Origin of the sequence: Micromonospora inositola, assembly GCF_900090285.1 — a bacterium.
Taxonomy (GTDB): Bacteria; Actinomycetota; Actinomycetes; order Mycobacteriales; family Micromonosporaceae; genus Micromonospora; species Micromonospora inositola.
In genome coordinates this window covers 4,378,662-4,433,202 of record NZ_LT607754.1, presented here as the reverse complement: position 1 = coordinate 4,433,202, position 54,541 = coordinate 4,378,662, and the positions used below count along the sequence as shown (strand labels likewise).

General features: G+C 70.4%; 60 protein-coding genes and 2 pseudogenes (1 of these 62 running past the window's edge). 29 read left to right on the top strand and 33 right to left on the bottom strand.

The genetic code is table 11. The features are described from left to right. Nucleotides 1-11: 11 nt before the first annotated feature. Nucleotides 12-251, bottom strand: coding sequence for a winged helix-turn-helix domain-containing protein (locus GA0070613_RS21145; RefSeq protein WP_089013879.1), 240 nt, complete (start codon nt 249-251; stop codon nt 12-14). Nucleotides 252-563: 312 nt separating this feature from the next. Here GA0070613_RS21145 and GA0070613_RS21140 point away from each other — a divergent pair, with 312 nt between their 5' ends. Together GA0070613_RS21140 and GA0070613_RS33600 are read left to right on the top strand one after the other, a co-directional pair. Beyond that, nucleotides 564-857 carry a DivIVA domain-containing protein gene (locus GA0070613_RS21140; protein WP_231929339.1) on the top strand — a complete coding sequence of 98 codons (294 nt, stop codon included), beginning with the start codon at nt 564-566 and terminating at the stop codon, nt 855-857. Nucleotides 858-859: 2 nt separating this feature from the next. Continuing rightward, the gene (locus GA0070613_RS33600) at nt 860-1,192 is read left to right on the top strand and encodes a hypothetical protein (protein ID WP_231929337.1); all 333 of its coding nucleotides are present in this window, start codon (nt 860-862) and stop codon (nt 1,190-1,192) included. A 104-nt stretch (nt 1,193-1,296) separates the two neighbouring features. On the opposite strand, the gene GA0070613_RS34485 is transcribed toward GA0070613_RS33600, so the two are convergent. After that, entirely contained in the window at nt 1,297-2,052 is a 756-nt protein-coding gene (locus GA0070613_RS34485; RefSeq protein WP_089013878.1) for a helix-turn-helix domain-containing protein, read from the bottom strand. A 238-nt stretch (nt 2,053-2,290) separates the two neighbouring features. On the opposite strand from GA0070613_RS34485, the gene GA0070613_RS21125 reads away from it, so the two are divergent. Then, a complete protein-coding gene (locus GA0070613_RS21125; protein ID WP_089013877.1) occupies nt 2,291-2,956 on the top strand; it encodes a DUF4097 family beta strand repeat-containing protein in 666 nt (221 codons plus the stop codon). Between the two features lie 120 nt (nt 2,957-3,076). Then, the gene (locus GA0070613_RS32220; protein ID WP_197698941.1) at nt 3,077-3,247 is read left to right on the top strand and encodes a hypothetical protein; all 171 of its coding nucleotides are present in this window, start codon (nt 3,077-3,079) and stop codon (nt 3,245-3,247) included. On the opposite strand, the gene GA0070613_RS34030 is transcribed toward GA0070613_RS32220, so the two are convergent. The 5 genes from GA0070613_RS34030 to GA0070613_RS21100 all read right to left on the bottom strand — a co-directional run bounded on the left by GA0070613_RS34030 (nt 3,241) and on the right by GA0070613_RS21100 (nt 8,610). Continuing rightward, nucleotides 3,241-3,366: a hypothetical protein gene (locus tag GA0070613_RS34030; protein WP_269459004.1), complete on the bottom strand. Its 126-nt coding sequence runs from the start codon at nt 3,364-3,366 to the stop codon at nt 3,241-3,243. The genes GA0070613_RS32220 and GA0070613_RS34030 overlap by 7 nt on opposite strands. Nucleotides 3,367-3,839: 473 nt before the next feature. Then, complete coding sequence (locus GA0070613_RS21120) at nt 3,840-4,670, bottom strand: alpha/beta hydrolase (RefSeq protein ID WP_197698940.1); 831 nt, start codon at nt 4,668-4,670, stop codon at nt 3,840-3,842. Nucleotides 4,671-5,354: 684 nt separating this feature from the next. Continuing rightward, nucleotides 5,355-6,347: a hypothetical protein gene (locus GA0070613_RS21115; RefSeq protein ID WP_408631011.1), complete on the bottom strand. Its 993-nt coding sequence runs from the start codon at nt 6,345-6,347 to the stop codon at nt 5,355-5,357. 243 nt (nt 6,348-6,590) lie between these two features. Next, nucleotides 6,591-6,878: a hypothetical protein gene (locus tag GA0070613_RS21110; RefSeq protein ID WP_231929334.1), complete on the bottom strand. Its 288-nt coding sequence runs from the start codon at nt 6,876-6,878 to the stop codon at nt 6,591-6,593. A gap of 526 nt (nt 6,879-7,404) precedes the next feature. Then, on the bottom strand, nt 7,405-8,610 hold the full coding sequence (locus tag GA0070613_RS21100) for an MFS transporter (RefSeq protein WP_089013875.1): 1,206 nt from the start codon (nt 8,608-8,610) through the stop codon (nt 7,405-7,407). 96 nt (nt 8,611-8,706) lie between these two features. Between GA0070613_RS21100 and GA0070613_RS21095 the strand changes: the two genes are divergently transcribed. Then, nucleotides 8,707-9,525 carry a LysR family transcriptional regulator gene (locus GA0070613_RS21095; RefSeq protein WP_197698939.1) on the top strand — a complete coding sequence of 273 codons (819 nt, stop codon included), beginning with the start codon at nt 8,707-8,709 and terminating at the stop codon, nt 9,523-9,525. A gap of 297 nt (nt 9,526-9,822) precedes the next feature. Next, nucleotides 9,823-10,602, top strand: a complete 780-nt coding sequence (locus tag GA0070613_RS21090; protein WP_231929332.1) for a winged helix DNA-binding domain-containing protein — start codon at nt 9,823-9,825, stop codon at nt 10,600-10,602. 853 nt (nt 10,603-11,455) lie between these two features. On the opposite strand, the gene GA0070613_RS21085 is transcribed toward GA0070613_RS21090, so the two are convergent. The 5 genes and pseudogenes from GA0070613_RS21085 to GA0070613_RS21065 all read right to left on the bottom strand — a co-directional run bounded on the left by GA0070613_RS21085 (nt 11,456) and on the right by GA0070613_RS21065 (nt 16,095). Continuing rightward, nucleotides 11,456-12,013, bottom strand: coding sequence for a dihydrofolate reductase family protein (locus GA0070613_RS21085; RefSeq protein ID WP_089013872.1), 558 nt, complete (start codon nt 12,011-12,013; stop codon nt 11,456-11,458). Between the two features lie 56 nt (nt 12,014-12,069). Then, nucleotides 12,070-13,032 (bottom strand): annotated as a pseudogene (locus GA0070613_RS21080) (sigma-70 family RNA polymerase sigma factor); the annotation flags it as partial. Between the two features lie 332 nt (nt 13,033-13,364). Next, nucleotides 13,365-14,573, bottom strand: a complete 1,209-nt coding sequence (locus GA0070613_RS21075; protein WP_089013870.1) for an RNA polymerase sigma factor — start codon at nt 14,571-14,573, stop codon at nt 13,365-13,367. Next, nucleotides 14,567-14,950, bottom strand: coding sequence for a YciI family protein (locus GA0070613_RS21070; RefSeq protein WP_089013869.1), 384 nt, complete (start codon nt 14,948-14,950; stop codon nt 14,567-14,569). The genes GA0070613_RS21075 and GA0070613_RS21070 overlap by 7 nt, the downstream gene beginning before the upstream one ends. A gap of 266 nt (nt 14,951-15,216) precedes the next feature. Further along, nucleotides 15,217-16,095 carry a phosphotransferase enzyme family protein gene (locus tag GA0070613_RS21065; protein ID WP_231929330.1) on the bottom strand — a complete coding sequence of 293 codons (879 nt, stop codon included), beginning with the start codon at nt 16,093-16,095 and terminating at the stop codon, nt 15,217-15,219. A 56-nt stretch (nt 16,096-16,151) separates the two neighbouring features. Between GA0070613_RS21065 and GA0070613_RS21060 the strand changes: the two genes are divergently transcribed. From GA0070613_RS21060 to GA0070613_RS21050, 3 genes and pseudogenes are all read left to right on the top strand, one after another. Continuing rightward, on the top strand, nt 16,152-16,817 hold the full coding sequence (locus GA0070613_RS21060) for a hypothetical protein (RefSeq protein WP_157746425.1): 666 nt from the start codon (nt 16,152-16,154) through the stop codon (nt 16,815-16,817). Between the two features lie 164 nt (nt 16,818-16,981). Beyond that, entirely contained in the window at nt 16,982-18,589 is a 1,608-nt protein-coding gene (locus tag GA0070613_RS21055) for an alpha/beta hydrolase fold domain-containing protein (RefSeq protein WP_089013867.1), read from the top strand. Nucleotides 18,590-18,600: 11 nt separating this feature from the next. Next, nucleotides 18,601-18,861, top strand: a pseudogene (locus tag GA0070613_RS21050) (molybdenum cofactor biosysynthesis protein); the annotation flags it as partial. Between the two features lie 6 nt (nt 18,862-18,867). Here the strand turns inward: GA0070613_RS21050 and GA0070613_RS21045 are convergent. Next, nucleotides 18,868-19,605: a VOC family protein gene (locus tag GA0070613_RS21045; RefSeq protein ID WP_089016094.1), complete on the bottom strand. Its 738-nt coding sequence runs from the start codon at nt 19,603-19,605 to the stop codon at nt 18,868-18,870. 208 nt (nt 19,606-19,813) lie between these two features. Here GA0070613_RS21045 and GA0070613_RS21040 point away from each other — a divergent pair, with 208 nt between their 5' ends. Then, nucleotides 19,814-21,166 carry an IS110 family RNA-guided transposase gene (locus GA0070613_RS21040; RefSeq protein WP_157746424.1) on the top strand — a complete coding sequence of 451 codons (1,353 nt, stop codon included), beginning with the start codon at nt 19,814-19,816 and terminating at the stop codon, nt 21,164-21,166. A gap of 346 nt (nt 21,167-21,512) precedes the next feature. On the opposite strand, the gene GA0070613_RS21035 is transcribed toward GA0070613_RS21040, so the two are convergent. After that, the gene (locus tag GA0070613_RS21035) at nt 21,513-22,109 is read right to left on the bottom strand and encodes a hypothetical protein (RefSeq protein WP_157746423.1); all 597 of its coding nucleotides are present in this window, start codon (nt 22,107-22,109) and stop codon (nt 21,513-21,515) included. Nucleotides 22,110-22,684: 575 nt separating this feature from the next. Between GA0070613_RS21035 and GA0070613_RS21030 the strand changes: the two genes are divergently transcribed. Genes GA0070613_RS21030 through GA0070613_RS21020 form a run of 3 tightly spaced genes read left to right on the top strand, consistent with a single transcriptional unit; the run spans nt 22,685 to nt 25,423 of the window. Next, entirely contained in the window at nt 22,685-23,017 is a 333-nt protein-coding gene (locus GA0070613_RS21030) for a YciI family protein (RefSeq protein WP_408630959.1), read from the top strand. Beyond that, on the top strand, nt 23,005-24,186 hold the full coding sequence (locus tag GA0070613_RS21025; RefSeq protein ID WP_197699115.1) for an RNA polymerase sigma factor: 1,182 nt from the start codon (nt 23,005-23,007) through the stop codon (nt 24,184-24,186). Before GA0070613_RS21030 ends, GA0070613_RS21025 begins: the two co-directional genes overlap by 13 nt. Nucleotides 24,187-24,235: 49 nt before the next feature. Further along, the gene (locus GA0070613_RS21020; protein WP_089013863.1) at nt 24,236-25,423 is read left to right on the top strand and encodes an MFS transporter; all 1,188 of its coding nucleotides are present in this window, start codon (nt 24,236-24,238) and stop codon (nt 25,421-25,423) included. A gap of 506 nt (nt 25,424-25,929) precedes the next feature. Here the strand turns inward: GA0070613_RS21020 and GA0070613_RS21010 are convergent. Beyond that, nucleotides 25,930-26,601, bottom strand: a complete 672-nt coding sequence (locus tag GA0070613_RS21010; protein ID WP_157746422.1) for a DUF4386 family protein — start codon at nt 26,599-26,601, stop codon at nt 25,930-25,932. 202 nt (nt 26,602-26,803) lie between these two features. Here GA0070613_RS21010 and GA0070613_RS21005 point away from each other — a divergent pair, with 202 nt between their 5' ends. Together GA0070613_RS21005 and GA0070613_RS21000 are read left to right on the top strand one after the other, a co-directional pair. Further along, a complete protein-coding gene (locus GA0070613_RS21005; protein ID WP_089013860.1) occupies nt 26,804-27,967 on the top strand; it encodes a sensor histidine kinase in 1,164 nt (387 codons plus the stop codon). Continuing rightward, nucleotides 27,964-28,620, top strand: a complete 657-nt coding sequence (locus GA0070613_RS21000; protein ID WP_089013859.1) for a response regulator — start codon at nt 27,964-27,966, stop codon at nt 28,618-28,620. The genes GA0070613_RS21005 and GA0070613_RS21000 overlap by 4 nt, the downstream gene beginning before the upstream one ends. Before the next feature lie 361 nt (nt 28,621-28,981). Here the strand turns inward: GA0070613_RS21000 and GA0070613_RS20995 are convergent, their stop codons facing one another. After that, complete coding sequence (locus GA0070613_RS20995; RefSeq protein WP_089013858.1) at nt 28,982-29,605, bottom strand: hypothetical protein; 624 nt, start codon at nt 29,603-29,605, stop codon at nt 28,982-28,984. A 233-nt stretch (nt 29,606-29,838) separates the two neighbouring features. Between GA0070613_RS20995 and GA0070613_RS20990 the strand changes: the two genes are divergently transcribed. Continuing rightward, the gene (locus GA0070613_RS20990; RefSeq protein ID WP_231929326.1) at nt 29,839-30,348 is read left to right on the top strand and encodes a hypothetical protein; all 510 of its coding nucleotides are present in this window, start codon (nt 29,839-29,841) and stop codon (nt 30,346-30,348) included. A 104-nt stretch (nt 30,349-30,452) separates the two neighbouring features. Here the strand turns inward: GA0070613_RS20990 and GA0070613_RS20985 are convergent, their stop codons facing one another. Both GA0070613_RS20985 and GA0070613_RS33580 read right to left on the bottom strand, forming a co-directional pair. Then, nucleotides 30,453-30,854, bottom strand: coding sequence for a hypothetical protein (locus GA0070613_RS20985; protein WP_089013857.1), 402 nt, complete (start codon nt 30,852-30,854; stop codon nt 30,453-30,455). 218 nt (nt 30,855-31,072) lie between these two features. Beyond that, entirely contained in the window at nt 31,073-31,462 is a 390-nt protein-coding gene (locus tag GA0070613_RS33580) for a VanZ family protein (protein WP_269459056.1), read from the bottom strand. Between the two features lie 460 nt (nt 31,463-31,922). On the opposite strand from GA0070613_RS33580, the gene GA0070613_RS33575 reads away from it, so the two are divergent. Continuing rightward, the gene (locus GA0070613_RS33575; RefSeq protein ID WP_231929324.1) at nt 31,923-32,270 is read left to right on the top strand and encodes a hypothetical protein; all 348 of its coding nucleotides are present in this window, start codon (nt 31,923-31,925) and stop codon (nt 32,268-32,270) included. A 651-nt stretch (nt 32,271-32,921) separates the two neighbouring features. Here GA0070613_RS33575 and GA0070613_RS20965 read toward each other — a convergent pair. Together GA0070613_RS20965 and GA0070613_RS20960 are read right to left on the bottom strand one after the other, a co-directional pair. Then, nucleotides 32,922-33,695 (bottom strand): VOC family protein, encoded by a 774-nt coding sequence (locus GA0070613_RS20965; protein WP_089013855.1) that lies wholly within the window; start codon nt 33,693-33,695, stop codon nt 32,922-32,924. A 129-nt stretch (nt 33,696-33,824) separates the two neighbouring features. Beyond that, entirely contained in the window at nt 33,825-34,025 is a 201-nt protein-coding gene (locus tag GA0070613_RS20960; protein ID WP_089013854.1) for a type II toxin-antitoxin system VapB family antitoxin, read from the bottom strand. 120 nt (nt 34,026-34,145) lie between these two features. Here GA0070613_RS20960 and GA0070613_RS20955 point away from each other — a divergent pair, with 120 nt between their 5' ends. Then, complete coding sequence (locus GA0070613_RS20955) at nt 34,146-34,427, top strand: PIN domain-containing protein (protein WP_231929323.1); 282 nt, start codon at nt 34,146-34,148, stop codon at nt 34,425-34,427. A 182-nt stretch (nt 34,428-34,609) separates the two neighbouring features. Here the strand turns inward: GA0070613_RS20955 and GA0070613_RS20950 are convergent, their stop codons facing one another. Together GA0070613_RS20950 and GA0070613_RS20945 are read right to left on the bottom strand one after the other, a co-directional pair. Next, nucleotides 34,610-35,293: a VOC family protein gene (locus GA0070613_RS20950; protein ID WP_089013853.1), complete on the bottom strand. Its 684-nt coding sequence runs from the start codon at nt 35,291-35,293 to the stop codon at nt 34,610-34,612. Nucleotides 35,294-35,410: 117 nt separating this feature from the next. Beyond that, nucleotides 35,411-35,968, bottom strand: a complete 558-nt coding sequence (locus GA0070613_RS20945; protein ID WP_089013852.1) for a DUF4352 domain-containing protein — start codon at nt 35,966-35,968, stop codon at nt 35,411-35,413. Between the two features lie 454 nt (nt 35,969-36,422). On the opposite strand from GA0070613_RS20945, the gene GA0070613_RS20940 reads away from it, so the two are divergent. After that, complete coding sequence (locus GA0070613_RS20940; protein WP_089013851.1) at nt 36,423-36,893, top strand: hypothetical protein; 471 nt, start codon at nt 36,423-36,425, stop codon at nt 36,891-36,893. A gap of 55 nt (nt 36,894-36,948) precedes the next feature. Here the strand turns inward: GA0070613_RS20940 and GA0070613_RS20935 are convergent, their stop codons facing one another. Further along, nucleotides 36,949-38,742, bottom strand: a complete 1,794-nt coding sequence (locus tag GA0070613_RS20935; RefSeq protein ID WP_089013850.1) for an ABC transporter ATP-binding protein — start codon at nt 38,740-38,742, stop codon at nt 36,949-36,951. 82 nt (nt 38,743-38,824) lie between these two features. Here GA0070613_RS20935 and GA0070613_RS20930 point away from each other — a divergent pair, with 82 nt between their 5' ends. Continuing rightward, nucleotides 38,825-39,241 (top strand): MarR family winged helix-turn-helix transcriptional regulator, encoded by a 417-nt coding sequence (locus tag GA0070613_RS20930; protein ID WP_089013849.1) that lies wholly within the window; start codon nt 38,825-38,827, stop codon nt 39,239-39,241. Nucleotides 39,242-39,384: 143 nt separating this feature from the next. Continuing rightward, complete coding sequence (locus GA0070613_RS20925; protein WP_231929322.1) at nt 39,385-39,813, top strand: SRPBCC family protein; 429 nt, start codon at nt 39,385-39,387, stop codon at nt 39,811-39,813. A 47-nt stretch (nt 39,814-39,860) separates the two neighbouring features. On the opposite strand, the gene GA0070613_RS20920 is transcribed toward GA0070613_RS20925, so the two are convergent. From GA0070613_RS20920 to GA0070613_RS20890, 7 genes are all read right to left on the bottom strand, one after another. Then, on the bottom strand, nt 39,861-40,487 hold the full coding sequence (locus GA0070613_RS20920) for a TetR/AcrR family transcriptional regulator (RefSeq protein WP_089013847.1): 627 nt from the start codon (nt 40,485-40,487) through the stop codon (nt 39,861-39,863). Nucleotides 40,488-40,662: 175 nt separating this feature from the next. Further along, nucleotides 40,663-41,934 carry an ABC transporter substrate-binding protein gene (locus GA0070613_RS20915; protein ID WP_089013846.1) on the bottom strand — a complete coding sequence of 424 codons (1,272 nt, stop codon included), beginning with the start codon at nt 41,932-41,934 and terminating at the stop codon, nt 40,663-40,665. Between the two features lie 53 nt (nt 41,935-41,987). Then, entirely contained in the window at nt 41,988-43,130 is a 1,143-nt protein-coding gene (locus GA0070613_RS20910) for a branched-chain amino acid ABC transporter permease (protein ID WP_089013845.1), read from the bottom strand. After that, a complete protein-coding gene (locus tag GA0070613_RS20905) occupies nt 43,127-44,005 on the bottom strand; it encodes a branched-chain amino acid ABC transporter permease (RefSeq protein WP_089013844.1) in 879 nt (292 codons plus the stop codon). The genes GA0070613_RS20910 and GA0070613_RS20905 overlap by 4 nt, the downstream gene beginning before the upstream one ends. A gap of 28 nt (nt 44,006-44,033) precedes the next feature. After that, nucleotides 44,034-44,732, bottom strand: coding sequence for an ABC transporter ATP-binding protein (locus GA0070613_RS20900; protein ID WP_408631010.1), 699 nt, complete (start codon nt 44,730-44,732; stop codon nt 44,034-44,036). A 14-nt stretch (nt 44,733-44,746) separates the two neighbouring features. Further along, a complete protein-coding gene (locus GA0070613_RS20895) occupies nt 44,747-45,574 on the bottom strand; it encodes an ABC transporter ATP-binding protein (RefSeq protein WP_089013842.1) in 828 nt (275 codons plus the stop codon). A gap of 196 nt (nt 45,575-45,770) precedes the next feature. Next, the gene (locus tag GA0070613_RS20890) at nt 45,771-46,523 is read right to left on the bottom strand and encodes an SDR family NAD(P)-dependent oxidoreductase (protein ID WP_231929856.1); all 753 of its coding nucleotides are present in this window, start codon (nt 46,521-46,523) and stop codon (nt 45,771-45,773) included. A gap of 121 nt (nt 46,524-46,644) precedes the next feature. Between GA0070613_RS20890 and GA0070613_RS20885 the strand changes: the two genes are divergently transcribed. The 3 genes from GA0070613_RS20885 to GA0070613_RS20875 are packed head-to-tail and all read left to right on the top strand — an operon-like array spanning nt 46,645 to nt 48,847. Then, nucleotides 46,645-47,859, top strand: coding sequence for an acyl-CoA dehydrogenase family protein (locus tag GA0070613_RS20885; protein ID WP_089013840.1), 1,215 nt, complete (start codon nt 46,645-46,647; stop codon nt 47,857-47,859). Continuing rightward, entirely contained in the window at nt 47,856-48,578 is a 723-nt protein-coding gene (locus GA0070613_RS20880) for a TetR/AcrR family transcriptional regulator (protein WP_197698937.1), read from the top strand. Before GA0070613_RS20885 ends, GA0070613_RS20880 begins: the two co-directional genes overlap by 4 nt. After that, entirely contained in the window at nt 48,575-48,847 is a 273-nt protein-coding gene (locus GA0070613_RS20875) for a hypothetical protein (RefSeq protein ID WP_089013839.1), read from the top strand. The genes GA0070613_RS20880 and GA0070613_RS20875 overlap by 4 nt, the downstream gene beginning before the upstream one ends. On the opposite strand, the gene GA0070613_RS20870 is transcribed toward GA0070613_RS20875, so the two are convergent. From GA0070613_RS20870 to GA0070613_RS20860, 3 genes are read right to left on the bottom strand one after another with little or no spacing between them, the layout of a single operon-like run. Further along, nucleotides 48,805-49,641 (bottom strand): SMP-30/gluconolactonase/LRE family protein, encoded by an 837-nt coding sequence (locus tag GA0070613_RS20870; protein WP_089013838.1) that lies wholly within the window; start codon nt 49,639-49,641, stop codon nt 48,805-48,807. The two genes, GA0070613_RS20875 and GA0070613_RS20870, sit on opposite strands and share 43 nt — an antisense overlap. Then, nucleotides 49,638-50,852, bottom strand: a complete 1,215-nt coding sequence (locus GA0070613_RS20865; protein WP_089013837.1) for an RNA polymerase sigma factor — start codon at nt 50,850-50,852, stop codon at nt 49,638-49,640. The genes GA0070613_RS20870 and GA0070613_RS20865 overlap by 4 nt, the downstream gene beginning before the upstream one ends. 9 nt (nt 50,853-50,861) lie before the next feature. Beyond that, the gene (locus GA0070613_RS20860) at nt 50,862-51,212 is read right to left on the bottom strand and encodes a YciI family protein (protein ID WP_089016090.1); all 351 of its coding nucleotides are present in this window, start codon (nt 51,210-51,212) and stop codon (nt 50,862-50,864) included. A 151-nt stretch (nt 51,213-51,363) separates the two neighbouring features. Between GA0070613_RS20860 and GA0070613_RS20855 the strand changes: the two genes are divergently transcribed. The 5 genes from GA0070613_RS20855 to GA0070613_RS20835 form a co-directional block, all read left to right on the top strand. Continuing rightward, a complete protein-coding gene (locus tag GA0070613_RS20855; RefSeq protein WP_157746421.1) occupies nt 51,364-51,783 on the top strand; it encodes a hypothetical protein in 420 nt (139 codons plus the stop codon). Nucleotides 51,784-51,911: 128 nt separating this feature from the next. Continuing rightward, nucleotides 51,912-52,658 carry a lysozyme gene (locus GA0070613_RS20850; protein WP_089013835.1) on the top strand — a complete coding sequence of 249 codons (747 nt, stop codon included), beginning with the start codon at nt 51,912-51,914 and terminating at the stop codon, nt 52,656-52,658. 62 nt (nt 52,659-52,720) lie between these two features. After that, nucleotides 52,721-53,392 carry a peptidoglycan recognition protein family protein gene (locus GA0070613_RS20845; RefSeq protein ID WP_089016089.1) on the top strand — a complete coding sequence of 224 codons (672 nt, stop codon included), beginning with the start codon at nt 52,721-52,723 and terminating at the stop codon, nt 53,390-53,392. Nucleotides 53,393-53,658: 266 nt separating this feature from the next. Beyond that, on the top strand, nt 53,659-54,021 hold the full coding sequence (locus tag GA0070613_RS20840; protein ID WP_089013834.1) for an ArsR/SmtB family transcription factor: 363 nt from the start codon (nt 53,659-53,661) through the stop codon (nt 54,019-54,021). Then, nucleotides 54,018-54,541: the 5' portion of an SRPBCC family protein gene (locus GA0070613_RS20835; protein WP_089013833.1), read on the top strand. It continues 118 nt past the right edge of the window; only the first 524 of its 642 coding nucleotides appear in the window; the start codon lies at nt 54,018-54,020; its stop codon lies beyond the right edge, outside the window. Before GA0070613_RS20840 ends, GA0070613_RS20835 begins: the two co-directional genes overlap by 4 nt.

Sequence of the window (54,541 nt, the reverse complement as noted above, 5' to 3'; positions counted from 1 at the left end):
GCCGACCACGGTCACGGCTCGCGCATCCAGGTCTTCGGGTCGGTGACGAAGACTCCCTTGCCCTGCTGCCGACGGATCACCCGCAGCGCCTCCAGCCTGGCGTAGGACATCTGCACCGTCCCGTGGCTGACGCCGTACTTCTCGCGCAGCTCGGCGATCGAGGGCAGCCTGTCCCCCGGCTTGAGTTTCTTGGACCTGACGTCGGCGATCACATCGTCGGCGATGCGCCAGTAGTCCGGCACTTCTCGCATGGCACTCCTCGCGTGGCAATCCGATTCGATCACACCGCGACGCGCCTAACAAGCAGCGTTGACTCCTCTGACATGTCTAGATATGTTGGTTCCGAGCCGCTCCTCGCGTGGCAACGAGATCGGCTCATCCCCCTGGTCGGGGCGGGTGTGCATGCCCGTCCCGACCCACCGGACTGCTCCGCTGTCGTACCGCTGACCTGAGCTGCGGCGGCGGAGTGGGCGGGTCGCCCGCGGCCGGCATGCGGACGGCCCGCCCTTCCAGACCCACCGAAAGGACCTCCCCCGCTCCCGCCTGCACAGGAAAGGACCGACGTGGCCCAGGTGTATCGAGGTGGCCAGCTCTACGGGACCGGTCGCCCGGCCCGGTTGACGCCGCACGAGGTGCGGACCCGCGAATTCGACCCGCGTCGGCGCGGCGCCGACCCCGATCAGGTACGCGAGTTCCAGGCCCAGGTGGCCGACGAGCTGAACGACCTCCATCAGGAGGTACGGATGCTCAGCCAGGAGAACGACCGGCTCAAGCGGGCGCTGCGCGACTGGCAGACCATGCACGCCCGGGAGTGCCGACCGCCGCAGGACTACCACACCAACGAGGGCCACTGGTAGCCGTGCGCCCCTCCCCCGGCGACCTGCTGCTCATCGACGGCCGGGCCTCGGCGCAGTTCGCTGGCGAGCGCGCGCTGACCTTCCGCGTCGTCTCGGTCTGCGACAGGCCGACATACGCCGGCTGGGTCTGGCTGACCGGCTACGTCATCAACCGTGCCGGCCGGGCGACCGCCAAGCGCGAGGTCTACGTCCAGCTCGCCAGCCTCCACCGCGCCCCCGCTGTCAGCACTCCCGCCCAGCCTGCCCGCACCAGGTCCTATGCTCCGCGGAATGATCAGAACGACGCCGCGACTGGCGACCGCTCGGGGCTGCATACTCGGGCTCATGCTGGGTGACGCCATCGGCGCGACCGGCGGCAAGGTGCCAGCGAGCGGACCGCTGCGCGCGACGAGCGCCGGCCAGCTCTTCGTCCCATGGCTGTGACGATCGAGACGGCTGTCTATCCGTGGGCTGGGCTTGGTTGGGCGGTGCCGTTTGAGGTTGTTTCGGGTTTGGTGTGGAGGACTTCGCGGGCCTGTTCGGCGGCGCGGGTGATGCTTTCGCTGATGAAGTCGAGGAAGCGGGCGATGTTCTCCAGGCGGGTGGCGGCGGGGGTGTGGGGGCCGAGGATGGCGACGCCTTGGCGTGCGGTTTCGACGAGCTGGTCGTTGGATCGGGCGCTGGCGATCGTCGCCTGGTAGAAGAGTTCGTCGTCGACGACGTAGCGGTCGCGGCGGCGTTCGTCGCGTTCTCGGCGGACAAGGCTCTGGCTCTCCAGGAAGGCGATCGCTTTGGAGATGGACGCCGGGCTGACCTGGAGGCGCTGGGCGAGTTGGGACGCGGTGAGGCTGCCCGCGTCGGTGGTGAACAGGCAGGTCAGCACGCGGGCCGTCATCTTGGGCAGGCCCGAAGCCATGAGGACGGTGGTGAGCGTCTCCTCGTACTCGGCCACGGCCTCGGCGTCGCGTCCGTGCGGCTGGGGGACTGACTCCGCCCCTCGAGAGGTGGCGGGCCTGCGCCGGTGAGCGCGGCGTTCGGTGGCGCGGTGGGCCAGGTCGGCGCGGTAGGCGGTGGGGCCGCCGTTGCGCATCACCTCACGCGTGATCGTCGAGGTCGGACGGTCGAGGCGTCGGGCGATCTCGGCGTAGGGGAGGCTGTCGGCCAGCCCCAGCGCGATCTGCTGGCGTTCCTGCTGGGTGAGCCTGCCTCCCGGCATCGCGATCTCCTTGGTGATCCTTCATGGCGGTCCCTGATCCCCCCACTATAGCGTTCACTTCTCATCCATTGCAATGATCAGAGCAGTTGTCGTTGCGTTACTGTCAAGACCGTTGCAACAGTTTCCTGGGCTCCACCTGCATAGATGGCGATTCCGTGCAACAGGCGTGTTGCCGAGTTCTGGAAAGCAACGTAGCGTTTCCGGTGTCAGAAACAACGAACGAGCACGGGAGAGCACGATGCAGAAGTTCGACACCCCCGCCCCGATCTCCGCCGTCCTGGACATCCCCGCCGGACGCATCCAGTTCATCGCCGCCGACCGCGCCGACACCACCGTCGAGGTCCTGCCCGCCAACCCCTCCAAGAGCCGCGACGTCCAGACCGCCGAGCAGACCACCGTCGCCTACGCCGACGGCGTCCTGCGGATCCACACCCCCGAGCCCAAGAACCAGCTCTTCGGCCCCTCCGGATCCCTGGAGGTCACCGTCCAGCTGCCCGCCGACTCCCGCATCGAGGCCAAGGCCGCTAGCTCCGAACTCCGCGGCGTCGGCCGCCTCGGCGACGTCGCCTTCAAAGGCGCGTACCGCCAGATCAAGATCGACGAGGCCGCGAGCGTCCGCCTCACTGCGATCGACGGCGACGTCGAGGTCGGCCGGCTCAACGGCCCCGCGGAGATCAGCACCGCAAGGGGGGACATCCGGATCACCGAGGCCGTGCGCGGCACGGTCGTGCTCCGCACCCAGTCCGGCGACATTTCGGTCGCCGCCGCCGCCGGCGTCTCGGCCGCCCTGGACGCCGGCACCGGCTACGGCCGCATCAGCAACGCCCTCAAGAACGATGGCACCGCCGAACTCGACATCCGCGCCACCACCTCCCACGGCGACATCACCGCCCGCAGCCTCTAAAGGAGCAGAACCAGGACTATCCGGCCGGGCCCACCGCGATCGAGATCCTGTCGGTCGTCGCCGACGACGCGGCCGTCCGTCCCGAGGGGCCTGCGACCCACGCGTTGAGGTTGGTCCTTGATGTACAGCACGCCCGACGGCAGTAAGACCCTGACCGCCTCCCTGACCCATGTGGACGACGCCGCAATGTCCCTGGCAGAAACGTTCCAAAAGGCGACGCAGAGGCTCGTCAAGGAGGTGTTCTACGGCAGGCAGGCCGAATCGGCTGACGCGGCCGAGCCGGCTCAGTAAACAGGGCTGAGCACCGTGAACCCGTACACCTTGAGGGTGGACTCCTTCCGGTCGTGCATCAGGTAGAACGCGAACCGGGCCACGCCGAGCTCGCTGAGCTCGGCGTGGCCCGTCCACATGCGCGGACGCCGAAGCCGAGCAGGTTGAAGAACGTCCCGATAGGCAACCAAGCGAAGACGGTGTAAGCCGCAGGACGGCGAGCGATCCGATCAGCTCACGGGCTGGGCCAGCGCCATCGAGCGTGTCTGGGAGCACTTCGACGTCCGAAAGGCTGTCGTGGCACCGCGCGACGGCACCATCGGCCTTCACGACGTCGCGTGGTCCGACATGCGCCATGACTACGGCCATGCTGGAACATTCCGCGTTGCTCGGCCGGGCCAGTTGGGGTGTATAGCAAGGCAGGCGCGGGGTTCATGATCATGTGATGTCTTGAGCCTGAGGTCATGAGAGTGTCCCGTGCCTGCCGATGTGTCCTCCGCGATCCCTGCTGTGCTGGTGAGGCTGGGTCTGCTGGACGCCGGCCGAATCGCTGACCTCGAGGGCCCGCCCCACCGACGGCTGCTCGCCTTCACCGGCCGGGCACTGTGACCGGTCAGGGAGTCTCGTCGACCAGCGCGCGGATGTCGACGAACACCCGCTCGTGAGCGGCCGCCGCCTCGGACGATGTCAGGTCCATGCCCTGGATGAATCCGTGGACTAGTCCCGGCTCGCATCGATAGGTCACCGAAATCCCGGCCTCGGTCATGCGCTTGGCGTAGGCCTCGCCCTCGTCCCGCAGCGCGTCGTGCTCGGCGGTCACGAGCACGGTTCGCGGCAGGCCCCGGAGGTCGGGAATCCGAATCGGGCTCAACATGGGATCGAGCCGCTGCTCATAGTCGGGCGCCCACTGCTCGACTGCCCAGGCCAGGAAGTCCGCATCGAGCCCGTAGCCGTTGCCCTTCTCCTCAACACTGGGCTGTGAGAGCGTCAGATCAGTGTTGGGGCACAACAGTATCTGCGCAGCCGGGACCGACTCGCCCGCATCGCGCAGCCGCAGGCACGCCAGCGTCGCCAGGTAGCCGCCCGCGCTGTCGCCCGCCACCGCCCACGGCCGCGCCCAACGCAGCACCGCCGCCACGTCCTCGATGCCGGTCGGGCATGGATGCTCGGGTGCGAGCCGATAGTCCACCGCGAGCACCTCGACTCCGCACGCGGCGGCGATGCGCCGGCACGTGCGATCGTGCGTGTCCAGATCGCCGAGGACCCATGCCCCTCCGTGCACGAATACCAGCACCGGACGCGGCTCGCCGTGCCCGTACCGGCGCAACGTCAGCCCGCCGGGCCCGGGGAAGTCTTCCACGAGCGGCAGCTCGGGCCCCTTGGGCCGCTTCCCATTGCGAGCGCGGATCTGCTCGCGCAATTCCGTCAGGTCGGGAATCGCCACAGGAGGCATTCTCGCATCATGGCCCCACGGACGAGGATGCCCGAGGCGGCAGTCGAGCGCTCTGACATCGGTCCCGACAGCCCGCAGGCGGCCCGCGGAATCGAGCGCCCCAAACGAGGCCGCCAGCAACCCGGTCGGAGCGCGGCAGCTGGCGCCCGCGGCTGCGGGCGTCGTCGAGCCCTCAGCGCAGTCCATCGGCTCACGTTCACACGAACACGGAGGTACACAATGTCGAGCGCCACCAGCGAACGGCTGCGACGCGGCTGGACTGGGGCGGGCCTGGTCGCTGTCTGCGCCGTTGCGGCGTGCGACAACGGGAATGGCGCGACCACGGGTCCGCTGCCGTCGCGACCAGCACCGCCGCCAGCACACCATCAGGCGTCCCTGATGTCGGCGTACAGGTCCGAGTACATAGGTAGGTACGCCGTGACATACAAAGATCCACATGACGACGGGTCCGGACGGTCGACCTGAGGCTCCCATCGTCACTCGGGCGACTACTTCCTCCGGCTACGCTCGGTCACCGCATCGCGGACGGATGCGCGCGCGGATCGCGGCAGATCCGGACGTGCCCCACTCGTTGAGCTGCCAACGCCCGACCAGCGGCATTAGATGAGGATGTTTCCGTCTGCGTGGTCCGCCCATCCCAACCGGCAGCGTGGACCTGGTGCCGGCTGGCTGCTGTTAGAACCGCGCGGGTCGCCAGGACGGCCCCGCGATCTTCGGCGGCTTGGTCAGCGTGGGCTTGATGGCGTGCCAGGTGGCGCGCCACTCACTGGGAGGAAGTGCCAAGGTGGCGCACACCTCGCGCGCCAACTCCTCGGGGCCACGGCCACGCCACAGGGTGTCGACGAAGACCTGGTAGTCACCGTCGATCTGAAGGGCGACCCGGAACAGCTCGTGATCGCGGTAGTCGTTGGCGACCCAACTGGTTCTGAGGCCGTGGGTGAGCAACCGTTCGCGGTCCATGTCCGTCAGGACACGTCGTCCGGCTGTGCGCTCTGCCGTCTCCCACGAATGATCCGCGGCCACCCGTGCGACTTCCACGTCGTACTCGGCGGCCGCGAAGGAGACGCCGCGGTTCATGGGCACCTCGATCGACCAGTCCCAGTGCACCAGTTCGCCGTCCCGCGTGATGGTGACGTCTGTGGATCCACAGCCGTACACGCCGCATTCGCAGCGGGCGATCGGGACGGTGCGCGGCTGGGAGGCGGCCACCAGACGATTGGTGGGGACAAGGACGTCGTACGGGTCCATCCCGAGGCCCGCTGCCGCAGAGGTCATCTCCGTACCGTTGACGTAGACCTGCACTTGGAATCCGCCGCCTGCGTCGCCGGGCGCCGGCGTTACTTCCAAACGTAGAGAGTCGACTCCTGGCCGGCGGGCGACTCCTCCGCCTGTTGCAAGGGCGAAGCCTGGGGGGACAGTGCCCGGGTAGGGGATCTTGAGTTCCTCGAGCGACTTGGCCACGAGTTCGCGGATATCCCAGGATGAGTCTCTCACCGAAGCGCCAGCGAGTTCGCGCAACGTCGGCGAGTCCAGCCCGTCGATCAGCGCCTGGCAGGCGGCATGGATCATGTCCGCCAGGCCGTACCCGGTGTCGGCGTTCCATCGCGCCACAGCGTCGTACAGGCGCTGCTCCGCGGACCCGCTGCCCTTCTCAGTCACGCCAACCATCATCCACAGCCCCTGTGAGGACCGCACCGTCGTTTCGCGTCTGCCGCCCTCGGAGCGTCCGCTCATCGGCAGATCCGGTCGTCTCGGACGCGCTGTCAGCGGCAGATCAGTACACCTGACCTTCGTCGACGCCCAGCCACGGGTGAGGCAATGCGCCCGGCAGCTATCCGAACGCATTGACATCGGCAGGGTCGCATACCGGTCGTCTCGAGCCGGTGGCGTCGGCGGCGATCAGTCTCCTGATCAGAAGGGGGGTGCGTCCTCGCCCATCAACGCCAGCACGACGCCTCCCTTCCCGCTCTTGAGGCTCTGGACCACGACCTTGCCGGTGCTGCCGTCGGGCAGCTCCAACGTAAAGGTCTTCCCGACCGCGTTCTTGGGGCCATTGCCGGCGCTGTTGGCGGGTCGGAAGTCGCCTGCCCACGGCGGGGTCCCACCCTTGCGGGCGGGCTCGGCGAAGAGCGCGGCGGTGCCGGGGGTCCTGGTGCCGTCCGAGGAGAGAAGCACTGAGGTGCTGCGATAGGTAGCCATATACGTCAAGGCTATCCCGGACTGCGCTCGTTCGCGCCACGACAACTGAGCCGTAACGCGAACGGCCACGGAAAGCGACCTTGATCTGCTCTCACCCCTTGGGTTGACCGTGCGTTGGCCGTGGCCCGAGCTAGACCCCGGTCGCCGAACCTGCAGCTTCGGCGGTCGACAGCCCGCCGGCTCGGCCGACGTCTCGCCACCGCGTCCGCACTTGCCCGCACCAGGCCCAAACGCCTCGCAGGTTGTCGGCGCGCGCGACTCGCGGCATGAGCGGATGCTCGGTTCTGCGCCGCGCTCTGCGTCTTTGCGGGCTTCATGATGGCAATCGGGACCGCCTTGATCACGTAGTCCTCGGTCAAGTCCGGTTGCACGTCGATTGTCGCGTCGTCACCGACGTAGCGGACGACGAACACGGTTCCTCGCAGCCAAGCGGCATCGTCGTCCGTCAAGCTGGCTGGCAGCTCACCCGCGAGTCGTACTTCGTCTCCCGGCAGGATCGCGGCACCCCGCCGCCGCCTCGCCACGCTCAATATCCGAGATCAACTGGACCAGGGTGGTAGGGCACCGCCGTTCGAGCGGGCGAGCGGCGGGACAGTAGGTGTCCGGTCAGTGCGGCGGCGAGGCCGGCCAGCCCGGCCGCCGCGAAGCCGCCCGCCGGCACGGAGACGTCGATCGCCACGCCGACGAGCGGGGATCCGAGCGCGAAACCAGCGCTCTGCGCTGACGATTGCAGACCTGTCGCCTCACCCCGCACGCCGGCCGGCGCCAGCCGGCTCACCGCGTCGGCCACCGTGGCAAGGGTCGGCGCGGTGAGTAGCCCGCTGCCGACGACGGCCACGCACAACCAGGGCCAGTCGTGGGCGAGCCCGGCGGGAATCGTCACAAGCCCGAGCAAGCCGAGCAGCAGCCACGTGGGCAGCGGCCGGGTCAGCGCGCCGTAGATCAGTCCGCCGACGACGGACGACACGCCGAACACCACTACGACCACGGCAGCCCAGGACACCTGACCTGCTTCTTGCAGCGTGGCGACGATGGCGAGGTCGACGCCGCTGAGCAGCGTCGTCGTGCCGAACGCCATCGTCAGCACGGCGGTCATTCCGGCGCCCAGCCACTGCCTGCGCGGGGGCCGTCCGGCCGCGCCGGCATCCGCCTCGGCATCGGCACGCACCGGTGGGTTGAGCAAGGCGATTCCGGCTCCGCCGGCCACGATCGCGGCACCGACCCCCCACGCCACCACATCGGGGGACATCGTCGCCGCACACAGGATCACCACCGCCGGGCCCACGATGTACGACAGCTCGCCCTGCACCGATTCCAGCGCAAACGCGGCCCGGCGCTGCTCCGCTGTCGTCATCGCGGCGATCGCCTGCCTGCTCACCGCCTGGGCCGGCACCATCAGCAGACCCGCCACGAAGCTGGCGACCAGCAGGAACCCATACGGCAGGATCGGCACGCTCAGCCAGAACACGACCTGCACTACGACGGTTACCAGCAGCACGGTGCGCAGGCCCCGCGAGTCGATCATGCGGCCGAGCAGCGGCCCGCCCAGCGCCACTCCGGCGGTCAGAGCCGCCGCGACACCGCCCGCTGCCGCGTAGCTCAGCTCCAGGCCCAGCACGACATACAGCGTCAGTGCCATCACGTCGGCCGTTATCGCGGTGCGGGCAAGCAGCGAAACGCCCAGCAGCGATGCCATCCCTGGCACGGCGAGCACCTGTCGGTATCCGGTCACCAGCGTGACGTTAAATCATCCGTCACATCATAAGAAGTGGGTAATTTGTTGGAGCTGGCATAATGAATGCTTATGGCCAGAGATCTTGAGACCGCGTTGCTGCGGTCGTTCGTCACCGCCGTGCGGGCGGGCAGCATCAGCCGTGCCGCGACCGCGCTCGGACATACCCAGCCCGCGCTCAGCCAGCAGTTGCGCAAGCTCGAGAGCGTTGTCGGCCGTCCGCTGCTTTACCGGTCGCCGTCTGGCGTCTCGCCGACCCGGGCGGGTGAGGAACTCCTGCCGTACGCCGAACGCATTCTCTCGCTCTCCGCCCAGGCACTCACCGAAACCGGACGCGCGCTTACCGGCCACTGCGTCGTCGGGTTGCTCGAAGACCTCGCCGCGTCCCAGCTTCCGCAGGCCCTCGCCGACCTCGCCCGGCTGCACCCCGGCGCGACGCTGGAGGTGCTCAGCATTTCCAGCGCCGCGATGCGGGAAGCCTACGACGCGGGCCGCGTCCAACTCGTGCTCGACGCGGTGCCGGACGTTCCCGGGCCGCCGCGCTGGACGGTACGCCGCCCGCTGGTCTGGGCGATCGGCCAGGGTATGGACGTGGCTGCCGATCCGCTGCCGGTGGTGCTGTTCTCGAACCCGTGCTCCTGGCGTACGTCAGTGCTGGAAACGCTGGAACGTGCCGATCGGCGCTGGCGGGTGGCCTTCGAAAGCAACAGCCTGGTCGGGGTGCTCGCCGCGGTACGGGCCGGGCTCGGCGTCGCGGCGCTCATGCCCGCGAACCTCGAACCGGTCATGGCCTGCCACGACGCGGACGCCCTGCCCGTCCTGCCGGACGTCGAGCTCGGTCTCGCACGGCACCCACGGACCGAGGGTGATCCGCTGATCGACGCCGTGGAGACCGCGCTACGTCGCATGGTCTGAGCACGAACCCGTCGAGACCCCGAGCATGTCGTGCCCACCGGTTCTGCTGGCCTCGACGCTTCGGCGGTGAGCGGTCACGACGGCGCGGCGCTAGAGACGTTGCCGGGTCCCGGCGACCGCGTTGTGCACCTGGGCCCGTCCGAAGGCCACGGGACGTGACCTCGGCCGGCGCGCCGGCCGATGCCGGCGCTTACGCCGCCAGCAGGCCGAGCGGGGCCGGCCCTGCGCCGCGCTTGCGCGGCGCCGTGGCGCATGTCCGCTCCGGTACGCGGCCGGCCAGCCGATGCCGTTGCCGCCATGTGCGGCGCGCACGCTCAAGTGCTCTCCGCCGCTGAGGTGTCCATCGGGTTGCGCGTAGCCGGCACCACCCGCAACGACGTTCGAGACGCGCTGTGGAAGGAACGTAGCCCGGTCAAGACGTTCGGGCCGCGCGGCACCGTGCACCTGCTGCCGACGCGTGATCTACCGCTGTGGACCGGCGCGCTCGGCGCGTTGCCACCGTCCTCGAACAGCCTGCCCGCCGACGCGCGGCTGACCAGAGACCAGACCGACGAGGTCGTCTCGGCGATCGCGGAAGCACTGGCCGACGCGGAACTGACAATCGACGACCTCACCGCAGCGGTGGTCGCCCGCACCGGCTCTTGGGCCGCCGACCCGGTCGTGCCCGGGTTCGGCGGCATGTGGCCGCGCTGGCGACAGGCGATACACCTTGCCGCACACCGTGGCGCACTCCGTTTCGGCCCGAACCGTGGACGGAAGGTCACCTACACCAGCCCGCAACGGTGGCTGCCAGGATTCCGGCCCGCACCGGCACCCGACGCCCTCGCCGGCCTGGTCCGGCGCTACCTGCACGCGTACGGGCCGGCAACACCGCAGCAGTTCGCGCAGTGGCTGTCCGCGCCTCGCCGCTGGGCGACCCAGTTGTTCGACTCCCTCGTCGGCGAACTGCAACAGGTCGACGTCGCCGGCACGGTCGCCTGGGTCTCGGCCGGCGACACCGCGCCAGCACCCGTGCCGTCGCACGGGGTACGGCTACTGCCATACTTCGACGCCTACACCGTCGGCGCTGACCGCTGACGCCCGGCGGCGACCGCTCGGGGTACCGGCTACTGGCCCGTGGATGGCCCGACCTCGGATGAAACGAGTGGTGAGCACGGTCATCTGTAGTACTGTCCCGGCTCACGACAGTGACCAGAGACAGGCGCGCACGTGAACATGACCGAGACAACCACGCGCGGATGCTACGGAGCGTGACGCACGCCTGCCGGCAGGGCATCCGTCGCAGCCCGGCGTGCCGGAAGTGCGCCCGCCGTCGCCCCCTTAGCGACATGCGTGTTCTTGGCCACAGTGGACGTCACACGTTCTGAATAGCGCTCTTGCCTGGTTGAATCTCATCGAGATTGGTGGGTGATACTACTGATGCGTGGTGCCAAACCGGTCCGGATCCTGGCGTGGGTAATAACGGGGGCCATCCTGGGGCTGGTGCTGTGTTGCGGCGGGCTGTTCCTCGCCGGCACAGTCTCGCCGAGCTTGTACCGATAGCAGAACGGCCCGCACGCTGGCGGACCCTTACCGCCCTCATCCTGAGACCGGCGGGTCAGGTGGTTGCGCACCTGGTCGGCCCATCCGTTGTTGTTGGGTGATGGCGCCGCCGAACCCCTGCATTGCAAAGATGGCGCGATCCGTCGGCTGGTGCCGGTGATGACCGTTCACCTGCATCAGAAGTCTGCCGACGCCGCTCTCCATCAGACTCTGTCTGCCGTGTTGGCTGCACCAATGGCTGTACGACCGCGAAGGCGAGGAGTCCAGATGTGCCCCGCGCGGCTTCCGTCCTACTGGCCCAGGCCGCGCGGATCGCGGCAGATCCGGATGTCCGTGCTTCGCGCCGTCGCCCGGCGAGTGCCGGCACCGGGATGGACGAACCGCGTTGTCACTGTGCTGTTCTCCCGTACCGCGTGAGGACGGCGGCACCGGCCTGCTCTGCCGACAGACACCGCAGGTAGGTAGGCGGCTTGCCGGCGAGGAAGAGTCGCCGGCCGGTGCCGAGGACGGTGGGGAAGGTCAGGAGCCGGTACTCATCGATGAGGTCCTCGGCCATCAGGGCGTGCACAATACTCAAGCTGCCGGTGATGATCACATCGCGTTGCTCGTGCTTGACGGCATCTATCAGGTCGCGGTCGATGACCTGCGAGTTCGCCCACGCCGAGGAGTCAGTCATGGTGCGAGAGGCGACCAGTTTGGGCGTGGCGTTCATCCGTGCGGAGAACGGGTCATCGCGTCCTGGCCAGAGATGGGAAAACAACTGCCAGGTGGTACGCCCCAGCAGCAGGATCCCGTCGTCCAGCATACTTCCGAGGCGGAACTTGTCACCGGCGACCGTCTCGGGACCGTGCCGGAACGCCCAGCCACCGGTCGGTGTGCCCCCCGATCCGTCCGGATCCGACACGATTCCGTCCAGGGTGATGAACTGAATGACGATGACGCTCACGACGTATGCCCCTTCGTTCGATGCCTACCCGTACATACCGGCGGCACCGCTCGGACTCATCGCGCCTGGCGAACCTCGTCGGAAGAAATCTGCTGGGGAAGGTCGAACGCCTCGAACACACGCGGATCGGCGAACACGACATTGTGCGCGACCCGGTCGCCGACGACCGTGAATATCTGCAGGGTGTGGAGTCGATGCCCGCCACAGGACTCCGGCGCGTACGCGGCGAGTGCCGGCTGCCCGTTGGCGGTGAGGTGCCTCATGACCCAGTCCGTCCCGCGCATCTGGAACACGCGGTCCATGAACAGGCCGTAGTGGCGGCTGCCGCGATACCAGAGCGGGACCGGCGGCATCTCCAGGACCGCATCGTCGGTGAGCAGCCGCACGAGCGCCGGGACGTCAGCCGCCTCGAACGCCCGCACATACCGTTCGATCACCGCCCGTACCCGGGGATCGTCCGGCTCGGTGACCTCGCCGATGTCACCCACGGCTGAGAGGGCGGCACGAGCACGCTGCAGCGTGCTGTTGACGGCTGCGACCGTGGTCCCCAGTTGTGCGGCTACCTCGCCGGCACTGAACTGCAGTACCTCCCGGAGCAGGAGCACGGCCCGCTGACGCGCCGGCAGCACCTGCATCGCCGCCACCAGCGCGAGCCGCAGGTCAGCCCGCACCTCCAAGTCGAACCGGGCATCGGGAAACGGCTGCAGCCAAGGGACATCGAACGCCGCTGCGAGTGGCGCGCCAGGATCGTCACATGCCGCGCCCAGCCCGGACGGCAACGGCCGACGCGCCCGCCCCTCCAACGCGGTCAGGCACGCGTTCGTGGCGATCCGGTACAACCAGGTCCGCACCGACGCCCGTCCGCGGTCGTACCGGTCACGGGCCTTCCAGGCTCGCAACATCGTCTGCTGGACCAGATCCTCAGCATCGTGAAACGAGCCCAGCATCCGATAGCAGTACGCAACCAACTCACTCCGGTAAGGTTCGAGATCCACCTGTCCATCCTGGCGGACGCCGCCCCGCCTGTTCGTGAGTCCCCATACGGACGCCGGGCCGACACTGAGTCAGCCAGCCACACAGTTCACGGTGTCGCATAACATCCGCTCATCGGCAAGACCGAGCACCGTCTTGACCGACCGACTGTGACGCTGCGTGACACGCGGTCAGCGGCAGATCCGGATGCGATGATCGGCGGTGCCCGGTTTGGCCGGCCGGGAGGCGCGGGGTGTTCGGTGACAAGGGTGGGCATCCGACGCCGCACCGACACAGGTGCGGCGATGTCGCCGGTCACCCGGGAAGGGGGCGTAGGGCTGGCCGGCAACTGGCGCTAGGCCAGGACCCTGGTCAGGACTCACTCCGGTGCCGCCGGGTCGCAACCGGAACCTGTTCTGTTGGCAAGTTCCGTTAGCCGGCGTTCGAGGAAGCGCCGTTCGGCTCCGTCCTCGGTGAGTTCCCTCGCACGTCGATAGGCGTCGCGCGCCTCATCGGTGCGCCCGAGCCGTCGCAGCAGTTCGGCCCTAGTTGAGTGCAGGTAGCGGAAGTCGTCCAGACCGAGTTCGTCGACGATACGCAGACCGGCCTGTGGTCCTTCGGTCTCGGCGACGGCGATGGCGCGGTTCAGCTCGACGACCGGCGAGGCGGTCAGGCGGGTGAGCTCGCCGTACAGGGCGGCGATCTGCGCCCAGTCGCACGGCGTCTCGGCGTGCAGCGAGGCGATCGCAGCCTGGAGGACGTAGGGCCCTCGGCCGCCCAAAGCGATCGCCTGGTCGAGTTCGGCGCGTCCCCGGGCGATCGGCGTGGTGTTCCACCGTGACGGATCTTGATCTTCGAGCAGCACCAGTTCGCCGTCGTTGAACCGCGTCTCGCGGCGGGAGTCGTGCAAGAGCATCATCGCCAGAAGCCCGCGAACCTCGGGGTCGTCAGGAAGGAGTTCGGTCAGTGCACCTCCCAGCCAGATCGCCTCGGCCGCGAGCTCGTCGCGACCGCCATAACCCTCGTTGAAGATCAGGTACACGACGGTGAGTACGGCGTCGAGACGCTCACGGAGCAGGTGATCCGGCGGGATCCGGAACGGGATTCCCGCCGCCTTGATCTTGCGTTTGGCACGCACCAGCCGCTGCGCCATGGTGCGCTCCGGGACGAGCAGGGCGCGGGCGATCTCGTCGGTGGTCAAGCCCCCGAGGGTACGCAGCGTGAGCGCGACCTGCGCCTCGATGCCGAGCGCCGGGTGACAGCAGGTGAAGATGAGTTCCAGGCGTTCGTCGGGAAACGTGGTGGTGTCCACGGGCATCTCGACCTCCTGGGCAGCGACGAGCAGGCCGAGCCTGGCGGCGAAAGCTCGGTCGCGGCGGATGTGGTCGGTGGCGCGGTTACGCGCCGTGCGGATCAGCCAGGCGCGCGGGTTGGTTGGCACGCCGTCGCGTGGCCAATGATCGGCGGCGATGACGAATGCCTCCTGCGCGGCGTCCTCGGCGAGGTCGAAGTCGCCGAGGACGCCGATGAGGGTGGCCAGGACGCGTCCCCACTCGTCGCGGAAGATCTCGTCAAGTGCCGTTACCAATACACTTCCGACGGCCGGATCTCGACGGCTCCGCCATAACGTGCCGGTGCTCGCGTTCCGTTCGCTGCCCGCGGACGCGCTGCCGGGACGCGAGCGGCCACCTCGATCGCCGCGTCGATGTCGTCGGCCTCGAGGATGAACAGACCGCCCACGGCCTCCTTCATCCCGACGAACGGGCCATCGGTCGTCAGGGTCTTGCCTCCTAAGACCCGCACAGTGGTCGCGTTCTCGGCGAGTCCCAGCGGCGGCGCGGGGGTGACACCCGGTGTCTGGTTGATCCCCTGGTAGTCGGCGTAGACCTGCTTCTGCTCCTCCTCGGTGAGCGCGGCCTGCCGTTCGAGCGCCGGGCCCTGGTAGATGAGCATGACGTACTTCATCGCTACCTCCTCGTCGGTACCAGATTCGCAGTAAGACGAACGGCGAGCCGCGAAATCGACACCTCGACGTCGAAACTCGATCCGGCCCCGATCAGAGCAAGGCCGTTCGGTAGGCGATCATCGTCCACGCTTCACACAGGCGCATAGTGCACGCTCATCGACACGTCCGGATGCAGGCACCCGCGATCCGGTTACCTTCCGTGACGAGCACTTCGCGGCAGATGTGCACACTCGACCGCCAATAGCTATACTCCTCGGACGCGTCCTCAGACCGCTCGAACTTCGGCGAGCCGCTTGACTGCGTACTCGTCGTCCCAGCAGACGGCGGCTTCCCACGCGGCCGACGCTTGCGCGGCGATGTCGTACGCGCCGTCGTCGAGGCCGGCGGCGTTGCCGGGCAGCACGAGATCGAGGTCGGGGACGTCGACGTGCGACTCGTCCCAGTCGATCAGCGCGACCCGATTCGCGGTCATGCGGACGTTGCCAGGGTTGGGGTCGCCGTGGACGACGCATGTCAGACGCCCGGTGAACCGCGCCCACGCCGCTCGGCATCGAGCAACGCCCTCAGCGGGCATCGCGCCTAGGTCGATCTTCGTCCCGGTCTCGGCGTGCAGGAGGTCGGTCGACGATCGCCAGCCTGGGCGCTGCGGCCAGCCCTGCGTCAACCGATGCAGCTCGCGCAGCATGCCGGCCACGCGACGCCAGTCGGCCTGCGTCTCGGGCGGTCCGCCATCCAGATAGGTCATCACCACCAGACCCTCGGCGAACAACCGGCCGTCCATAGTCGGGATCGGCACCGGCACGGTCAGACCTTCACGGTCGAGGTATTGGAGGAGCTCGGTCTCCCACGCGAGATCAGCGTCGCTCCTGGTGCCGAGACGACCGACGGCGAGATGCCCATTGACGCGCACGCTCCACACGTCGTTCGCAACTCCGCCAGCTAGCGGTTCGATGCGAGCGACGTCTTCACCCCACCGCCCGAGTGCCTCCCACCCCACTGGCCACATCTTACGGGCTCCGAACATCACTGTTCTCGGCAGATCCGGTCGTTCAGCGACCGGTGAGCCGGCGCCCTGATCGCGGAAAATGAGGATGCTGTTCAGCAGGGCCCGTTCGGTGCCGCTCTTGGAGCGGGACGCCGGCATGAGCGGATCTTGTATTCGGCTTGCCCTGGACAGAGGCGGATCGGCACTATGCGGTCGTGGGGTCGGACTGGATCTGGGAAGTGCGGGTACCCGTGGCGGCCGGGCCGGCTCTTCGCCAGTTGTATGCACTGGCAGCTGAGCGGGACCTGCGCCCGCAGCGTCCCGATGGGTTGATCAACCTGTTCACCAATCCCGACGCCGACCTACGCACGGTCGAGGATCCCGACACGGCGGTCGCCGCAATGGCGACGGGCACGGAGCACGGCCAGTTCTGGACGAACGGCGACATCGACATCTTCGTCAACTGGGAAGACGGGCGCCTGGTCTGGGCGCTGGACGCATGCTTCTGCTATCGCCGCCCGGTGTCCGAGGCGGACACCTTCCGCGAGCTGCACGGCCGCCTGACCGGCTTGTGGCTTGATGTCGCGCAGCGTCTGAACGCCGACGTCGGTCGAGTCCTCGACGAATGGTCGAGTGATCAGATATGGGAATGGGGCATCCACGACGCACTGCACCCGGCCGGTGGTTGGCCGGCTGAGCTCGGCTGGTGGACCTACCTCGGCCCCGACGGCCGTCTGCCACCGCCACGGCTGCCCGAGGTCGCCGCTCGCACGCGCCGACTCCCGAACGGCGCCCTGCTGGTTACCCTCCTGGACGACCCGGCCGCCGTCGAGCCGCTGCGCTACGAGGACATCCACGGCCGCTGGCTCAGGGCGGCCTGAGCTCCCCGGGGCAGCACCCTGTGTATGCCTTCGGCGGCCCAGTGCGCGCGCATGGCGGCAGATCCGGATACTCGATCACCCGCCCGTTCGGGTTCTTGGCGACATGCCAGGTTATGCCGCGAAGGCGGTGCCGGTTGCGGTAAGTGTGGAGGAGGAGGTGTCCGATGACGCTGCCGTACGCGACCTTGCCGGGCGACCTCGACCACCTGATCGCCGACGAGCACGTGGTGGCGAACCGCCTCTTCGAGCACCTCGAGGCCGGACGCGGTGACCGGCGCATGCTGGTCGACCAGGTGAGTTACGGCCGCGCCCTGCACGCCCACGCCGAGGAGGAGGTGTTGTATCCGGCGCTGGCCGCGATCGGCGCCGCCGGGGACGCCGAGGAGGGGCGGGACGAGCACCAGGCCCTCAAGAGGCTGCTCGTCCTGCTTGACCATGCGGATCCCGGCAGCCACAAATTCGAGCGGGCGCTGACCAAGCTGATCGGCGGTATCCGGCACCACATCGAGAAGGAGGAACGGGAATTCCTCCCGGCGCTGCGGCGGGCGGTGGGCGCGGAGGAGATGGGCCGGCTCGGCGAGCGGTACCTCGCCGCCAAGCAGTCGGCCCCGGCCCGCTCGCATCCCACCGTCCCGCCCACCGGACGCCGTGGCAGGCTCATGCACGTGGCCGCCGGGTTCATGGACAAGGTGCGCGACCGGGTATCCGGCCGCAGCAACGTCCTGTCGACCGACGCCTCCTGGCTGCTCGACACCCAGGCGCAGCGGATCCTCGACACCTGGTCCCGACTGGTACTGGCCCCGTACGAGCTCCTCACCCTCGAGCAGGCCCGCCAGCAGCCGAGCCTCGCCGACGCGGCGATGGAGATCCTGCAGCAGGACGGGCGGCCGACGGACCCCGAGGGGGTCGGATCGGCAGCGGACGTCACCGTGCCCGGCCCGGGTGGTGATCTGGTCGTACGCGTCTACAAGCCGCTCGGCCAGACCCGCGATCCGGTGCCCGTCGTGATGTGGGTGCACGGTGGCGGTTGGATCCTGTTCACGAACGACGACTATGACGCGTCCTGCCGCGCCCTGGTCAACCGGACGGGCGCGATCGTGGTGTCGCCGGAGTATCGCAAGGCTCCCGAGCACGTGTTCCCGGCCGCCCACGAGGACGTGCTGGCCACCTACCGGTGGCTCCGGACCAACGCCACCGGGCTCGGCGGCGACCCGTCACGCATCGCCATCGGTGGCGAGGGCGTCGGGGCGAACATGGCGGCCGCGACCTGCGGTCAGCTCAAGCAGGCAGGTGAGCCACTGCCCGTGGCGCAGGTGCTCGTCTGCCCGCTGACCACCACCGCCCAGTACGGCGCGTCCATGCGGGATGCCGCAGACGCCCGGCCGCTGAATCGTCCGCTGCTGTCCTGGATGATGATGCACGCCTTCCGTGGCGTGACCGACAGCCTGAAAGACCCCAGGGTCGATCTGCTCCCGCTCTCCGCGCAGGGCCTCGCCGGTCTGCCGCCGACACTGATCGTCACCACCGACCGCGACGTGCTGCAGAGCCAGGGCGACGAGTGGTGCGCCCGCTTGGAGGCCGCCGGCGTGCGGGCCACGTCGGTCCGTTACGGGGGAGTGATGCACGACTTCTTCGGCCTTGCCGCGGTGCTGGACAAGGCCGCGCACGCCCAAGAGGAGGTCGCTCTGCGCCTGCGCCAGGCGTTCGGGCAGGCCCCGGCCGCACATCCGTTGGATGGTGCGCCAATGCGAAGGCCCAAGGTCATCGGGTGACGCTGGCTGCCATGTCGCGGATCGTCCAGCTGCTGGCCTCGCCCGTACCTCGGTATGTGGGCCGGCCCGCGGACGGTCCGGCGCCGGCGCCGTCGGGCGAACTGGTCGAGGAGGTCCGGATCCGGGCGGGCCTGGGCATCGTCGGCGACCGGTACTTCGCCAAGCAGGCGCATCGCGACGCGAGCGTGACCGTGATCGCGCAGGAGTCCTTGCCGCCCGGCGTTGATCTGGTGCAGGTCCGGCGCAACGTCCTCACTGCCGGCATCGCCGTTTTTGGGTCAGCCTGGGGTGAGGAGGCAGAACTCGTTGCCTTCCGGGTCGGCGAGGACAGTCCACGGGACATCGCTCTGGCCTAGGTCGATGGCGGTGGCGCCGAGAGTCCGCAGTCTGGCCGCCTCTGCCTCTAGGACGTCACCTGGGTATGGGCGGAGGTCGAGATGGACGCGGTTCCACACGGTCTTCACGTCGGGTGTGCGGAGGAACTGCAGATATGGGCCGACGCCCTTGGCGGAGCGCAGTACCGCGTTGTGGTCGGTCATCTCGTGCAGGGACCAGTCCATGGCCTTGCCCCAGAAGCGGGCCATGGCTCGCGGATCCGCGCAGTCGACCACTACCGCGGCGATCGGTCCGGTGTCTCGGTAGAGCGGTCGGGGGTCCAGCACGCAGAACTCGTTGCCCTCTGGGTCGGCCATGACCGTCCATGGGACGTCGCCCTGGCCTACGTCGGCGGGTGCTGCGCCGAGATCCTTCAGGCGCGTGACCACCTCCGCCTGATGGGCCGCCGAGGTGGTGGCGAGGTCGACGTGCACGCGGTTCTTCACCGTCTTGGGTTCCGGGGAGACGATGAGGTCGAGGCAGACAGCGACGGGGTCGGGGTAGACGAAGCCCTCGGGTTCGAGGTTGGTCACGCCGGGTCCCTCGCTGGAGACTCCCCAGCCGAGCGCCTCCGCCCAGAAACCGCCCAGCGCGGAGTCGTCCCGAGCCTTCATGTTGATTTGAACAAGCCGCGCTGCCATGCCGACGATGCTAGCGGCAGTCCGGCACATCAAGATCAGCCGTACTGATCTCGGCATGTGCGTGTGCCGGCCGAGTCAGCACTTCGTGACGCCGCGTAGCGCGCGGATCGCGGCATAGAAAGACGTTCTGCGTGTCGATGCAGGACGTAGGAACGTCCCCCTGATGCGCTTGTCGGGCTTGGTGTCCCATCGCAGGAGGAGGACGTTCATGGGTAACGGTAGCGGTGTGTCCCGGGGTGATCGCAACCGCAACGCCCGGCTTGCTCGGCTGCGGGCGTTGGTGCCGGTGACCAACGCGATCGTGGGGATCGATTTGGCCGACGCGAAGCAGATGGTCGTAGTCACCGATCACGACTCGAAGGTGTTGGCCCGTAAGACATTCCGCTGCCGGGCCTGGAATCTCGGGGCAGCGCTGGACTGGGCCGCCGAGCGGGCCACGGCGAAAGGCTGGGCGGGGGTGACGGTGGCGTGCGAGCCGACCGGGCACCGGTGGCGGGTCCTCGGCCAGCTCGCTGCGGACCGGGCGATGCCGTTCGTGTGTGTGCAGCCGATGCTGACCTCGTGGGCGCGGCGCAGCGAGGACCTGACCTCGGACAAAACCGATGAGAAGGACGCGGTGCTCATCGCCCGGCTGACCGCGCAGCTGCGCTGCTACGTACCCGAGCCGGTCGATGAGACCTGGGGCCGGCTGCGGCATCTGGGCGCCCGCCGCGAACAGCTCATCATCGAGATGGTCAGCCAGGTCCAGCAGATCCGCGCGCTGCTCGAGTGTGTGTGGCCCGCCGCGCTCGACACCGCCAAGCAGCCGTTCCGGTCCCGCACCTGGGCGGCGGCGATGACGGTGATCTGCCAGCGTGACGGCGGTGACCTCGCCCGCACCCGACGCCTCGGCGCGGCCCGATTCGAGCAGGCCGTGCGCCGTGAGATCACCCGCCGCGGTGGGTGCAAACCCTCGCTGCGCATCCTGCGGCACCTGTTCACCGCGTTGACCGACCCCACCGGGGTGACCGCCCACCGGCCCGGTGCGCTGGAGCGGGTCGCGTTCCTGCTGCAGGACTGGCACACCGCCGCCGACAAACTCACCGACACCGACACCCGGATGACCCGCGTCCTCGACGAGCTCAAGCTGACCGAACTGGCCACCTCCATCCCCGGCCTATCCGCGGTCGGCGCGGCGGCGATCCTCGCCGAGACCGGTGACCCGAACCGGTTCGCCACCGCCCGCGCCCTGGTCAAGCACGCCGGCCTCGCACCGCGGGAGAAACTGTCCGGGACGTTCGTCGGCCGCACCAAACTCACCGGCCAGGGCCGACCCGCGCTGCGTCTGGCCGCCTGGCGGGCGGTCTGGGGCGCCCAGCGCAGCAATGCCGTCTATGCCGCCCGCTACCAGCATCTGACCACCCGGGAGACCAACAAACTCACGGCGACCCAAGCCCAGACCGTCATCGCCGCGGCGATCCTGCGCCAGTTGCACGCCGTCATCACCACCGGACGAGCGTGGAACGCCGACATCGCCACCTACGGCAGCCACCACCGCAGGCAGGTGGCTCTAGCCGCCTGATTCCTCGTCGCGGCGTTCAAGCTGACGGCCGGGGCGAGCCCTACGCGGCATTGAGACACGCACTGTGATCTCGCCGGTCATCATGGGCAGCCCCGGCCCGTCGTCTCATCAACCCGATTACACGTTGCCGGGGACCAACCCCATCACCGCTATGCAGGGACAGACGACGGCCGAGGCACCGACCAAAAGCTTGACACAAAACGACTTACGCTGATGACCGGACGTTCAGCGGTCCCTGTCTCACCGGCGGGTGTAGCGGGGCGATGATCACGCCCTTTGGTGGTCGTGACGCTCTCGGTCAAGTCGACCTCGATGGATGTCTGTTCCGGTTGCGGCAGACTGCCCGTCAGGCGGTGACCTTGAAGATGATGGTGTCGCTGAACGTGGTGCCCTCGATCAGGTAAGCGTAGCAGCCTGGGCCCGACACGAACGTGCCGGAGGGCCACTGGGTGGGGTCGTTGCTCAGGCCGAAGACGAGCGCTTCTGCTTGGCTGGCAGCGGCGTCGTAGTAGAGCCGCACCTGGCCGTGTCCCGGGCCGTCGAGCCGGCCTATGCGAACCACGGCGGGCCCGGTGTAGCCGCCCTTGTTCGCCCAGACCACCTTTTTCTCGTACAGCCCGTCCGGTCGCGGGGTCTCTCCGCTGAGCCGCAGTGTGGTGTTCGGCCCGAGGTACGGGGGAAGAGGATAGAGGGGGCCGGTGCCGAACACGTTGGTGGTGAACTGGCCCTCACCTGCGGCCAGAGGTCGGGCCTGCGTGACGGGGCAGTCGGTTCCGGCCGGAATGGTCGGCAGCCGCAGCGGCCGGGCGAGCAGCGAAGCTACTGCCGCCGCGGGTGTGCCGCTGGGCGGCGGGGCGGACCGTGCGAAGGGCATCGGCGTCGACGGACCTGGCGTACATGCGGTGAGCAGGAGCGCCGCGGCCAGCGTGGGGAGACGTCTCATGTCCAAGAGCCTGATTCGCGTCACGACCGTAGCCGCCTCCCCAACAAGTAGGACGCCTTGCGTGCCCAACGAGGTGCGCATGACCGAAGTCGTCTCGGGCTTTCAGCCTCGCACCACTCGTGTCCGGTGTGGATTGGCCGATCGGCCCGGACGCCGGCCCGCGGCCGCAGACTCCGCCGCCGACGGTCCCGCCACCATCCGACGTCGCGAGGGCGCCGCTGCAACCCACGAGTTGGAGCGATGTTGTGCGGACACCTCGGAGGTGCTGGTGTCGACGGCCCCGTCCCGGCCGGGCCTCGGGCCGCGTACCGGGTGGATCTACTGGATCTGTCGATTCGGCGCTGCGTACGCGCCGGGATGTGCGGCATGCGCAATGCGGCAGATCCGGATGCCTCGCTTTGGGCAAGCGGGATCTGTTCCGAATACTGGTTGCCGGCCACGGGTCGCACCCACGCATCGTCGGCGCCACGCCTCGGTCTCGGCCTTCGGGCCGATGCAAGCACGATGAGGGCGGCTGTCGATACCGGGGTGTTGCCGTTCGTCGTCCTGCTAGACATGTGACGGAAGGAGGAGGCGTGCGGTATGTGATGCTGGTCTGCGTCGCCGAGGACGAGGAGCGCAACGCTGACCCGACAGCGTGGGTCGAGGAGATGCAGCGCCGCGGTGTCCGCCAGTCAGGCGACCGGTTGCGACCGATCCGCGACTCGACGACGGTACGGGTGCGAAACGGCGAGGTACTGGTCGCGGACGGGCCGTTCGCGGAGACCAAGGAGCAGATCGCCGGGTTCGACATCCTCGATTGCACGGACCTCGACGAGGCGATCGAGGTGGCGACCAAGCACCCGGCGGCGCAGTTCGGGACCCTTGAACTGCGCCCGATCTGGGAGGGCCGGTTCTGGGAGACGTGAATACTCCGGACGCAGTGGCCAGAGCCTTCCGTGCCGAGCGGCTGGCGGTACTGGCCACCGTCATCCGGCTGACCGGTGACTGGGAGTTGGCCGAGGAGTGCGTCCAGGACGCCTTTGAGGCGGCGCTACGGCGATGGCCCGTTGACGGCGTACCCCGGCGCCCCGGCGCGTGGCTGACCACGACGGCGCGTCACCGTGCGCTCGATCGGTTGCGCCGCGCGAATGTTGAGGCGGCCAAGCTGCAGGAGCTTGCCGAGGCGCCGGATGCGGGCGACGACGAGTGGACCGACGACCGGCTGCGCCTCATCTTCACGTGCTGCCACCCTGCGCTGACGCTGGACGCGCGGGTGGCGCTGACCCTGCAGACGGTCGCTGGCCTGGCGACCGAGGAGATCGCGCGGGCGTTTCTGACGTCGACCGCGACGATGGCGCAACGGGTGGTTCGCGCCAAACGCAAGATCCGTGAGGCGGGCATCCCGTACCGGGTACCGCCTGCGGATCTGCTGCCGGAGCGCCTTACCGGCGTACTGGGCGTGCTCTACCTGCTGTTCAACGAGGGGTACTCCGGGCGCCGGGAGCTCGCCGGAGAAGCGATCCGGCTCGGCCGGCTGCTGGTGCGCCTGATGCCCACAGAGACCGAGGTGCGGGGGTTGGTCGCGCTCATGCTGTTGCAGCACGCCCGGGCGGCGGCGCGCACGGACCGAAACGGTGACCTGGTGCCGCTGGACGAGCAGGACCGTAGCCGCTGGGACCGCACGCTGATCGACGAAGGCCGCGGGCTGCTCACCGGTACCCCCACGCCGTATCAGCTCCAAGCCGCCATCGCGGCCTGCCATGCCACCGCGGCCACGGCGGCGGATACCGACTGGCCGCGCATCGCCGGCCTGTATGAGCAGCTCGTCGGGCTGACCGGATCGCCGGTGGTCCAGCTCAACCGGGCGGTTGCCGTCGCCATGGCCGAGGGTCCGCAGGCGGGCCTGCGGCTGGTCGATGCGCTTGCGGCGTCCGGTCGGCTCCAGGGCTACCACCTGCTGCCGGCCACCCGCGCCGACCTGCTGCGCCGGCTGAATCGGCGGGCGGAGGCGGCGACAGCGTACGAGCAAGCCATTGCGCTCGCGCCGACGGAGGTGGAGCGGCGCTTCCTGCGTCGCCGGCACGACGAGTTGTGACATAGCTCACGGGGGTCGAAGGCCGGCCGGGGCGGATCGTCGACCGGGCATGACAACCACAACCGGCCGCTGGCCCGCCACCGCCGTCTTCTTCCTCAATGGACTGACTTTGTCGACCTACATCGTGCGGATACCGACGACGAAGGTTGCGTACCACCTGACAGACGGTCAGCTCGGCGTGCTCGGCGTGCTGTTCGCCGTCGCCGCGCTCGCCAGCATGCAGGCGGTCGGTACGCTGGTCGCCCGGGTGGGCAGCCGCCCGGTGCTGCGCGTGTCCCTTGCCGTGATGCCGGTACTGCTCGCGCTCATCGGCTGGGTCCACGGCGTCGCTGCCCTGGCCGCTGTCCTCACCATCCTCGGCGCGGTACACGGCACGACGGATGCGGCGATGAACTCCCATGCGGTCGCCGCCGAGCGCCGCGCCGGCCGACCCATCCTCAACGGCTGCCACGGCGCGTGGAGTGTCAGCGCGGTCCTCGCCTCGCTCATCACGGCCGGCCTCGCGCACGCCGGCGTCTCCCTGACCGTACACCTGACGGGCGCCGCCATTGCGTTGCTCGTCGGCGGGGTGGCGCTCGGCCCGTTCCTGCTGCCTGCAGACGCGGACCGGCGCCACGGCCGGCCTGCGATGCGCGGGCGCGTCGACTGGCGGGCCGGCTGGAGCCGGACCGTCGTGGCCCTGGGGTTGACCGGTACCGCCCTGATGGTCTGCGAGGGCGCCGCCCTCGGTTGGGGCGCGGTCTTCCTGCACGACATTCGCGGTGCGTCGCTGAGCATCGCCGCGGGCGCCGTCACCGCGTACACCGCCGGCCAGACCGGCGGGCGGCTGGTCGGCGACCGGCTCACTTCCCGGTACGGCCGCCAGCCGGTGTTCCGCACCGGCGGACTCGTGGCCGCGGCCGGGCTCGCCATCGCCGTGACAGGACCGCGCCCCGCCACCGCGGTCGCCGGGTTCCTCGTCGCCGGGCTCGGCAGCTCCGTGCTGCTCCCGTTGACGTTCAGCGCGGTCGGGCAGGCCGGCGGCCAGCGGACCGCGACCTTCGTCGCGCGGTTCACCACGTTCACCTACGCGGGAATCCTGCTCGGCCCCGGGCTCATAAGTGCGGCCGCCGAACTCGTCGGTCTCACGTGGGCATTGGCGGCGTTGGTACCGATGCTCTGCCTGGTGTCCACGCTGACCCGCCTGCCGAGCCCCCCGCCGCGCGTTGCGGCAACCGCCTCGGCCGGAACCGCCTGATGTTCCCGACCAGGACAAACGCCGCCGGCGCCGCATGTTCCCTCCACCACCTATCAACGCCTGGTCAGGCCGGAACCGCTCGAGACGGAACACGCTACGGTTGCCAGCCCGATACGTCACGCCTACACCAAGCTGGCTCGACGAAGCACAGGCGATGCGGTACGGCGTGCTGCTTGATCGAACGTCCTCATCTCGGCTATGTGCGTATGCCGGCCGAGTCAGCACTTCGTGACGCCGCGTAGCGCGCGGATCGCGGCAAATGAGGATGTCACCCTCAAGACGTTCACGCTGCGGCATCTCGCTGGCCGCCCGCGCCCGATTCTGAGACGGGTCGGGTCTACTTCGCCGGTGAGGCACGAGGTGGCCTGGCAGCACGGCGCGTTCGTCGCCGCCCGTTCGGCGGTCTCCGCGCTGCACCAGCGGGTTATGGCCGGCTGATCACCCAGCCCATGCTGTTAATAAAGGGCCCTTGCTATGCGGAGTGCGATAACAAGGGCCCCTTCCTTTCAGGCGTTCGCTGGGAGCATGGCCGGTGCGGGCAGTTCGGCCGACTCGCTGCGCCGCAGGAGGCTCAGCGCGATCATCCCGAACGCCGCCGTTGACGCGATCGCCCAGAGGATCCCGTTGTAGTTGCCGGGTGAGAAGTCGCCGACGAGCGCGAGGAAGCCGAACGGCGCCGCCCAGACCGGGATCAGCCGTGCCCGCCAGGCGGCGATGGTGAGCAGGGTCAGTCCGAGATCGAAGGCGAAGAGCCGCAGCACCAGGATGAGGATCGCGGCGGTGCCGCTGGAGATGACCTCGCTCGCCGCCGCCATCGCGTCGCGCTGCGGGTTGGCCGCCAGGTCGAGGTCCGACAGGGCGAACATGGCGTGCGCCGCGAGGCCCATGGTGCCGAGGAACACCATGGTTCCGGCGATCCGGATGAAGACCCGGCCGCGACCGCGGACGAGCCGGACGACGGCTGGTACCGCGGCGGCGAACAGCACCATCGTGGTGAAGTCGAGCAGGGCAGCGGCGAGGAACGCGTAATGGTGCTCCGCGAGCATCGCCAGCTCGGCGGCTGGTTTGTCCTCGACGTAGTTGCGCGGCACGATCAGTTCGGAGACGAGATAGAGCAGCGGTGCGGCGACCAGGGCGGCGGCCAGCGGCCGGCCTGCGCGGCTGGACGGAACGGTCACGGTGATCTCCCAGTGGAAGTGGTTGGAGCCGGCGTTGCCGGTTCGTGCCGCGAACCGGCACGACCCAGACGCTAGGGATCCCGGCCCCCGGACACCCCCGCCGCGAGTGGTGATCGGCTCCACCTGCGGGTGGAACCGGATCGAGGTGACCGGTACGACAGGCGGACGCGGTCCCGGATCGCTCCCGCCTAGGCTGCACGCCATGACCACCACCCCCACCTGGCGTCGCGCCGTCGTCGACGTCGCCCCGGCGGTCGCGCTCTGCGTGCTCGGGCTCGTCGAGGTGCTGATGGGCGAGCTGACCGGTGCGGTGCGAGCCCAGCACGTGGCGGGTACCGTGCTCGTCACCCTGGCCCTGGCGTTGCGTCGCCGCTATCCGGTGCTGGTGGCGGTCGCGGTGAGCGGCGTGATCGTCGCCGTGTCGTTCGGCGGCGAGCCCCCCGACGAAGTGGCCGCCCTGGTAGCGGTGGCGGTGGCGGCGTTCGCCGCCGGCGCGTACGCGAGCACCGGCGCCGGCGTGCTGGCGGCGGTGACGCAGTCGGCGGCGATGGTGGTGGCGATCGCGCTGGATCCCTCCGACTCCTCGCTCGCCAACGTGGTGCCGACGATCGTGCTCTTCATCGGTCTGCCGCTGTTGATGGGTGCGGCTTACCGGCAGCGCTGGCTGCACGTGCTCGCCCTCTCGGAGCGCGCCCGACAGGCGGAGGAGACCAGGGAGGAGCAGGCGCGCCTCGCCGTCGCGGCTGAGCGGCGCCGGATCGCCCGTGAGCTGCACGACCTGGTGTCGCACACGGTGAGCGTGATCGCCGTGCAGGCCGAGGCCGGCCAGCAGCTTCTCGACCGGGAGCCGGCCAGCGCGCGCGCAGCGTTCGCGGCGATCGCCGACGCGTCCCGCTCGGCGCTGGTCGAGCTGGCCCGGCTGCTGCGGCTGCTCTCCGCAGACGAGGACGACCGCGGCGCACCGGCCCGCGTCGAGCTCGCCCCGCAGCCCGACCTGGCTATGCTCGATCCGCTCGTCGGGCGGTTCCGAGCGGCCGGGCTGCCGGCGCGCCTCGAGATCGAGGGTGCCGCCCGGCCGATCGACAAGGGGGTCGGTCTCTCCGCTTATCAGCTGATCCAGGAGTCGCTGACCAACTCGCTCAAGCACTCCGAGGGCGGTGAGGTGGTGGTCCGGCTGCGGTACGGCAGCGACTCGCTCGACCTGGACGTCCGGGACAACGGCAAGCCGCGCGAGGGCTCCGGCGGCACCGGCCGGGGGCTGCTCGGCATGTGGGAGCGGGTGTCGCTCTGCGGCGGCAGCCTGGAGCTCGACGTCTCCGCCGGCTTCCGGGTGCACGCCCGCCTACCGCTGCGGCCCACGGCGTGATCCGGGTGCTGGTCGCCGACGACGAGACCCTGATCCGGCACGGGCTCGCCGCGATCCTCGGCGCGGCGACGGACATCGAGGTGGTCGGCGAGGCCGCCGACGGGCTGGCCGCGATCGATGAGGCCCGCCGGCTCGAGCCGGACGTGGTCCTGATGGACGTCCGGATGCCGACCCTCGACGGCATCGAGGCGACCCGGCGGGTGGTCCGGCTGCCCAACCCACCCCGGGTGCTCGTGCTCACCACGTTCGACCTGGACGAGTACGTCTACGAGGCGATGCGGGCCGGCGCCGCCGGCTTCCTGCTCAAGAGCGTGCCCGGTGAGCAGTTGGCGTTCGGCATCCGCACGGTGGCGACCGGCGATGCTCTGCTCGCCCCGGCGATCACCCGCCGGCTGGTGGAGGAGTTCCTGCGCCGGCCGGCGCCGGGCACCGGTACCCCGCCGAGCCTGGCCGGGCTGACCGCCCGGGAGACGGACGTGCTGCGGCTGGTCGGCCGGGGGTTATCCAACGCCGAGGTGGCCAGCGAGCTTTTCCTCGCCGAGAGCACGGTGAAGACGCACGTAGCCAACTTGCTTGCCAAGCGGGGGCTGCGGGACCGGGCCCAGCTGGTGGTGCTCGCGTACGAGTCAGGGCTGCTGCGCCCCGGTGGCTGATCAGCGCCGGGGCGCCCGCCCGGGCGGTCAGGTGAGTGGGCCGGTCGCCGGCGGGGTGGTCGGCGAGTCCAGCCATGCGTCGATCAGCCCACGCACTTCTGCCGGTGTCGCTGACGGCGGGTTGTGGAAGATGATGCTCATGGCGCACCGTCACATCCTCGCTCAACCGCGAATCGGCACAGCCAAGCGGCCGGGCCTTCGGGCGCACTCGGCTCGGCGGACCGCGCACGGATGGTACCCGAGCTCCTTACATGCCACTGTGCCCGCTCGGCGGCAGATCCGGATACGTGACCTTGGCAAATCCGCACGGCGGCGGTGGTAACAGCCGTGACGGTGACAATCGGATGGTGGATCAGGCCGGTCAGGCGGCCGGTTCGCTGGTGGGCGACCGGTGGCCTCCGTGGCACGCGGCCAACGCGTCTGCCACGATTTCAGCGTCAGCTTCTGCGACGTCCGCCGGGTACTCCGGTAGCAGGTCGTCCCAGACGACCAGCCACGACCCGTACAATTGGGCCTGCCCCTCGGGCCGAGCGAAGAACCAAACGTGCAGGTGGGCGCCACCATCTCCGATGCGGTAGACGTGGGCCCGCGAGATGTGCGGCAGTGCCTGCATGTGGCGGACGATGCGAGTGCTCAACAGCCCCAGTTCGGCGGCCAGTTCGTCAGGTAGATCCGCCATGTCGTAGTGATCGCGCGGATACAGCATGAGCACCAGCGGGACGCCCACTCCCGGAATCCGGACCAGCCGCCAGTGATCGTTGATCCAGATCCCTTCGTCCCGGTCGCGGCAGGCGTTGCAGTCCGACGGATCCTCGCCGTGCCGCGCGGGCTCCGGGAGCACCGGCGGGCGCAACGGCGCTACGCGCAGTCCGTCCGGCTCGAACGGACTGATCTCCCATCCCGTCATGCGTGCCAACGGGAGCCGGCGCTCGCTGTCCGCGACGGCGACTGCGTGGTCATAGAACTCGTCCGGTCGCAAGGCCATGCGGCGAAGACTAGTACGACAAGATTCCAAGTGATCGATAGCCCCGTTGTGGCTGCCAGGCACCGCCCGATGGTCTCGTACTCGATGGTCCGGATGAACTCGAAGCATCCGCTCGTCGGCACGACAGCGCACTGCGCCGGGCGGGGCCAACGCGCGGACAGCGGCAGAAGCGTGCGCTTGACCTTGGTTCATGGCGGCGAAGGCATCTGGGGGCGGAACAGTAGGCTGCGGCGATGAACAAAGTGCGCCAAGCCTTGGTGTTCGCCGACCACAGCCAGTTCTATATTCAAGATATCGACGGGCAGATGGCGGCCGAGGCAGACGAAGGCTACGACTGGCCCGAAGCATGGTCGGAGGATGCTGTTGCCGTCTACCGCATCGGCCTGGACGGCCCGTGTTCGATCGCGATCGGCGCGGCCCGCAGCGACCACGTCGAGACGACGCTGCGGGTACACGGCGGAGAGCCGCGCTTGGTCGAAGCCGAGCACATCGTGGAGGCGGACCTGACGGTGCCGAGTGGCGTGGTCCACGTCTTCGGCTGCATGGAACTTCCCGGGCCCGAGCACCGAGTTGAGATCCCTGCCGGGCAGTACCGGATCCGGGTCTCGCACGTGCCGTGCGGCCCGCCACCAGTGCCGGTGAAGGCGTTGGAGGAGGGTCCGCACTTCCGGTATCAACTCGATCTGTGGCCGTGCGCGGAGGTAAGCGGCGTCGCGGTCATCCGGCAAGGGAAAGGTTTCTGAGGAAGGACGGCCCGCCGAGGTTCTTCAGCACCGACATCCGTACGGAACGTGACGCACGCTCGGCGGCAGATGCGGATGCCGTTACAGGACTCCGAGCCGCTCGCCTATACGTTGTCGCGTGTGGCAATCTCGTCGGCGGACATCCGGCTGATCGTCCTGCCGGCTTCGGTCTCCACCAGCGTCAGCGCACCAATCCAACTCGGATCATCCGGGTACTCCCAACTGGCGGGGTCTGCCAGCAGCACCGGCAGCTGGTCCCTCGGCACAGGATCGCCGTGCGCCAAGCCCTCCCGGTCGTCATTGGCAACCCGCCGCACGTAGCGGCGCATTTCCATCCAGCCGCGGTCCACCAAGTTCAGCAGGACGGAGGCCAGCTCGGACAACGACGGCTCCGGCTGGGCGGGGTCCAGGTCACCGAACACGCCGGGCAGGAGGTCCATCTCGAACGAGTTGATGAAGAAAGCCCGCTCGATATGCGTCAGGAGCTGCCACTCACGAAGGCTCACGAACCGATCATCACATGCGGCACGGAACACAGATGGCGAGCCAGGCGGCCACCCGCGCTGTCAGCGGCAAATCCGGACGCCAAGATCATAACTGCCACGTTGTGGCCCCCAGCGGACCTCTAATCGCTGCAGCTACTCCAGCCCGGCTGCGACGCGACCAGCGGTGGTAGCGGATGGCCACGCGGTGGCGGGTGTCCGGCTCCGTGACCGGGAGGGGCTCATCGCGGCGGCAGTAGGGACAGCAGGCGATCGGGAACCGGCAGCCGACGCGCCGCGAGGACGGCCAGGCCTGCACCGGTCGCGTTCAACAGCACGTCGTCGATCGACGAGACGCGTCCGAGTGCCAGGGCGTACTGCAGCGCTTCCACCGCGGTCGACATGCCCGCAGCCGCGGCGACCACGTATGCGAACCGGACCTGCCACCCCATGCCCAGACCGAACCCGACCGCCGCGAACACCAGCAGATTGCCCCCGATCTGGAAGAACGCGGTCAGCGGGCGGTCGGCGAGGATCTCCATAAGGTCGCGCAGCGGCACTAGCCGAACCTCTCGGGGGGCGTCGAGTGGGGTGAGGACCACTATCAGCCACGGCAGCGTCCAGACCGCCATGGCCGTCGTGGCCAGTGCCCGCCGGACCGCCAGCCCCGCTGGGACGCCGCGCTGCCGGTAACAGGCCACGAGGTGACGCGTGCCGACCAGGCTGGCCAGGACGAGAGCCACCGCTGTCGCCACGACCGGAAGCCAACGCAGGTACCCGCCTGGAATCATCGTGGACCACCATAGTTCGGCCGGGCATCAGCCCACGCCAACGAAATGTGTGGATCCCGTGCAACAAGATCGGGTGATCGCTCATCGGCAGATCCGGAAGCCGAGCGACGTGCCGCCTCAGGGTAACCGTTACGCAGGGTTACCGGACGAGGCCGTCACAGAGTCTCACAGTGGTCGAGGTTGCCGATCACACCCGGCCGCGTGCTTCGGTCGATAGTCCGGAGAAAGGTGTATCGAGGTGGCCCAGCTCGAGTGCGTGCCGCCGCAGGAGTACCACACGAATGAGGGCCCCTGGTAGCCCGTGCGCCCCTCCCTCGGCGACCTGCTGCTGATCGACGGCCGGGCCTCGGTGCAGTTCGCCGGAGATCGCGCCCTGACGTTCCGCGTTGTCTCGGTCTGCGACCGCCCGACGTACTCCGGTTGGATCTGGCTGACCGGCTACGAAATCAACCGACGCGGCAACGCGACCGCCAAGCGCGATATCTACATCCAGCTGTCCGGCCTCCACCCCGTCACCAGCACCTCGGCCCCGAGCCGCTCCCGTGCCACCCGCCCCTATGCTTCGCGGAATGACCAGGGTGACGGAAGAGCAGGTCGCGACCGCTCGGGGCTGCGTGCTCGGGCTGATGCTCGGGCTGATGCTCGGTGATGCGATCGGTGCGACCGGTGGCAACGTGGTGCCGGTCCAGCGGGACACTGCGGGCCACCAGCGCCGGCCAGCTCGCCTGCTTCACCGTCGACGGGCTGATTCGGACCCACGTCCGCCTCACGCATGAGGGAGTCTGCCCACCGCCGATCAGCGTTTGGCATGCGTACATGTGGTGGGCAGCCATGCAGGGCATCTCTGGCATCGAGCCGTGGCTGGACCACACTGGCCGGACGGATGGCCTGCGACGGTGCCAGCCCTGGCCAAGCGGCGGGGTCGGCGCCGGCAACGGTTGCGGCGTTACAGGGGCGGACCGCCGGCACGCTGCACAAGCCGGTTGGCACGAGCATCGGCGCGCACGGGTTGACCCGCAGCCTGCCGGCAGGCCTCTGTGATTGGTGGCCCTCCTCCGACAACTTCGGGGCAGAGATCTCGGCTCTGACCCACACGGGCGGGGCGGTGGATGCCGCGGCGCTGGGGTCGACGCTGATCCGACTGCTCGGCGAGGGGAGGATCCGTCTCCCCCAACGGCCGGTCAACCTCATGGCGGACGGATGAGTGAAAGGGCAACGAGCGTGTCGACGCCCGCGATTCGCACCTGCTCAAGGGGCATTGTGGCGGCGGCCCACCTGGAGCGGTGGGCCGGACGCAGCGTCACATGGAGAAGTTCGGGTCGTTCTTGATGATCGAGAAGACGCCACCCTGCGGGTCGATGAGTGTGGCGAATCGCCCGGCGGGCGAGTCCTGCCGCAGCTTCTCCGTCGCGCCCAGCGAGATGGCCAGGTCCGCGGTGGCGTCGCAGTCGTCGACGGCGAAGTAGACGCTCCACTGCGAGGGCATCGGTCCCCAGTCGGGCCTGATCTGCAAGGCTCCCGCCACGGGCTGCCCACCGGCCTCGATGAGCGTGTAGGTCTCGTTGCCGCCCATTGCCACGTCCCGCGTCGTGACCCCGAAGACGGAGGTGTAGAACGCCTTGCTCGCCGCGATGTCGCTCGTCATGAGCTCGGCCCAGGTGAGGCTGCCGTGCTCGCCGGTCACCTCGGCACCGCGGTGCTTGCCGGGCTGCCAGATCGAGACGTACGCGCCCGTGGGGTCGAGCAGGACCGCCATGGTGCCCTGGTCCATCACCTGCATCGGTCCCATGATCACCTTTGCGCCGGTGCCCTCCGCGGCGGCAGCGGTCGCCGTCGCGTCGTCCGTAGCGAGATAGGTCGCCCAGGACGTGCCGCGCTCCGCATCCGCCGCCGGGCCGATCCCGGCCGTCTGCCGGCCGTCCTTGAGGAACGCTCCGTAGCCGCCCGCGTCGGGTCCGAAGTCCAGGTGTGTCCAGCCGAAGAGCCGGGTGTAGAAGGCGACGGCACCCGGAATGTCGGTCGTGCCGATGTCAACCCAGGTCGGAGCGCCCTTGGGGAACTCTGGTGTCGTCATCCCGCCATCCTGACATACCGGTCGGATAATTCCGGGCCGGTTGCGCGCCGCGGTGACGTTCGCGCAAACCGAGTAATCCCGCCCGGCGCGCCCCGAGAGCAGTGATATCAACTACGCGCATTCTTGATATCATCGCCCGGCCGCGCCCGTTCCACCGGTCAGGTCGGGAAGCCCACCGCTCTTGAGCCAGTCGGCAAACTCGCGCCGCTTTTCCCTATTGACGACCGCTTCAAGAGCGGCGTTGACAGTCGCCTTCTTCGTCGTGGTACCCAGGATCTTCGACGCTTCCGCGAGCAGGTCGTCGTGAACGTCCAGGATCGTTCGTGACATGGTAAGGGCCTCTCTCCCGGCAGCGAGTCAGCACGCCCACCGTAGCTCCCGTGCTCGACGAGTTGTCCGACAGAGGGCTGCTGGCGGTGTGCGGAGCGGTGGAGATCGAGGTGATCCACAGTGCCCGCACGGCCAAGGACGCGCAGCGCGCGTTGGCTCCTCGGCGGCTTCCAGTGGCTGGCCATGCCCGACGAGATCTGGGACCGGGCGATCGACGTCCAGGTCCAGGCGCTCCACAAGGGCAACCACCGAGCCCTGTCGATGGCGGACCTGCTGATCGCCGCCGCCACCGCCGAACGCCACGGCGCCACCGTGCTGCACTACGACGGTGACTTCGACCTGATCACGGCAATCACCGGTCAGCCAACAGCCTGGGTGGTGCCTCCCGGCTCGGCTGACTAATCCGAGACGTCAACCCCACAAGATCGCTGTTGACGATCCCGACGACCATCAGGAAGCCGCCACCGCGCTGCGGTGGACGTTGACGACCCAGGCGTCCGGCAGGGCGGCCCACTCGTTGTCGCATTCAACTGGGGTCTCGAGACACCTTCACCGAGCTCCGCAGCCCGCTGTTGATCGGGCTGTCAGCCCTGCGCGGCGCGCTCCGACTGCGGCTGGCGCGCCTGGAGGAACGGCCCGAGGCCCGTCCCGTCCTCGGTGGCCAGGAAGGCGCAGCGGGCGTTGAGCAGCGCCTCGTCGGCGTGCGTCATGCAGCCCCACACGGTGTCGCCCCACGAGTCGGCGAGCTTCACCTCGGCCGGCTCGGGGCACGGCTCGCCGCGTGGGCCGCCGATCTGGCAGCGGGCCGGGGCGCCGCCCCGGCGGTGGACCGCCTCGGCGGCCTGGCGGATCAGCGAGAAGCGCGCCTCGCCGGGCTGCTCGACCCGGGCCTGCTCGGGTACGGCCCGGCGCTGCCCGAAGACCACCACGTTGCCGTCCGGGTCGGCGGTCCGGCACTCCCCGCCCGGGGCGTGCTCGGGGTAGCCGACCCGCTCGACGGCGTACCCGGCGGCGGTCAGCCGCTGGAGCGTCGCCGTCAGGTCGTCGACGTAGAAATAGATCAGCAGGGGCAGCTCGACGGTGACCAGGCGCGGCGTCACCGCCGCCAGCAGCAGGGTCAGCTCGCCACACTGCAGGTACGACCAGCGGGACTCGCCGTCGCCGCCCGAGCGCTGCTCGGAGTAGCCGAAGACCTCGTAGAACCGCCGCGCTGCGTCGGCGTCCGCGACGTACAGCACCGGCACCTGAGCCTGCACTCCGTTATGCACCGCGCCACTCTACCCACGACGGACATCCGACTCAGGTGTTGGAGATCGTACTTTTCTTCCCCGGCATGAGGGTGCCGCCCAACGGGACCGGTTGGGCGGCACCCCCACGTCATTGCGCTACAGGGCGCCCTCGAACAGCGCGACGTTGTTGTCGAAGCCCGGCTGGACCGTGATCGCGATCAGCGACAGGTCCTTGGTGGCCGCCGAGAAAGCGAACTTGGCCGTCCGCTTCTGCCCCGCAGCGATCGTCGACTGGAACGAGCTCTCGATGCCCTTCGCGCTGTCGAAGACGCTCTCCGCCTGCGTACCGTCCTTGCCGAAGGCGGCGGTGACCGTGACCAGGCCGAGGTCCAGCGGCTCCGCACCCTTGTTCTCAATGGTCACCGACACCAGGATCGCGCTGTTTCCCCGGGTGTGCCCCGCGGAGTAGGTGCTCGGGGTGAACTTCGTCGGCTTGCTGGCGGACACGAGGATGCCACCGTCCAGCGTCACCGAGTCGGCACCCATCTTGGCGACCTTCTTGGTCTCGCCCTTGGCCGCCTGGGCCGCCGCACCGGTGGCCTTGGCGCCACCCTCGGTGACCTTGCCGGTGTCACTGCTGCCGGCACCACAACCAAGAGTGATCAGGCCGGCGACGACCAGGCCCGCGACGGCCAGGCGGTTCTGCTTCTGCATTTGTTCTTTCTCCCCGATATGTACACAGCCCGAAGGCTGTCGACGGCGGCCACACCCAAGGGCCACCGACTCTGCGCATGCCAGAGCGCCCCACGCGCGCTGGTTTCAGACCGGTGCCAGGACGAACTGAGGGACCCGTTGGGTCCCGGTCAGATCCGCCGTCCGGACCGGCCGGCATGACGGGACCCGGCGACACGATTCCCAGGTGGGAGCCGGTACCGGTCCGTACGCATGCGGGTAGCAGTTGACCATCGGCAACTAATGTTCCGCGTCAACCATTCGGGCGACGTTACCGACGTGTTGATCAACTAGACGAGCCGTCGGGGCATCTTGACGCCAACCCACGGCGCTGGTATTCGCCGTGCCAGGCCGGCCGCCGGATGTTCGCCGGCCCGTCGGCCGCCGGGCGTTCCGGGGACCCCACGGGAGCACGCACCGCCCGTACGATCCCGCCATGGCCTTCATCGACCGGCATGGAAGCGAAGACTGGACGCCGCCGCAGCGGCCCAACTGCGCGTGTCCGGAGCACGACGACGAGCTGGCCGGCCTGGCGTTGCCGGTCACCGAGCGCGGCATGGAGCCACTGACGGTCCGGGACCTCGTCGAGGCGAGTGCGCTCGGCGTCACGCCCGCGCAGTCGCGCGACCGGTGGCTGGAGATCTACGACGAGACGGACAGCGGCCCGGACCTCATCGGCCCGTTCCACTGGGGGCTGTGGCTCGGCGACGAGGCCCGGATGTGCTACGACGACGCCGCGCGCACCCTGGACCAGGCACTGCTGGACCGGCCGGGCGTCGAGCGGGTCGAGTGGATGGAGCGCGAGGAGTTCCTGGTCGGCGCGCCCGGCCTCTGCGCCAGCGGGATGCTGGCGGCGATGGCGCGCGCCCTGGCGGACCCGCGCGTCCGCGCCGCGCTCAGCCGGTAGCCGGGGGGGCGGCCCGGCCCGGCGCCGTCCCGACCGCCGGGCCGGGGCGGGCCGGTCAGGCGGCCAGCGCCGCGTACCGGCCGGCCCGGTCGAGCAGGCTCTGGTGGTTGCCGGACTCGACGATCCGGCCGTGGTCGATCACCGCGATCTGGTCGGCGTCCCGCACCGTGGAGAGCCGGTGCGCGATGGTGACCACCGTGCGCCCCTCCGACAGCGCGTCGAAGGCCCGCTGCACGGCGCGCTCGGTCTCGGTGTCCAGGGCGCTGGTCGCCTCGTCCAGCACCAGGATGCGGGGGTCGCGCAGCAGCGTACGGGCGATGGCCAGACGCTGCTTCTCGCCGCCGGAGAAGCGGTGGCCGCGGGAGCCGACGACCGTGTCGTACCCGTCGGGGAGGCCGGCGATGAGGTCGTGGATCTGCGCGGCGTGCGCCGCGGCCTCGATCTCGGCGTCGGTGGCGTCCGGCCGGGCGTACCGGAGGTTCTCCCGCACGGTGGTGTGCAGCAGGTAGGTCTCCTGGCTGACCACGCCCACGACGGCGGCCAGGTCGGCCAGGCGCAGGTCGCGCAGGTCGACGCCGTCGATGGTGACCCGGCCGGCGGCCGGGTCGTGGAACCGGGTGATCAGCGCGGCGAGGGTGCTCTTGCCGGAGCCGGTCTCGCCCACCAGGGCGAGGCTGGTGCCGGCCGGGACGTCCACGCTGACGCCGGCGACGGCGGCGGTGTCGCTGCCCGGGTAGCTGAAGGTGACGTCGGTGAAGCGCAGGTGCCCGCGCACCCGGGCCGGGTCGATCTCGACCGGTCGGGCGGGGTCGTCCACGTCGACGGGCAGGTCCAGGTATTCGAAGATCCGGGCGAAGAGCGCCAGCGAGGCGGTCAGCGAGACGCCCACGTTGAGCAGCCCCATCAGCGGCCGGAACAGCCCGCCCTGCAGGGCGGTGAAGGCGACCAGGGTGCCGATGCTCAGGGTGCCGGCGGTGGCGGGCAGGCCGGCGCTGAGGTAGATGACCGCCGGGATGGCGGCGAAGATGACGCTCATCGCGGCCATCCGCCACCGGCCGGCCAGCTCGGAGCGGAGTTCCAGGTCGACCAGCCGCGCCGAGGAGGCGGTGAACCGCTCGACCAGCTTGGGCCCGGCGCCGAGGGTCTTGCTGAGCTGCACGCCGCTGATCGACAGCCCCTCCTCGATGGTGACGTTCAGGTCGGCGAGCTCGCGCTGCCGCTGCGCGGTGATCTCGCGGCGCATCCGGGCCACCCGGCGGGTCAGCCAGATCGCCGGGGGCAGCACCACCAGCGACACCAGGGACAGCCGCCAGCTCAGCGCCACCATGGCGACGGCGGTGGCGACGACCGTGGTGAGGTTCGCCGCGATCGAGGTGGCGGTGGAGGTGACGACGGTCTGCATGCCGCCGATGTCGTTGGTGATCCGGGACTGCACCTCGCCGGTGCGGGTGCGGGTGAAGAACGCGATCGACTGCCGGTGCAGGTGGGCGAAGACGTCGGTGCGCAACCGGTGCATGACCTCCTGCCCGACCCGGGTGGAGATCCAGGTCTGCACGACGCCGAGCACCGAGGTCACCGCCGCGACGGCGACCATGCCGAGGACCAGCCAGACCAGCAGGGTGAGGTCGCGCTCCGGCAGGGCCCGGTCGATCACGGTACGGAGCAGGAACGGCGACGCCATCGCGATGACGGAGGACGCCACGATGATCGCCACGACGACGGCCAGCGGACCGCGGTGCGCGGCGAAGAGCCCGCCCACGCGGCGCAGTGACACCTGCCGGGCCTGCGCCTTCTCGGCGGCGCTGACGGTGCGGGGGCCGCCACCGCGGACTTCTCGGGGTGCTTCCAAGGGGTGCTCGCTTCCTGTTCGGGGTGATGCTGAGGTTACCTCATCATGAGGTAACAACAGGAAGTACTGCTACGGTATTCCGGTGACCGGGAACGACGAGGAGAGCCTGGCCGAGCTGTTCTGGGCGGTGGCCCGGCGGCTGCGTCACCAGTCCCGCCGCACCCTCGAACCGTGGGAGATCAACCCCGGTCACGCCCGGGCCCTCGCGGTGCTGCTGCGGCACGGCGCGCTGCGGCTCAGCACGCTCGCCGAGCACCTGCACATCGCCCCGCGCTCCACCACCGAGGTGGTCGACGGCCTGGAGGAGCGCGGCCTCGTCGCACGCCAGCCCGACCCCGACGACCGGCGCGCGACCCTGGTCGCGCTGACCGACGAGGGCACCCGGGTGGGGACGGCGATCCGGGCCGCCCGGGACGCCGAGGCGGAACGCTTCTTCGGCGACCTCGGCGCGGCCGACCGGGCCGACCTGGCCCGCATCCTGCGTACGCTGCACGACTGACCGGCCGCACCCGATCCGGCACGGAAAAGTGCAGCGCTCTTGTCGACCGTCGGGCCTGCCGGCGTGTCCGTCACATGCTGCTCAGGTTGAACGAGTAGCGGAACGGGCAGAACTGGTCAGGTCCCGAGAGAATGGAGAGGCACGTGGCGCAGAAATTGACGGCAACGACGACCGGGGTCATCGATGCGGAGCCGGCCGCGGTGTGGGCGGTACTGACCGACCCTGAACTGCTGAGTCAGGCCTTCTTCGGCGCGAAGGTCGAGACGGACTGGCGGGCCGGCAGCCCCATCACCTTCAGCGGCGAGTGGGACGGGAAGTCCTTTCAGGACAAGGGGGAGATCGTCACCGTCGAGCCGGACAAGCTGCTCCGGTTCACCCACTACAGCCCGCTGAGCGGCCAGCCCGATCTCCCGGAGAACTACCACACGGTGACGTTCGGCCTGACGCCCGCCAAGGGTGGCACCGAGCTGACCATCAGCCAGAGCAACGCCGGGAGCGAGGAGGAGCGGAAGCATTCCGAGGCCAACTGGGCGCAGGTGTCGGACACCGTCAAGCGGCTCGCCGAGCGCTGAGGTTCCGCCGTTGAGCGCCGCCACCGACTGAACTCGTCGACCGCCGGTCAGCGCAGGCCGGCGGCGATGGCGTCGACGAGCAGCGCGCCGAGGGTCCGGGCCATGATGCCGCGTGCCGTCTCGACGTCGAGCCCCATCGCGTCGCGCATCATCGACCAGGCCGACCAGGTGCTCGCCACGGTCAGGGCGTCGAGCAACTGCGCGCGCCCCTCCCCCGCGTACGCCAGCTCCGGGCCGAACACGTTCTCGATTCCGCTGCGCACCCGGCCGATGTTGCCCTCCCGGTTGCGCCGCAACTGGGGCGAGAAGGGCTCGCGCAGTGCGGAGGCGCGGGCCGAGGGCGCCAGCACCTCCAGCATCTGGACGCGCTGGGCGCAGAACTGCTCGACGCGCCGGGTGAGCGGCAGGTCCGGCGGGATCGGACGGAGCAACTCCAGCTGCCGCTCGCTGACCCGCTGCCCGGTCGCGGCGTACAGGGTCTCCATGTCCTTGAAGTTGGTCCACAGGGTGCGCAGCGACACCCCCGCGCGTTCGGCGATGCGCTCCCCCGTGGGCTTGAGGTCCCCCTCGTCGATCAGCGCCAGGTGCGCCTCGACGATGGCGCCGCGGGTGCGCTCGGCTCGCGCGGCTCGCCCGTCCATCCGCGCCGACGCATCGGCTTCCACGTCGATCATCTGACGGTCCCCTGTCGGTACGGCCGGCGGTGCCGGAGGAAGCTGCACCGGAAGCGTAACGACGCCTGCCGGGTGCCGCGGAGCCGCCGCGATTCGCTCGGAACGGGCCGCCACAACCGCCGTGGCGGCCCGGTTCCGAGCGGTCCGCCGGCCCTGAGACCGGCGGTCGCGCGGGTCAGGTCGTCGGGATGGCGTCCGCCGGCGGGGCGGTCGGCGTCTCGGTGAACTCCTTGACCTCGCCGTCACCGTCGTCGGTGGTCCAGGTCGGACCGAAGTAGCTCTGCACGCCGCCCGTGACCTTGTTCATCCGGACGCCGCTGTAGCCGGCGTGCACGTCCTCGCTGTACCGGAACGGGGTGAGGCCGGGCCCCTTGAAGCCGCCCTTGCGCACCGCGTCGAGCAGCTTCTCCCGGGTGAGGTCCTTGCCGGCCGCCAGCAGCGCCTGCACGAACGTGTACGCCATCGAGTAGCCGTACACGGCGTTGCCGTCGATCGGGTTGGCCGCGTTGTACTGCTGGTGGATCTTCGTGAACGCCTGGATCCACGGGTTGCTCGCGTCGTTGGCCATCGGCAGGTAGTTGTCGGCGAGCATGCCCTCCAGGATCACCTTCTTGTCGCCGAGCTGCTTGGACAGCGTGGTGTAGTCCGCGCCCACGTTGGACACCACCCACTGCGCCTTGAACCCCTGGCCGGCGGCCTGGCCCATGGCCAGCGCGGTGAAGCCGGGGATGCTCGCCGAGATCACCACCTGGCAGCCGGCCGCCTTCAGCGCCCCGATCGCCGGGCCGACCTGCTGGTTGGTGGGGGTGTAGGTCTGCTTCGCCGCCACCGGTCCGAGGACCTTCTCGACCCCGAGGAGGGAGTCGCGGCCGAAGTCGTCGTTCTGCCCGAAGTGGCACACCTTCGCACCGGCGAACTGCTGCTTCACGAAGGTGGCGAGGATCTTGCCCTCGACGGTGTAGTCGGGCTGCCAGCCGAAGGTGGTGGGGTACTTGTCGGGCTGGTTCCAGTTGCGGCTGCCGGAGGAGACGAAGAGGTCGGGCACCTTCTGCGCCTTGACGAACTCCAGCACGTTGGTGTGGGTGGGGGTGCCGAGGCCGCCGAGGAGCGCGAAGACCTTGTCGTCGAGGACGAGCTTGCGGACCACGTTGTCGGTGTTCGCCGGGTTGTAGCCGTCGTCCATCACCTTGTAGACGATCTTCCGGCCGTTCACCCCACCCTTGCTGTTGACGTGGTCGAAGTAGGCCTTGGTGGCGGCGGAGATCTTCGAGTAGCCAGGCGCGGCGGGACCGGTGAGGGGCTGGTGGGTGCCGATCACGACCTCGGTGTCGGTGACGCCCGGGACGTTCTCGGCCGCCTGCTGCTCGTCGTTGGCGCAGGCCGACGCGCCGACCAACAGCGCGAGGCCGGCAGCGGCCGCGAGTGCGCGGCGTGCGGTGGGATGCATGGTTCTCCATTCCGGTGCGACGGGTGCGAACGGGGTGGGTGGAACCGGGTGGGTCAGGGGCGCGGGGTCCGGCGGCCCGCCCGGAGACGTGCGGTGAGCGTGCGGGCGGCGCCCTGGAGGCCGCCCGGGGCCGCGAGCATGACGACGATGAGGATCAGACCGAACACGGCGAGGGCCAGGTTGCCCTCCAGCCGCTGGGCGAGGCCCGACGGCAGGGTGAAGGTCTCGGTGATGAGGCTCGGCAGGTCCTGCAGCGCCACCAGCAGGACCGCCCCCCAGACCGCGCCGGCGAGGCTGCCCAGGCCGCCGATCACGATCGCCATCAGCAGGAACAGCGACAGGTCGAGCGAGAACTTGCCGGGGGCGACGGTGGCGGTGAGCACCGCGTACACACCACCACCCAGGCCGGCGCAGGCGGCGCTCACCACGAAGGCGAGCACCTGGTTGCGGGCGACGTGGATGCCGGCCAGCCGGGCGGCCACCTCGTCGTCGCGGACGGCGCGCAGCGACCGGCCGAGCCGGCTGCGCACCAGGTTCGCCATCAGCAGCATCGTCAGCAGCGCGGCGAGCAGCGCCACCCAGGCCAGCCAGCGCTCCGGCTGGAAGTACGCGCCCAGGAACGCCGGCGGCGTCTCCATCGGGAAGCGCAACCCCTGGTCCCCGTTGAACACGTCGGTGAAGATCGTGGCGATCGCCGGGACCAGGGTCGCCACGGCGAGGGTGACGCCGGCCAGGTACGGCCCGCGCAGCCGGGCGGCGGCCAGCCCGATGACCAGGCCCGCCACCGCGGTCACGACGACGGCGAGCAGCAGGGACAGCGGCAGGATCCACCGGCCCTGCACTCCGCGCTCGTCGAGACCCTGCTGAACCAGGGCGACCGTGTACGCGCCGGTCGCCATCAGCGCCCCGTGCCCGAGCGAGAGCTGGCCGTTGAGCCCAACCAGGACGGTGTAGCCGGCGGTCACGCAGAGGAACGCGCAGACCCGGGCGACCTGGAGGTTCTGGTACGGCGGCAACTGGTTGGTCAGCAGCACGACCGCCGTGCCGGCGAGCACGGCCAGGACCAGGTGGCGCAGCAGCGTCGACCCGCGTGCCCCGGCGGCCCCGGGCGGGCCGGGCAGCAGCCGGCGCAGCGGCGACGGAGCGGCGGGCCGAGGCGCCGCCGTGGAGACCTCGGGAGGCTGGGTCGCGGTCACACGTGCCTCGCTCTCATGCTGGAGAAGAGCCCACCGGGGCGGACCAGCAGGATCGCCAGCAGCAGGACGAGGATGGCCAGCGGCGTGGTGTCGGGGCCGAGGTAGCCGGTGACGTACGACAGGATCAGGCCGACCAGCAGGCCGCCGACCACGGCGCCGGCCGGGCTGTCCAGGCCGCCGACCACCGCGGCGGTGAACGCCACCACGAAGACCAGGTCCATCGCGTGCGGATGCAGCCCCAGCCCGGTGGGGACGACCAGCATGCCGGCGAGGGCGCCGACCGCGGCGGCCAGCGCCCAGCCCACCGTGAGCATCCGACCGACGTTGACGCCGAGCAGCCGCGACACCTCGGGCGCGAAGGCGGACGCCCGCATCCGCAGGCCGATCGGCGTCCGGGTGAACAGCAGCGCGAGCAGCACCACGACCGTCAGGACGGCGCCGAGGACCCACAGGTCGTACGGGGACATCGCGGCGACCCCGCCGACGGTGAGCGCGTCGGTGTCGAACGGCGTGGCCGCCGGCCGGTACTCGTTGCCGAAGACCATGCCGAGCACCGCCTGGATCAGCAGCACCAGGCCGAGGGCGACGATGACGTCGTTGAGCGGGTTTGCGTGGCCGACGAAGCGCATCAGCACCCGCTCGACGAGCGCACCCAACGCGAGGCCGGCGAGGACGGCGGCGCCGAAGCCGAGCCAGTACGAGCCGGTGGCGGAGACGACCGCGTAGCCGACGTAGGCGGTCGCCACCGCCATCGCGCCCTGCGCGAAGTTGACCAGACGGGCCGCCCGCCAGATGAGCACCAGGGCGAGGGCGAACGCCGCGTAGACGGCGCCGGTGGACAGTCCGTCGAAGGTGAGGAACAAGAACCGGTCCAAGCGCGGATCCTTCCTACGTGGCGGGCGGTCAGAACCCGAGGTACGCGTGGCGGAGCGTGGCGTCGTCGCGCAACTGCGCCGCCGGGGTGGCCATCACGACCCGGCCGAGGGACATCACCACGCCCTGGTCGGCGACGGAGAGGGCGCTGCGCACGTTCTGCTCCACGAGCAGCACGGTCAGCCCGTCGCTGTCGCAGAGTTGGCGCAGCAGCGCCATGATCTGCGCGGTCACCCGGGGGGCGAGCCCGAGCGACGGCTCGTCGAGGAGGAGCAGCTTGGGGCGCGCGATCAGCGCCCGCCCGAGGGCGAGCATCTGCCGTTCCCCGCCGGAGAGCTGGTGGCCGGCGTGCCGGCGCCGCCGGGCCAGCGGTGCGAAGAGCTGGTACACCTCGTCCTGCGCCCGGCGGGCGTCGGCCCGGTCCCGACGCCACAGGCCGCCGAGGCGCAGGTTCTCCTCGACGGTCAGCTCGGCGACGATGCCGCGTCCCTCGGGCACGTGCGCCAGGCCACGCCGCACCAGGCGTTCCACGCGTACGCCGCGCAGGTCCGCGCCGTCGAAGCGGACCCGGCCGCCGGTGGGTCGGAGCAGGCCGGAGAGGGTCCGCAGCAGGGTGGTCTTGCCCGCGCCGTTGGCGCCGAGCACGGCGGTGATGCTCCCGGTGGGCACGCTGAGCGTGACGTCGCGCAGCACCGGCACCGGCCCGTAGCCGGAGCTGAGCCCCTCCACCTCCAGGATGGCGGTCACGCGCCGGCCCCCGGGCCCGGCGCCGCCGCCCCGGCCGGCACGTCGGCGCCGAGGTACGCCTCGGTCACCAGCGGGTCGTCCCGCACCTGCTCGGGTGTCCCGGCGGCGATGACCCTGCCGAAGTCGAGCACCACGATCTCGTGGCAGACGGACATCACCAGGTCCATGTGGTGCTCGACGAGCATGATCGAGCAGGCCCCGCCCGCCCGGTCGGGCAGCGCCGTGATGAGCTCGCCCAGCTCGGCGATGTCCTCGGTGCTGAGGCCGCCGGCCGGTTCGTCGAGCAGGAGCAGGCGGGGCCGGGCGATCAGGGCGCGGGCGAGGGCGACCCGCTTGCGGACGGCGTACGGCAGCGTGGCGGGGGCCGCCCCGGCATGCTGCGCGACGCCCAGCTCGGCCAGCAGGTCACGGGCCTCGTCCCGGAGCCGCCGTTCGTCGCGGTCGCTGCGGGGCAGGCCGAACAGGGCGGCGGCGAAGCCGGCAAGGGCGGCGTGGCTGGCGCCGGCCATCACGTTCTCGACGACGCTGAGGCCCGGGAAGAGGCCGACCCCCTGGAGCGTGCGGGCGATGCCGAGGCGGGTGAGTCGGTGCGGGCGCGGCCGGAACGGCCGGCCGTCGAGGGTGAGCGAACCGCTGGTCGGCGGGACGAAGCCGCAGACCACATTGAACAGGGTGGTCTTCCCGGCGCCGTTGGGGCCGATCACGCCGACGATCCGGCCGGGTGGCACCCGCAGGGAGACGTCGTCGAGCGCGACCAGCCCGCCGAAGCGCACGCCGACGTGGTGGAGGGCCAGATCGGTTCCGTCGGTGGGTGGAGGGCTCATCTTCACCTCTTGTAAGACGCGGGGCGAAGCATGGGGCTGGTTGTTACACCGGGAGTGTATCGATCAAGCGGATAGCGTCGATGTTTTCGTTACGACGCTGTGACCTCGGCATGTCCTATCAGGACATTTCCGGGCAGGGGTGAGCCGGCCGGGGCGCGACCGTTGCACTTGCTGTGCAAAGTTTTCGCCTCGGGCGTCACGGCATGACCAGGCCCCCGTCGACGGGCACGGTCGCTCCGGTCACGTACGACGAGGCGTCGCTGGCCAACCAGATCAGCGTGGCGGCGAGCTCCTCGTGCTCACCGAGGCGGCCGGCCGGCGCCAGCGCCTTGACCATCTCGAAGGTGCTCGGCTGAAGCTGGTCGCTCATCTCGGACTGGAAGAAGCCGGGCGCGATGCAGTTGACCCGGATGCCCTTGCGGCCGGTCCACTGCGCGGCCAGGTCGCGGGTCAGCCCGATGACGCCAGCCTTGCTGGAGGCGTACGCGGCCTGCGGAATACCGCCGGGGCGCAGGCCGATGACGCTGGAGATGTTGACGATGGCCCCACCGTGCGTGGCGGCCCGGGCGAAGGCCTGCGCCATCCAGTAGCTGCCCATCAGGTTGACGTCGACGACGGAGCGGAACTGGTCCGGCGTCTCCCGGGTGGCGGGGACGGCGGTGCCGACTCCGGCGTTGTTGACCAGGACGTCCACCCGTCCGAAGTGTTCGACGGCGGTGGCGATCAGCGCCTCGCAGTCCTCGGGCCGGCTGACGTCGGTGGCGCGGGCCGCGTACCGGCGACCGGCCGCCTCGACGAGCGCGCCCGTCTCCGGCAGCCGCTCGACCCGGCGGGCGCCGAGCACCACGTCGGCGCCGGCCTCGGCGAGCGCGCGGGCGAACGACACCCCCAGGCCGGAGGAGGCGCCGGTCACCACGGCGACCTTCCCGTCGAGGCGGAACCGGTCCATCACGCTCACCCTGGTGCTCCTCACGTTCGCGGTGCTCTGGACGCCATACCGACCAGCCGGTATGTTCGGCGTCCGGCGACGGTAGCGAGCCGCCGACATGCGCGTCAATGGGGAGGCAGTCATGGACTTCGAACCGACCGCACGCGCCGCCGAGCACCTGAAGCGGCTTCAGGAGTTCATGGACGACCACGTCTACCCGGCGGAACCGGTCTACGCGGCGCAGCGGGCCGAACTGACGGCGGCCGGCAACCGCCACCACCTGCCCGCCGTCGTCGAGGACCTCAAGGCGGAGGCCCGCCGCCGCGGGCTGTGGAACCTCTTCCTGCCCGCCCTCTCCGGCCTGACCAACCTGGAGTACGCCCCGCTCGCCGAGCTGATGGGCCGCTCCATCGAACTCGCCCCCGAGGCCACCAACTGCGCGGCGCCGGACACCGGCAACATGGAGATCCTGCACATGTTCGGCACCGCCGAGCAGCAGGAGCGCTGGCTGCGCCCGCTGCTCGACGGCCAGATCCGGTCGGCCTTCGCGATGACCGAGCCGGACGTCGCCTCCAGCGACGCCACCAACATCTCCACCCGGATCGAACGCGACGGCGACTCGTACGTCATCAACGGCCGCAAGTGGTGGACCACCGGCATCGCCGACCCGCGCTGCCAGGTCATGATCGTGATGGGCAAGACGGACCCGTCGGCCGACACCCACCGGCAGCAGTCGATGATCCTGGTGCCGGTGGACACCCCCGGCGTCGAGGTGGTCCGCTCGCTGCCGGTCTTCGGCTACCACGACCAGCACGGCCACGGCGAGGTCGTCTTCTCCGACGTGCGGGTGCCGGCGGCGCACCTGCTCGGCGAGGAGGGCGGCGGCTTCGCCCTCGCCCAGGCCCGGCTCGGACCCGGTCGCATCCACCACTGCATGCGCGCCATCGGCCTGGCCGAGCGCGCGCTCGGTCTGCTGGTGCGCCGCGCCGCCACCCGGGTCGCCTTCGGCCGGAAGCTGGCCGAGCAGGGCGTGGTGCAGCAGCAGATCGCCGAGTCCCGGATGGCGATCGAGCAGGCCCGGCTGCTCACCCTCAAGGCCGCCTGGATGATCGACAAGTACGGCGCCAAGGCCGCGCGGGCCGAGATCGCCGCCATCAAGGTCATCGCTCCCCGGGTCGCCCTCGACGTGCTCGACCGGGCGATCCAGGTGCACGGCGGCGCCGGGGTCTCCGACGACGTCCCGCTCGCGTCGATGTACGCCGGCGCCCGGACCCTGCGCATCGCCGACGGCCCCGACGAGGTGCACGTACGCGACGTCGCCCGGCGCGAGATCCGCCGCCAGCTGGAGTCGCGGTGACCGTCACGGCCACCGAGCCGACCGTGGGGCGGCGGCGGGCGCCGCGCGGCTCGGCCCGGCGCAGCATCGTCGCGGCCGCCACCGAACTCTTCGCCCGGCGCGGCTACGAGGCCACGAGCGTGCAGGAGATCGTGGCCGCGGCCGAGGTCACCAAGGGCGCCCTGTACCACTGGTTCGGGTCGAAGTCCGAGCTGCTCACCAGCATCTACCGGGAGCTGCTCGCCGAGCAGACCCAGCGGCTGCGGGAGATCGCCGACGGCAGCGGGCCGGTCGAGGAGCGGCTGCGCGCGGCGGCCCTCGACGTCGTGGCGCACACCGCCGAGCACGCCGACGAACTCACCGTCTGGGCCCGGTCGGCGCACCTGCTGGACGACGAGCAGGCCGAGGCGACCCGCCGGGAGCGGCGGCACTACCACGACCTGTTCCGCGACCTGGTCCGCGAAGGGCAGGCCAGCGGCGCGGTGCGCACCGATCTCTCCGCCACGGTGATGACCCACGCGTTCCTCAGCGCCCTGGGCAACACGCACACCTGGTTCCATCCCGACGGGCCGCTGACCTTCGCGGAGGTCGGTCACCAGCTCGCCGAGCTGTTCCTCGGCGGCCTGCGCCCGCCGGGACCGGAACCGGAGCCGCCGCACTCCCCCGAGCCGGCGCCCGGGCGGCGCCCGGCCGGCGGCGCCCAGCGGTCCCGGCGGAGCCCGGCGAGGAGGAACCCGTGAGCGACGAGGAGCCGCCCGCCCCACCCGACCCCGCACCGGCACGGCCGGGAGCGGCCGCGGGGTCCGGGGAGCCCGTCCGCGCCGAGCTGGCCGAGGTGCTCCAGCGCCAGGCCGGGCTGCGCGACGAGGCCCGCGCCGAGGCGACGGCGAAGCGGCACGCGGCCGGGCGGCGCACCGTACGGGAGGATCTCGCGGACCTGATGGACGACGGGTCGCGGGCGGTGCGTCAGCCGGCCGCCGCGGCGGGGGCGGTCAGGGCGCGGACCTGACCGGTGCGCGGGCCGCCGGCCAGCGCCCGCGGCGACCACTCGGTGACCACCAGGAACAGCGTCCGGCCGTCCCGCCCGCCGAGGGCGCAGGCGAAGCAGCCCCGGTCTAGGTCGATCCGGTCCAGCACCCGGCCGCCCGCGGCCACCCGCACCGCGCACTGGTTCGGTACGTCGCCGTACCAGACGGCGCCCTCGGCGTCGAGGCAGATGCCGTCCGGCGCGGCACCGGGGAGCTCCGCCCAGACCCGCCGGCCGGTCAGCGAGCCGTCGGCGGCCACGTCGTACGCGGTGAGCCGGGCGGCGTACGACTCGGCGACGATCAGGGTGCCGCCGTCCGGGGTGAGCACCATGCCGTTGGGGAAGGCGAGCCCGTCGGCCACCAGCCGGGGCGGCCCGTCGGGCGGGACCAGGGCGACCGCGCCCGGCGCGAACTCGCCCCCGGGGAAGTCGAACCCGATGGTGTTGACGTACGCGTTGCCGCGGGCGTCCGTCACCACCTCGTTCCACGGGTGCGCCACCAGCGACCGCAGGTCGGCGTGGCCGACCAGCGTGCCGTCCGGCTCCCGGCGCAGCAGCCGGCCGGCCCCGCCGGCGACGACCAGCAGCCGCCCGTCGGGCAGCCAGTCCAGGCAGATCGGCAAGCCGTCGACCCGGGCCACCACCTCGGTCCCGCCGTCGGCGTCGACCGTCAGCACCTCCCCGGCGCCCCAGTCGGCCAGCCAGAGCCGCCCGTCGTGCCAGCGGGGCGACTCCCCGAAGGCCAGGCCGTCGACCACTACGCGTGGGGTCGTCATCGGTGCGTCTCCATCCGCTCCCGGGCCCGCCGGAGGAACTCCCGCTCGGCCGTGTTGTCGGTGCGTTCGATCGCCGCGTCGTACGCCCGGGCGGCCTCCGCGTGGCGGCCCAGCCGGCGGAGCAGGTCTGCCCGGACGGCGTGGAACACGTGGTAACCGGCCAGGTCGAGGTCGTCGACCAGGCCGAGCGCGGCGGCCGGCCCGGCGACCTCGGCCACCGCGACCGCCCGGTTGAGCGCGACCACCGGGCCGGGGGCGACCGTCATGAGCTGGTCGTAGAGCGCCACGATCTGGCCCCAGTCGGTGTCGGCGGCGGTCGCCGCGGCGCTGTGCACCGCGTTGATCGCCGCCTGGATCTGGTACGGCCCGGGCCGGTCCCGCCGCAGGCAGCGGCGGACCAGCGTCTGCCCCTCGGCGATCAGCTCGCGATCCCACCGGTCGCGGTTCTGCTCGGCCAGCGGCACCAGAGCGCCGTCGGGTCCGGTGCGGGCGGGTCGGCGCGCCTCGGTGAGCAGCAGCAACGCGAGCAGCCCCAGCGCCTCCGGCTCGTCCGGCATCAGCTCGGCGAGCAGCCGGGCGAGCCGGACCGCCTCGGCGCACAGCTCGTCGCGGACCAGCCGCTCCCCCGAGCTGGCGGCGTACCCCTCGTTGAAGATCAGGTAGACGACGGCCAGCACCGCCCGGAGCCGGTCGGGCAGGTCCGCGTCGCGGGGCACCCGGTACGGGATCCCGGCGTCCCGGATCTTCGCCTTGGCTCGGACCAGGCGCTGGGCCATGGTCGGCTCCGGCACCAGGAAGGCGCGGGCGATCTCGGCGGTGCTCAGGCCGCCGAGCAGCCGCAGGGTCAACGCGACCCGGGCGGCGGCGCCCAGCGCCGGGTGGCAGCAGGTGAAGATCAGGCGGAGCCGGTCGTCGCGCACGGGTCCCTCCTCGGCCGGTGCGTCGCGGGCGTACAGGAGCGCGGCCTGCGCGTGCCGGTCGGCCCGGGTGGCCTCGCGGCGCAGCCGGTCGATCGCCCGGTTCCGGGCGGTGGTGATGATCCAGCCGGCGGGACTCGGCGGCACCCCGTCGACCGGCCAGCGGCCGACCGCCGTGGTGAACGCCTCTTGGACCGCCTCCTCGGCGAGGTCGATGTCGCCGAGGACGCGGACCAGGACGGCCACCGCGCGGCCGTACTCCGCGCGGAACACCCGCTCGACGTCGGTGGGCATGGGCGACGGTCAGACCTCGCCCTGGAACGGGCGGACCTCGATCGGCAGGGTGGTCGCCAGGGCGTACCGGCGGCCCCACTCCAGGGCGGCGTCCAGGTCCGGCGCGGTGATGATGGTGAAACCGCCGAGGTACTCCTTGCCCTCGATGTAGGGCCCGTCGGTGACCAGCACCTCCTCCCCCTTCGGGCGCAGCACGGTGGCCGTCTCCGGGGCGTGCAGCCCGTCGCCGAAGACCCACGACCCGGCCTCGACCAGCTCGTCGTGGATGGCGTCGACCTTGCGCATCACCTCGGCCAGGAACTCCGGGTCGGGCATCCCCTCGCCCGCCGGCTGGTACATGCTGATCAGGTACTGCTTCACGGTGTCCTCCTCGCCCGGCGGCCGGCCCGTCACCGGCCCCTTCACCCTCCACACGAACGGGCCGCCGCCGGATCGACACGCCGACCGAGGTTGATGTCGGTCGTCTTCGCGGGGTCCGCGCCAAGCGGCCGGCTGTGCTTGGATGCCGATCATGTCCGTACCGACGCCCGACCACGACCATCAGCCCGAGCCGGGCGGCCGACCGCCCGCCGGGAAGGCGCCGGGTCCGGTCCTGGCCGCCGCCATCCTGCTCTACGTCGGCGGCGGGCTGACCCTCCTGTACGGCCTGGTCGGCAACCGCGTCAGCGGCGGGTTCTCCGGTCTGCTGCCGCCCTGGGCGCTGGTCCTGTACGGCCTGCTCTACGTCGGGTTGGGCTGGGGCGTGCAGCACGGTCGGCGCTGGGCCCGCCGCACGGTGCTGGTGCTCTGCGGGGTCGGCGTCGCGCTGGCGGCCGTCAAGCTGGCCGCGGGTGGGAAGGCCTCGGCCGTCGTCGACCTGCTCTGGCCCCTGGTGTACGTGGCGCTGCTCTGCACGGAGGCCGCCCGGGACTGGTTCGGCCGGACGCCGTAGCCGACGGGTCCGCATGGCAGAGAAAATCTTCCATGTATCTATTGAAGTTAATCTTCACCTTGTGACCTAATACTGACAGTTCCTTTCGTTGCTCCCGCCGCCCCCGCGGCATCCCCCAGGGAGGAAAGATGAACCGTCCCCTCCGATCGGCGCGGCGGGCCGCCGCCGCCGTCCTGCTCGCCACAGTCACCCTGGTCGCCTCGGCCACCCTCGGCGCCACCCCGGCCAGCGCCGCCCCGGCCGGCCTGCCCGGCATGGACGTCTCCAGCCACCAGGGCAACGTCAACTGGTCCGCCGCCTGGAACAACGGCGCCCGGTTCGCGTATGTCAAGGCCACCGAGGGCACCTACTACACCAACCCGTACTTCGCCCAGCAGTACAACGGCTCCTACAACGTCGGGATGATCCGGGGCTCGTACCACTTCGCGCGTCCGGACACCACCAGCGGCGCCACCCAGGCCAACTACTTCGTCGACCACGGCGGCGGCTGGTCCAAGGACGGCAAGACGCTGCCCGGCGCGCTGGACATCGAGTACAACCCGTACGGCTCGACCTGCTACGGGCTGAGCCAGGCGTCGATGCGCAGCTGGATCGCCTCGTTCGTGAACCAGTACCACTCGCGCACGGGCCGGTGGGCGACCATCTACACCACCACCGACTGGTGGATCACCTGTACCGGCAACTACAGCGGCTTCGCCGCCAACAACCCGCTCTGGATCGCCCGGTACTCCAGCTCCGTGGGCACCCTGCCGGCCGGCTGGCCGACGTACTCGTTCTGGCAGTGGGCCTCCTCCGGCACCTTCCCCGGCGACCAGAACGTCTGGAACGGCACCCTGGACCGGCTCAAGGTGCTGGCCTGCAACGGACCGTGCTGATCCACTCCGGTGGCGGGCCGCCCGGCCCGCCACCGGAGGAGCCCCGAGACGAGGAGGTCCCGATGTCCGTCCCCGTACCCCGGCGGGCCGTGCTGCGCGGCGCCGTCCTGCTCGGCGCCGCCGCCGGCGTCACCGCCCTCGGCCAGGTCACCGGCGACCGGAGCGCCCGGGCGTTCGCCACCCGCGTCGACCAGCCGACGATCGCCAACTGCGCCACCTGGGGCGCCAGGCCGCCGTCCTCGGCGGTGACGGTGGTGCAGAACCGCCCCAACAAGATCATCATCCACCACACGGCATTCCCCAACTCGACCGACTACAGCCTGGCCCACGCGTACGCCAACTCCCGCGACATCCAGAACCTGCACATGGACACCAACGGCTGGCTCGACTCCGGGCAGCACTTCACCAACAGCCGGGCCGGCTACCTGACCGAGGGCCGGCACGGCAGCCTCTACGCGCTGCTGCACGGACAGACCATGGTCCAGGGCGCGCACTGCGTCGGGCAGAACAGCCAGGCCATCGGCATCGAGAACGAGGGCATCTACCTCGACGTGCAGCCGCCGCAGGCGCTCTGGGACAGTTTGGTGCTGTTCTGCGCGTTCACCTGCCAGCAGTACGCCATCCCGGCCACCGAGATCTACGGGCACAAGGACTTCAACAACACCCAGTGTCCCGGGCTGCTGCACGACCGCCTGCCCGAGCTGCGCAGCGCGGTTGCCGCCCGGCTCGGCTGACCGGGCCGGGGCGGGCCCGGACGGAGGTGGCGCAGCGGCCTGCCGTCGGTGGCCGTCGAGCCCGGGCCCACCCGGCGACGCGGCGCGGCCGTGGCACCTCGCCGACGCTACGAAGCTGATGGCGTGAACGAATCGCGGCCGTGGCCGCGGTGATTCGTCTGCGTCATCAGCTTCGTAGCGCGGTCCGGACCCATCCGTGCCGCCGGTCCGCCCGGCCGAGATTCTCACTGCTCGCTTATATAAGCTGGATCTGATAGAAAGGGGTCGTGCACGCCTTCGACGTCCTCGGGGACCCGGTCCGCCGCCGGATCCTGGAACTCCTGGCCGAGGGCGAGCAGACCGCCGGCGCCGTGTGCGCCGCGGTCCAGCGGGAGTTCGGCATCTCCCAACCGGCCGTGTCGCAGCACCTCAAGGTGCTGCGCGACAACGGCTTCGCGACCGTACGACCCGAGGGCACCCGCCGCCTCTACGCGGTGGACCCGCAGCCGCTCCGCCAGGTCGACGCCTGGCTGGACCACTTCCGCCGGTTCTGGACGCCGCCGCTGGAGGCGCTCGCCACCGAACTGGCCCGGGGCCGACGGGAACGGCGGCTTCGCGAGGGCGGCCCCGACGAGAGGAGCACACCATGATCGACGTGACCGGGCAGATCAGCGCCGTCGAACGCACCGTCGGCAGCCGTACGCTGCCCGCCGGCCAGGCGCGCGTGAGCATCATCAGTCAGACCTACGACGCGCCGCTGGAGGACGTCTGGGATGCCTGCACCAGCGCCGAGCGGATCCCCCGCTGGTTCCTGCCCATCTCCGGCGAGCTGCGGCTGGGCGGCCGCTACCAGCTGGAGGGCAACGCCGGCGGCATCGTCGAACGCTGCGACCCGCCGCACCGCTTCGCCGCGACCTGGGAGTACGGCGGCGAGGTGAGCTGGATCGAGGTGCGGCTCAGCCCGGCGGGCGAGGGACGTACCCGCTTCGAACTGGAGCACGTCGCGCACGTCGACGACGAGCGCTGGGCCGAGTTCGGCCCGGGCGCCACCGGCGTCGGCTGGGACATGGGCCTGCTCGGCCTGGCCTCCCACCTGGCGGCCGACGGCAGCGGGGTCAGCCCGGACCAGGCCGCCGCCTGGATGGGCTCCGACGAGGGCCGCCAGTTCAT

What these genes read in the sequence shown, in the direction of transcription:
- GA0070613_RS21040 (WP_157746424.1), top strand. Translation starts at nt 19,814, where the DNA reads ATGGGTAACGGTAGCGGTGTGTCCCGGGGTGATCGCAACCGCAACGCC.
- GA0070613_RS33580 (WP_269459056.1), bottom strand. Translation starts at nt 31,462, where the DNA reads ATGGCGGTCTGGACGCTGCCGTGGCTGATAGTGGTCCTCACCCCACTC.
- GA0070613_RS20945 (WP_089013852.1), bottom strand. Translation starts at nt 35,968, where the DNA reads ATGCAGAAGCAGAACCGCCTGGCCGTCGCGGGCCTGGTCGTCGCCGGC.
- GA0070613_RS21115 (WP_408631011.1), bottom strand. Translation starts at nt 6,347, where the DNA reads ATGGTTGGCGTGACTGAGAAGGGCAGCGGGTCCGCGGAGCAGCGCCTG.
- GA0070613_RS20960 (WP_089013854.1), bottom strand. Translation starts at nt 34,025, where the DNA reads ATGTCACGAACGATCCTGGACGTTCACGACGACCTGCTCGCGGAAGCG.
- GA0070613_RS21125 (WP_089013877.1), top strand. Translation starts at nt 2,291, where the DNA reads ATGCAGAAGTTCGACACCCCCGCCCCGATCTCCGCCGTCCTGGACATC.
- GA0070613_RS21090 (WP_231929332.1), top strand. Translation starts at nt 9,823, where the DNA reads ATGTGCGGCGCGCACGCTCAAGTGCTCTCCGCCGCTGAGGTGTCCATC.
- GA0070613_RS21005 (WP_089013860.1), top strand. Translation starts at nt 26,804, where the DNA reads ATGACCACCACCCCCACCTGGCGTCGCGCCGTCGTCGACGTCGCCCCG.
- GA0070613_RS20965 (WP_089013855.1), bottom strand. Translation starts at nt 33,695, where the DNA reads ATGACGACACCAGAGTTCCCCAAGGGCGCTCCGACCTGGGTTGACATC.
- GA0070613_RS21070 (WP_089013869.1), bottom strand. Translation starts at nt 14,950, where the DNA reads ATGAAGTACGTCATGCTCATCTACCAGGGCCCGGCGCTCGAACGGCAG.
- GA0070613_RS32220 (WP_197698941.1), top strand. Translation starts at nt 3,077, where the DNA reads ATGTACAGCACGCCCGACGGCAGTAAGACCCTGACCGCCTCCCTGACC.
- GA0070613_RS21055 (WP_089013867.1), top strand. Translation starts at nt 16,982, where the DNA reads ATGACGCTGCCGTACGCGACCTTGCCGGGCGACCTCGACCACCTGATC.
- GA0070613_RS20895 (WP_089013842.1), bottom strand. Translation starts at nt 45,574, where the DNA reads ATGAGCCCTCCACCCACCGACGGAACCGATCTGGCCCTCCACCACGTC.
- GA0070613_RS21065 (WP_231929330.1), bottom strand. Translation starts at nt 16,095, where the DNA reads ATGCCGGCGTCCCGCTCCAAGAGCGGCACCGAACGGGCCCTGCTGAAC.
- GA0070613_RS20865 (WP_089013837.1), bottom strand. Translation starts at nt 50,852, where the DNA reads ATGCCCACCGACGTCGAGCGGGTGTTCCGCGCGGAGTACGGCCGCGCG.
- GA0070613_RS20855 (WP_157746421.1), top strand. Translation starts at nt 51,364, where the DNA reads ATGTCCGTACCGACGCCCGACCACGACCATCAGCCCGAGCCGGGCGGC.
- GA0070613_RS20885 (WP_089013840.1), top strand. Translation starts at nt 46,645, where the DNA reads ATGGACTTCGAACCGACCGCACGCGCCGCCGAGCACCTGAAGCGGCTT.
- GA0070613_RS20870 (WP_089013838.1), bottom strand. Translation starts at nt 49,641, where the DNA reads ATGACGACCCCACGCGTAGTGGTCGACGGCCTGGCCTTCGGGGAGTCG.
- GA0070613_RS20890 (WP_231929856.1), bottom strand. Translation starts at nt 46,523, where the DNA reads ATGGACCGGTTCCGCCTCGACGGGAAGGTCGCCGTGGTGACCGGCGCC.
- GA0070613_RS21035 (WP_157746423.1), bottom strand. Translation starts at nt 22,109, where the DNA reads ATGAGACGTCTCCCCACGCTGGCCGCGGCGCTCCTGCTCACCGCATGT.
- GA0070613_RS21020 (WP_089013863.1), top strand. Translation starts at nt 24,236, where the DNA reads ATGACAACCACAACCGGCCGCTGGCCCGCCACCGCCGTCTTCTTCCTC.
- GA0070613_RS34030 (WP_269459004.1), bottom strand. Translation starts at nt 3,366, where the DNA reads ATGTGGACGGGCCACGCCGAGCTCAGCGAGCTCGGCGTGGCCCGGTTC.
- GA0070613_RS20920 (WP_089013847.1), bottom strand. Translation starts at nt 40,487, where the DNA reads ATGATCGACGTGGAAGCCGATGCGTCGGCGCGGATGGACGGGCGAGCC.
- GA0070613_RS20850 (WP_089013835.1), top strand. Translation starts at nt 51,912, where the DNA reads ATGAACCGTCCCCTCCGATCGGCGCGGCGGGCCGCCGCCGCCGTCCTG.
- GA0070613_RS21145 (WP_089013879.1), bottom strand. Translation starts at nt 251, where the DNA reads ATGCGAGAAGTGCCGGACTACTGGCGCATCGCCGACGATGTGATCGCC.
- GA0070613_RS21110 (WP_231929334.1), bottom strand. Translation starts at nt 6,878, where the DNA reads ATGGCTACCTATCGCAGCACCTCAGTGCTTCTCTCCTCGGACGGCACC.
- GA0070613_RS21045 (WP_089016094.1), bottom strand. Translation starts at nt 19,605, where the DNA reads ATGGCAGCGCGGCTTGTTCAAATCAACATGAAGGCTCGGGACGACTCC.
- GA0070613_RS20995 (WP_089013858.1), bottom strand. Translation starts at nt 29,605, where the DNA reads ATGGCCTTGCGACCGGACGAGTTCTATGACCACGCAGTCGCCGTCGCG.
- GA0070613_RS20990 (WP_231929326.1), top strand. Translation starts at nt 29,839, where the DNA reads ATGAACAAAGTGCGCCAAGCCTTGGTGTTCGCCGACCACAGCCAGTTC.
- GA0070613_RS20915 (WP_089013846.1), bottom strand. Translation starts at nt 41,934, where the DNA reads ATGCATCCCACCGCACGCCGCGCACTCGCGGCCGCTGCCGGCCTCGCG.
- GA0070613_RS20845 (WP_089016089.1), top strand. Translation starts at nt 52,721, where the DNA reads ATGTCCGTCCCCGTACCCCGGCGGGCCGTGCTGCGCGGCGCCGTCCTG.
- GA0070613_RS20940 (WP_089013851.1), top strand. Translation starts at nt 36,423, where the DNA reads ATGGCCTTCATCGACCGGCATGGAAGCGAAGACTGGACGCCGCCGCAG.
- GA0070613_RS34485 (WP_089013878.1), bottom strand. Translation starts at nt 2,052, where the DNA reads ATGCCGGGAGGCAGGCTCACCCAGCAGGAACGCCAGCAGATCGCGCTG.